The sequence below is a fragment of the Parabacteroides gordonii MS-1 = DSM 23371 genome (assembly GCF_000969825.1).
In the GTDB taxonomy this organism is placed as follows: Bacteria; Bacteroidota; Bacteroidia; order Bacteroidales; family Tannerellaceae; genus Parabacteroides; species Parabacteroides gordonii.
Window position 1 is genome coordinate 1,703,432 of record NZ_KQ033920.1, and the last position, 57,671, is coordinate 1,761,102.

At 48.5% G+C, this 57,671-nt stretch carries 45 protein-coding genes (2 of these 45 running past the window's edge); 17 read left to right on the top strand and 28 right to left on the bottom strand.

Features of this window, described 5'->3' with window-relative positions:
- Both HMPREF1536_RS23915 and HMPREF1536_RS23920 read left to right on the top strand, forming a co-directional pair.
- A protein-coding gene (locus tag HMPREF1536_RS23915; RefSeq protein WP_028728418.1) for a RimK family protein crosses the window boundary here: on the top strand, positions 1-236 show its 3' portion. 1,237 nt of this gene lie to the left of the window's left edge; the window shows 236 of its 1,473 coding nt (coding positions 1,238-1,473); its start codon lies off the left edge, out of view; its stop codon occupies positions 234-236.
- Between the two features lie 4 nt (positions 237-240).
- Positions 241-708 carry a GNAT family N-acetyltransferase gene (locus HMPREF1536_RS23920; protein WP_028728417.1) on the top strand — a complete coding sequence of 156 codons (468 nt, stop codon included), beginning with the start codon at positions 241-243 and terminating at the stop codon, positions 706-708.
- A gap of 21 nt (positions 709-729) precedes the next feature.
- On the opposite strand, the gene HMPREF1536_RS23925 is transcribed toward HMPREF1536_RS23920, so the two are convergent.
- Entirely contained in the window at positions 730-2,718 is a 1,989-nt protein-coding gene (locus HMPREF1536_RS23925) for a retaining alpha-galactosidase (protein ID WP_028728416.1), read from the bottom strand.
- A 122-nt stretch (positions 2,719-2,840) separates the two neighbouring features.
- Here HMPREF1536_RS23925 and HMPREF1536_RS23930 point away from each other — a divergent pair, with 122 nt between their 5' ends.
- Entirely contained in the window at positions 2,841-4,574 is a 1,734-nt protein-coding gene (locus tag HMPREF1536_RS23930; RefSeq protein WP_028728415.1) for an SGNH/GDSL hydrolase family protein, read from the top strand.
- Between the two features lie 5 nt (positions 4,575-4,579).
- On the opposite strand, the gene HMPREF1536_RS23935 is transcribed toward HMPREF1536_RS23930, so the two are convergent.
- The 4 genes from HMPREF1536_RS23935 to tsaD all read right to left on the bottom strand — a co-directional run bounded on the left by HMPREF1536_RS23935 (position 4,580) and on the right by tsaD (position 8,464).
- Positions 4,580-5,932: an MATE family efflux transporter gene (locus HMPREF1536_RS23935; RefSeq protein WP_028728414.1), complete on the bottom strand. Its 1,353-nt coding sequence runs from the start codon at positions 5,930-5,932 to the stop codon at positions 4,580-4,582.
- 88 nt (positions 5,933-6,020) lie between these two features.
- Positions 6,021-6,575 carry a Crp/Fnr family transcriptional regulator gene (locus HMPREF1536_RS23940; RefSeq protein ID WP_028728413.1) on the bottom strand — a complete coding sequence of 185 codons (555 nt, stop codon included), beginning with the start codon at positions 6,573-6,575 and terminating at the stop codon, positions 6,021-6,023.
- The gene (locus tag HMPREF1536_RS23945; protein WP_044192613.1) at positions 6,568-7,056 is read right to left on the bottom strand and encodes a CinA family protein; all 489 of its coding nucleotides are present in this window, start codon (positions 7,054-7,056) and stop codon (positions 6,568-6,570) included. The genes HMPREF1536_RS23940 and HMPREF1536_RS23945 overlap by 8 nt, the downstream gene beginning before the upstream one ends.
- A 388-nt stretch (positions 7,057-7,444) precedes the next feature.
- Positions 7,445-8,464: a tRNA (adenosine(37)-N6)-threonylcarbamoyltransferase complex transferase subunit TsaD gene (gene tsaD / locus HMPREF1536_RS23950; protein WP_028728411.1), complete on the bottom strand. Its 1,020-nt coding sequence runs from the start codon at positions 8,462-8,464 to the stop codon at positions 7,445-7,447.
- 142 nt (positions 8,465-8,606) lie between these two features.
- On the opposite strand from tsaD, the gene HMPREF1536_RS23955 reads away from it, so the two are divergent.
- A complete protein-coding gene (locus HMPREF1536_RS23955) occupies positions 8,607-13,091 on the top strand; it encodes a translocation/assembly module TamB domain-containing protein (RefSeq protein WP_028728410.1) in 4,485 nt (1,494 codons plus the stop codon).
- Here the strand turns inward: HMPREF1536_RS23955 and HMPREF1536_RS23960 are convergent.
- Genes HMPREF1536_RS23960 through mtgA form a run of 3 tightly spaced genes read right to left on the bottom strand, consistent with a single transcriptional unit; the run spans position 13,048 to position 15,388 of the window.
- Positions 13,048-13,983, bottom strand: coding sequence for a tRNA-dihydrouridine synthase family protein (locus HMPREF1536_RS23960; protein ID WP_028728409.1), 936 nt, complete (start codon positions 13,981-13,983; stop codon positions 13,048-13,050). The two genes, HMPREF1536_RS23955 and HMPREF1536_RS23960, sit on opposite strands and share 44 nt — an antisense overlap.
- The gene (gene lipB, locus HMPREF1536_RS23965) at positions 13,983-14,648 is read right to left on the bottom strand and encodes a lipoyl(octanoyl) transferase LipB (protein ID WP_028728408.1); all 666 of its coding nucleotides are present in this window, start codon (positions 14,646-14,648) and stop codon (positions 13,983-13,985) included. The genes HMPREF1536_RS23960 and lipB overlap by 1 nt, the downstream gene beginning before the upstream one ends.
- A complete protein-coding gene (mtgA, locus tag HMPREF1536_RS23970; RefSeq protein WP_028728407.1) occupies positions 14,594-15,388 on the bottom strand; it encodes a monofunctional biosynthetic peptidoglycan transglycosylase in 795 nt (264 codons plus the stop codon). Before mtgA ends, lipB begins: the two co-directional genes overlap by 55 nt.
- A gap of 333 nt (positions 15,389-15,721) precedes the next feature.
- Between mtgA and HMPREF1536_RS23975 the strand changes: the two genes are divergently transcribed.
- Positions 15,722-17,278 (top strand): ATP-binding protein, encoded by a 1,557-nt coding sequence (locus tag HMPREF1536_RS23975; RefSeq protein WP_028728406.1) that lies wholly within the window; start codon positions 15,722-15,724, stop codon positions 17,276-17,278.
- 268 nt (positions 17,279-17,546) lie between these two features.
- Here the strand turns inward: HMPREF1536_RS23975 and HMPREF1536_RS26805 are convergent, their stop codons facing one another.
- From HMPREF1536_RS26805 to HMPREF1536_RS24000, 5 genes are all read right to left on the bottom strand, one after another.
- Positions 17,547-20,558 carry a GLUG motif-containing protein gene (locus HMPREF1536_RS26805; protein WP_052349861.1) on the bottom strand — a complete coding sequence of 1,004 codons (3,012 nt, stop codon included), beginning with the start codon at positions 20,556-20,558 and terminating at the stop codon, positions 17,547-17,549.
- Between the two features lie 3 nt (positions 20,559-20,561).
- A complete protein-coding gene (locus HMPREF1536_RS26810; protein ID WP_052349860.1) occupies positions 20,562-23,405 on the bottom strand; it encodes an alkyl/aryl-sulfatase in 2,844 nt (947 codons plus the stop codon).
- A gap of 35 nt (positions 23,406-23,440) precedes the next feature.
- Positions 23,441-25,420 carry a GLUG motif-containing protein gene (locus HMPREF1536_RS23990; protein WP_028728405.1) on the bottom strand — a complete coding sequence of 660 codons (1,980 nt, stop codon included), beginning with the start codon at positions 25,418-25,420 and terminating at the stop codon, positions 23,441-23,443.
- 250 nt (positions 25,421-25,670) lie between these two features.
- Entirely contained in the window at positions 25,671-26,459 is a 789-nt protein-coding gene (locus HMPREF1536_RS23995) for a DUF4469 domain-containing protein (RefSeq protein WP_028728404.1), read from the bottom strand.
- Between the two features lie 45 nt (positions 26,460-26,504).
- Positions 26,505-26,702: a hypothetical protein gene (locus HMPREF1536_RS24000; RefSeq protein WP_028728403.1), complete on the bottom strand. Its 198-nt coding sequence runs from the start codon at positions 26,700-26,702 to the stop codon at positions 26,505-26,507.
- Positions 26,703-26,851: 149 nt separating this feature from the next.
- On the opposite strand from HMPREF1536_RS24000, the gene HMPREF1536_RS24005 reads away from it, so the two are divergent.
- On the top strand, positions 26,852-28,399 hold the full coding sequence (locus tag HMPREF1536_RS24005) for an ATP-binding protein (protein WP_028728402.1): 1,548 nt from the start codon (positions 26,852-26,854) through the stop codon (positions 28,397-28,399).
- Positions 28,400-28,409: 10 nt separating this feature from the next.
- Here the strand turns inward: HMPREF1536_RS24005 and HMPREF1536_RS24010 are convergent, their stop codons facing one another.
- From HMPREF1536_RS24010 to HMPREF1536_RS24030, 5 genes are all read right to left on the bottom strand, one after another.
- Positions 28,410-30,233: a helix-turn-helix domain-containing protein gene (locus HMPREF1536_RS24010; RefSeq protein ID WP_028728401.1), complete on the bottom strand. Its 1,824-nt coding sequence runs from the start codon at positions 30,231-30,233 to the stop codon at positions 28,410-28,412.
- A 110-nt stretch (positions 30,234-30,343) separates the two neighbouring features.
- Complete coding sequence (xylE, locus tag HMPREF1536_RS24015) at positions 30,344-31,891, bottom strand: D-xylose transporter XylE (RefSeq protein ID WP_028728400.1); 1,548 nt, start codon at positions 31,889-31,891, stop codon at positions 30,344-30,346.
- A gap of 72 nt (positions 31,892-31,963) precedes the next feature.
- Positions 31,964-33,292, bottom strand: coding sequence for a xylose isomerase (gene xylA / locus HMPREF1536_RS24020; RefSeq protein ID WP_028728399.1), 1,329 nt, complete (start codon positions 33,290-33,292; stop codon positions 31,964-31,966).
- A 25-nt stretch (positions 33,293-33,317) separates the two neighbouring features.
- Positions 33,318-34,823, bottom strand: coding sequence for a xylulokinase (locus HMPREF1536_RS24025; RefSeq protein ID WP_028728398.1), 1,506 nt, complete (start codon positions 34,821-34,823; stop codon positions 33,318-33,320).
- 11 nt (positions 34,824-34,834) lie between these two features.
- Entirely contained in the window at positions 34,835-35,575 is a 741-nt protein-coding gene (locus HMPREF1536_RS24030; protein WP_028728397.1) for an NUDIX hydrolase, read from the bottom strand.
- A 267-nt stretch (positions 35,576-35,842) separates the two neighbouring features.
- Here HMPREF1536_RS24030 and HMPREF1536_RS24035 point away from each other — a divergent pair, with 267 nt between their 5' ends.
- Both HMPREF1536_RS24035 and HMPREF1536_RS24040 read left to right on the top strand, forming a co-directional pair.
- Entirely contained in the window at positions 35,843-37,666 is a 1,824-nt protein-coding gene (locus tag HMPREF1536_RS24035) for a TrkH family potassium uptake protein (protein WP_028728396.1), read from the top strand.
- Positions 37,667-37,679: 13 nt separating this feature from the next.
- A complete protein-coding gene (locus tag HMPREF1536_RS24040) occupies positions 37,680-38,366 on the top strand; it encodes a potassium channel family protein (RefSeq protein WP_028728395.1) in 687 nt (228 codons plus the stop codon).
- Between the two features lie 48 nt (positions 38,367-38,414).
- On the opposite strand, the gene HMPREF1536_RS24045 is transcribed toward HMPREF1536_RS24040, so the two are convergent.
- A complete protein-coding gene (locus tag HMPREF1536_RS24045; RefSeq protein WP_028728394.1) occupies positions 38,415-39,683 on the bottom strand; it encodes a hemolysin family protein in 1,269 nt (422 codons plus the stop codon).
- A 96-nt stretch (positions 39,684-39,779) separates the two neighbouring features.
- Between HMPREF1536_RS24045 and HMPREF1536_RS24050 the strand changes: the two genes are divergently transcribed.
- Positions 39,780-40,901, top strand: coding sequence for a Card1-like endonuclease domain-containing protein (locus tag HMPREF1536_RS24050; RefSeq protein WP_028728393.1), 1,122 nt, complete (start codon positions 39,780-39,782; stop codon positions 40,899-40,901).
- Between the two features lie 395 nt (positions 40,902-41,296).
- Here HMPREF1536_RS24050 and HMPREF1536_RS24055 read toward each other — a convergent pair whose 3' ends face one another.
- Positions 41,297-42,232: a sugar phosphate isomerase/epimerase family protein gene (locus HMPREF1536_RS24055; RefSeq protein WP_028728392.1), complete on the bottom strand. Its 936-nt coding sequence runs from the start codon at positions 42,230-42,232 to the stop codon at positions 41,297-41,299.
- 97 nt (positions 42,233-42,329) lie between these two features.
- Between HMPREF1536_RS24055 and HMPREF1536_RS24060 the strand changes: the two genes are divergently transcribed.
- Positions 42,330-42,605 (top strand): zinc ribbon domain-containing protein, encoded by a 276-nt coding sequence (locus HMPREF1536_RS24060; protein WP_028728391.1) that lies wholly within the window; start codon positions 42,330-42,332, stop codon positions 42,603-42,605.
- A 128-nt stretch (positions 42,606-42,733) separates the two neighbouring features.
- Here HMPREF1536_RS24060 and HMPREF1536_RS24065 read toward each other — a convergent pair whose 3' ends face one another.
- On the bottom strand, positions 42,734-43,423 hold the full coding sequence (locus tag HMPREF1536_RS24065; RefSeq protein WP_007653120.1) for a CDGSH iron-sulfur domain-containing protein: 690 nt from the start codon (positions 43,421-43,423) through the stop codon (positions 42,734-42,736).
- A 92-nt stretch (positions 43,424-43,515) separates the two neighbouring features.
- Positions 43,516-46,077, bottom strand: coding sequence for a hypothetical protein (locus tag HMPREF1536_RS24070; protein ID WP_225608051.1), 2,562 nt, complete (start codon positions 46,075-46,077; stop codon positions 43,516-43,518).
- 1,021 nt (positions 46,078-47,098) lie between these two features.
- Here HMPREF1536_RS24070 and HMPREF1536_RS24075 point away from each other — a divergent pair.
- The 4 genes from HMPREF1536_RS24075 to HMPREF1536_RS24090 all read left to right on the top strand — a co-directional run bounded on the left by HMPREF1536_RS24075 (position 47,099) and on the right by HMPREF1536_RS24090 (position 52,436).
- Entirely contained in the window at positions 47,099-48,991 is a 1,893-nt protein-coding gene (locus HMPREF1536_RS24075; RefSeq protein ID WP_028728389.1) for an endonuclease MutS2, read from the top strand.
- Positions 48,992-49,171: 180 nt separating this feature from the next.
- Entirely contained in the window at positions 49,172-49,450 is a 279-nt protein-coding gene (locus HMPREF1536_RS24080; RefSeq protein ID WP_028728388.1) for a hypothetical protein, read from the top strand.
- A 519-nt stretch (positions 49,451-49,969) separates the two neighbouring features.
- Entirely contained in the window at positions 49,970-51,367 is a 1,398-nt protein-coding gene (locus tag HMPREF1536_RS24085; RefSeq protein ID WP_028728387.1) for an RtcB family protein, read from the top strand.
- A gap of 124 nt (positions 51,368-51,491) precedes the next feature.
- Positions 51,492-52,436, top strand: a complete 945-nt coding sequence (locus HMPREF1536_RS24090; RefSeq protein WP_028728386.1) for a homocysteine S-methyltransferase family protein — start codon at positions 51,492-51,494, stop codon at positions 52,434-52,436.
- A 2-nt stretch (positions 52,437-52,438) separates the two neighbouring features.
- Here HMPREF1536_RS24090 and HMPREF1536_RS24095 read toward each other — a convergent pair whose 3' ends face one another.
- Positions 52,439-52,912 carry an Lrp/AsnC family transcriptional regulator gene (locus HMPREF1536_RS24095; protein ID WP_007653114.1) on the bottom strand — a complete coding sequence of 158 codons (474 nt, stop codon included), beginning with the start codon at positions 52,910-52,912 and terminating at the stop codon, positions 52,439-52,441.
- A gap of 174 nt (positions 52,913-53,086) precedes the next feature.
- Here HMPREF1536_RS24095 and HMPREF1536_RS24100 point away from each other — a divergent pair, with 174 nt between their 5' ends.
- Entirely contained in the window at positions 53,087-54,004 is a 918-nt protein-coding gene (locus HMPREF1536_RS24100; protein WP_028728385.1) for a DMT family transporter, read from the top strand.
- 21 nt (positions 54,005-54,025) lie between these two features.
- Here the strand turns inward: HMPREF1536_RS24100 and HMPREF1536_RS24105 are convergent, their stop codons facing one another.
- Complete coding sequence (locus HMPREF1536_RS24105; RefSeq protein ID WP_007653110.1) at positions 54,026-54,553, bottom strand: DJ-1/PfpI family protein; 528 nt, start codon at positions 54,551-54,553, stop codon at positions 54,026-54,028.
- A 165-nt stretch (positions 54,554-54,718) separates the two neighbouring features.
- Between HMPREF1536_RS24105 and HMPREF1536_RS24110 the strand changes: the two genes are divergently transcribed.
- Positions 54,719-55,072, top strand: a complete 354-nt coding sequence (locus HMPREF1536_RS24110; protein ID WP_028728384.1) for a winged helix-turn-helix transcriptional regulator — start codon at positions 54,719-54,721, stop codon at positions 55,070-55,072.
- A gap of 163 nt (positions 55,073-55,235) precedes the next feature.
- On the opposite strand, the gene HMPREF1536_RS24115 is transcribed toward HMPREF1536_RS24110, so the two are convergent.
- The 4 genes from HMPREF1536_RS24115 to HMPREF1536_RS24130 form a co-directional block, all read right to left on the bottom strand.
- Positions 55,236-56,171 (bottom strand): helix-turn-helix transcriptional regulator, encoded by a 936-nt coding sequence (locus HMPREF1536_RS24115; protein ID WP_028728383.1) that lies wholly within the window; start codon positions 56,169-56,171, stop codon positions 55,236-55,238.
- Positions 56,172-56,235: 64 nt separating this feature from the next.
- The gene (locus HMPREF1536_RS24120) at positions 56,236-56,664 is read right to left on the bottom strand and encodes a pyridoxamine 5'-phosphate oxidase family protein (protein WP_010803728.1); all 429 of its coding nucleotides are present in this window, start codon (positions 56,662-56,664) and stop codon (positions 56,236-56,238) included.
- A 130-nt stretch (positions 56,665-56,794) separates the two neighbouring features.
- Positions 56,795-57,160, bottom strand: a complete 366-nt coding sequence (locus HMPREF1536_RS24125; protein ID WP_007653102.1) for a helix-turn-helix domain-containing protein — start codon at positions 57,158-57,160, stop codon at positions 56,795-56,797.
- Between the two features lie 43 nt (positions 57,161-57,203).
- Positions 57,204-57,497: a type II toxin-antitoxin system HigB family toxin gene (locus HMPREF1536_RS24130; protein ID WP_007653100.1), complete on the bottom strand. Its 294-nt coding sequence runs from the start codon at positions 57,495-57,497 to the stop codon at positions 57,204-57,206.
- Positions 57,498-57,669: 172 nt separating this feature from the next.
- Here HMPREF1536_RS24130 and HMPREF1536_RS24135 point away from each other — a divergent pair, with 172 nt between their 5' ends.
- Positions 57,670-57,671, top strand: a 2-nt sliver of a protein-coding gene (locus HMPREF1536_RS24135; protein ID WP_028728382.1) for a DsrE family protein. The gene runs 337 nt beyond the window's last position; only 2 of the gene's 339 nt are visible here; only part of the start codon is in view: it crosses the right edge, with 2 bases visible at positions 57,670-57,671; its stop codon lies off the right edge, out of view.

The following is a 57,671-nucleotide window of genomic DNA, read 5'->3' on the forward strand; positions in this document are numbered from 1 at the left end:
TTCCTATTTACCAGGTACCCCGTAAAGTGCTCGATACGGCTGTCAAAGCGGCTTCGCTTATCGGTAAAGGGTTATATGGGGTCGATATGAAACTGGTCAACGACCGGGCAATGGTTATCGAGATCAATGATAACCCAAGTATCGATCATGGGATCGAAGATGCCGTACTGGGGGATGACCTGTATTACAGAATACTGAATCACTTCGGTCGTACACTGGATATGAAACACTTCTAGCAGAATGGATACGGAGATCATTGTCAGACAGGCGGTCATTACAGACCTCGATGCGATACTGGAAATAGAAACGACCTGTTTCGGTGCAGACAGCTTTTCCAGGAAACAGTTCATTTATCTTATCACCCGGGCAAAGGGGATATTTTACGTCGTAATATATGAGGAGAAGGTTATTGCCTATATCTCATTGATCTCGAATGCCCGCACCCGCAATCTCCGTATCTACTCCGTTGCCGTCCATCCCGGTTCAAGAGGGAAGAAACTGGGGCAAATGCTGATAGACAAAGCAGTTGAGTTTGCAGAGCTCCGGCAACTGAGAAAAATAACGCTGGAAGTGAATGTTACTAACGAACCGGCCATCGGTTTGTATCTGAAAAACAAATTCGAACCAACCCACATAATCGCTAATTATTATGCGGATGGTTCGAATGCTTATTATATGCAGAGAAAGATAGCCGGTGACAAGATATGATCTTGCCAACCGGTATCTTACTTATTTATATATCTTCGCAGCATATCCTCCGCCCGGAGCCATTTTGATCTTCAGCTTGCGGTTGGCAGGAACCTGCAGGATTTCCTTCTTATAATCGCAGGCGGCACGGTCGGCGTTGATACCGTCTTTAAATAATTCCAGTTTATAATCGCCATCTCCCAGGAAAGAAAGATCCAACTCCATTTCGCGCGGATCCCAGTTGGTCAAAGCGCCTACATACCAGTTACCGCCATGTTTACGGGCAATCGCCACATATTCGGAGACTTTACCGTCCAACACTTTCGTTTCTTCCCACACAGTCGGGATGTTGGCGATAAACTCGGTACATTCCTGTTCACGCATATAGTTGGAAGGGTTATCGCAAAGCATGTTCAACGGTGATTCAAAGATCACGTAAGTAGCCAATTGGCGGCAGCGGGTTCCCTGGCTCATCGGTTCGGAATTGACAGGGCGGTAATTGTTGCGGGTGGCATTCCGCATAGCTCCCTGGGTATAATCTACCGGGCCGGCAACCATACGGATAAACGGGAAGGTTACGTCGTAAGTGACCATATCATAAGAAGTAGGCGACCATTTCAATTGTTCCAGCCCATTCACACCTTCATAATTGATAACGTTCGGATACGTACGCTGCAAACCGGTCGGTTTACAGATCCCGTGGAAATCAACCATCATTTTATATCGGGCACAAGTTTCGGCCGAACGATAGAGGAAGTCTATTATCTCCTGATCGTCACGATCCATAAAGTCCACTTTGAAACCTTTTACCCCCATATCGGCATATTGTTTCACCACGTTCTCCATATCACGGTCGAAAGCATAATAACCTGCCCAAAGGATAATTTCCACATTTTTAGACTTGGCATAAGTTACGATTTCTTTCAGATCGATCTCCGGGATCACCTTCAGCAAGTCGGCTTCCAGGTTGACTGCCCAACCTTCATCCAGGATCACATACTCGATACCATGCTCGGAAGCGAAGTCGATATAATATTTATAGGTATCGTTATTGATGCCGGCACGAAAATCAACATTATAAATATTCCAGTCGTTCCACCAATCCCAGGCAACCTTACCCGGCTTGATCCAGGAGACATCGCTAATACGGCTGGGGGATGCCAGGCGATACACCATATCGCAATCAGCCAACTGGCCGTCGTTTTCAGACACTACAAATACACGCCAGGGGAAAGAACGGGTACCTTTCGTCTTGGCAATATAGTTCTCGCGTTCCTTCACCAACATCTGAAGACGGTTATGCCCGCCCTGTTCTTTCCGTTTAGGATAAGGGGCATGGACGGATTTCAAAGATGGCTTATCGGTGGAGTTGTTCAGGAACATACCCGGATAATCTTCCAGGTCGGCTTCCGTGATACATAGCTTCTTTCCGTTTTCGAGTTCAACCAGGAAAGGCAGGATCATTAAACGCTGGCTGTTCAGCTTAGTGATCGGTTCATTTACGTACGGCTGCTCAAATGAGTTGGAGAACTGCTCTTCAAAGGTCGGCTTCGTGCTGTTCACGTAAGGAGCAAAAGTCTTGTGGTCAGAAGAGAAATTATAAGTGGCATTCTCGTCCGTTACAATGATGTCCCCTTTCTTCCTGGTCATAAAACGGTAAGCGAGACCATCGTTATACAAACGGAAGGCGATACTGTAATCGCCCCGGAAAGCGATAGTCATTTCATTATAGACATCCGCCACTTCCGATTTCTTATATAAAGGAGAAGGAATAACCTTATCAACCGAACCTTTCGTCACTTTCGACACTTTCGGATTTACTCCCAGAACTTCGCCGTTCTGCAAAGTCATCGAGATAACAGAGGGTGCCAACACTTCTGTTCCATCATGGGTCAATGAAAATCCGACTTCATCCCCAACCTCAACTACGACTTGTAATTTTCTGTCCGGAGACTGTAACTGATAGCTCTTTTGAGCCATCAAAGACATACTTCCTATCAGCAGGAAGGCTAACAGTGCTTTTACTTTCATGGTATTTAACTTTTTGTTTAGTGGCAGCAAATATACGGGAATAAACAAAAACAGCATTTCCGAAATTGTACTATCTTTGTCAATATTGTATCAAAAGTACTATAAAAACACGATAACAACCTATGAAGAGACTCATTTCCTTATTAATTCTGTGTATGACATTCTTCGCTGCCGAAGCGCAGTGGAAATGGCAAGATCCGATGAAAGCAGGTTTTCCTGTAGTACAAAACCAGGGATGGCCCGGAGAGATCGGTTATAAATATGTGCGTTTACCGGATAGGGCAAAAGACCAGGTAAGGCCTCCCGTTTGGGACCTGTCCCGTAATGCTGCCGGATTAGCTATCCATTTTTACTGCAATTCCCCGGAGATAACTGTCCGTTACCAAGTCAGCGGATCACACAGCATGCCTCATATGCAGGCTACCGGCGTTTCCGGACTCGACCTTTACAGCATCGACAGTGAGGGTCAATGGGGTTTCTGTTTCGGCAATTATTCTTTTGGCGACACGATCCAATATAGTTACAAAGGTTTAGGCAAAGATAAATACCATGACCGCGGATTTGAATACCGTCTTTACTTACCTTTATATAATACGGTAGAATGGATGGAGATCGGTACACCGGAAGAAAGCGAACTGACGTTCATCCCGCAATCTCCCGAAAAACCGGTCATACTTTACGGAACCTCCATCGCCCAGGGAGCTTGTTCGTCCCGTCCGGGCATGGCATGGGGCAATATCCTGCAACGTTCGCTGGGGTATCCGCTTATCAATCTGGGATTTTCGGGCAATGGCAAGCTGGAAAAAGAAGTATTAAACTACGTGATCGAACAGGATGCCCGCCTGTATATACTGGATTGCCTTCCCAACCTCACGCAGAACACGGAACAGGAAGTGACCGACCTCGTGGTAGCAGCCGTCAAGCAGATCAGAGCCACCCGCAACGCTCCTATCCTGCTTGTCGAGCATGCAGGCTACAGTAATGCGCCTACAAACAAAGCCCAGTATGAATTATATACCCGCCTGAACGAAGGTTCACGCAAAGGTTTCGAGAAATTACAGTCTGAAGGGATCAAAGACCTGTATTACCTGACGCATGACGAATTGAATTATTCGCCGGATGCCTGGGTGGATTATGTACATCCTTCCGACTTCGGGGCAGAAGCGCAGGCAACAGCCGTGGAAAAGAAAGTGCGCGAAATCCTTCATATTCCGGTAGGCAACCAGCCGACCACCCGCCCGGTGACCCAACGCCGCGAACCGAACAATTACGAATGGCAGACGCGCCACCGCGACCTCCTCGCCTGGATCGGCAATCATCCTCCTAAGGCAGTCATATTGGGTAATTCTATCACTCATTTCTGGGGAGGAGAACCGGCCGCCCCCCGAAGCAACGGTTCAAAAAGTTGGAAAAAGATCATGGAGCCTGCCGGATTCCAAAACCTGGGATATGGTTTCGACCGGATAGAAAACGTACTCTGGCGCGTTTATCATGGCGAACTGGATGGATATGAAGCAGAGAAAGTTGTCCTGATGATAGGCACAAACAATATGGGAATAAGCAGCGACCGTGAAATAGTGGAAGGCCTCCGGTTCCTACTGTCCGCCATCCGCGAACGCCAACCGAAAGCCTCTATCAAAGTCATGGGTATCCTACCCCGCCGGGAACATGAGGATTGGGTAAAGAATATAAACCACGAGATCAGCACGATGGCAAAAGCCGCCGGCTGCCGATTCAGCGATGCCGGAGTATTTCTGTTAAAGAAAGATGGTAAAATCGACGAATCTTTGTTTCTCGATGGATTACACCCGAACGAAAAAGGCTATCAACTGATCGCCGGAACAATAGCCGAATAAAAAGGCTATTGTTTCAACGAACGGCGTACCAGCCAGAAAGAGACAGACAAGGTACAAACCTCAGCTATCGGTACATCATACCAGATCGCATCGATACCGAACACAGCAGGGAGGACAAGTATTCCGATCCCGACAAATATGAGTCCTCTCAAAGCTGAAATAATAATGGATATCTTGGCATTCCCAATCGCGGTAAAATAGCTGGATGCCAGAATATTCAGCCCACACAACAAAAAGGCGAAACAATAGATCGAAACACCCCGCGAAGCGATCGCAAACGCTTCACTTCCGTGATCCTTGAAAAAGAGCCCGATCACCTGCTCGCCAAACAGCAACAGCAACAGGAATAAACTGATCCCGATCAGCGAATTAGTCCGTGCCGCCAACTTCAGGATCGACTTGATACGCCCCTGCTGCCGGGCCCCGAAATTATATCCGATAATAGGAATGATCCCATCCGATATACCCAGGAATACAGTCGTTCCGATAAACAATATATAATTGATTGCCGTAAACGCAGCCACCCCACTCTCCCCCAGATACCTCATCATGGTAATATTGAAGAGGAAAACCGTGATCGCCACCGACAACTCCGACATTCCTTCGGACGAACCGTTATAGAAAGCGTTCCACACCAGCCGGCGATCATAGCGTCCACGCTGCACGGCTACCACTTCATGGCGCGAAAACAGACGGGGCAAATTGAAACAAGCACCTACCGTAAAAGCAATACCGGTAGCCAACCCGGCTCCCATAACGCCCCATCCCAACCTGGCAACAAACACGATATCCAAGATAATATTCAGTATCACCGTCAGCCCCATGACAGAGGTCGCATACAGCGGATGACCCATCGCCTTGATGATATAGTCACCGAAAAACATCGCACACAGCAGCGGGAAGAACGGTACAAGCGCCCGTATGTAACCAACCGCATCGGGTAGCAACACTTCGTTCGCACCCAAAAAAGATGCAATCTTTCCTGCTGACAAAAAAATCACCAGGCTCACCACCACCGACATCCCCAGCAAAAACAGGAACACCGAGCGTAAGGCATTATTCGCCTCCTGCTTATCTCCTTTTCCGAGGCTGATACTTACAAGAGTCTGCCCCCCGATACCCATCACAATCGCAAAAGCAGATATCAAACTATAACACGGCAAAACAAGATTCACACTGGCCAACGCATTGGCACCGACGAAGCGTCCAAGCACAATCCCGTCGATCACAGATTGTATACCCAGGAACAATAATCCCGCAACGCCGGGAAGTGCATACTTAAAAAATAAACGGGGAATTTCACCTGTCAACAATAATTTCTCCCTTTCCTGGCGGAAGAGAGCTTTGTCCTTATTCATAAATCAACTCACTTTTGGTTTCCGGCTGCAAAGGTAGTGAGCTCTTTTCAGATAAAAATTACCATAAGATAATTTCGGCAGGTGCTTTTTATTTAGAAGACGAACGTATCCGGCTCAGCGATTGCGGGGTGATCTGGAGATAGGACGCGATATGCTTGAGAGGCACACGCTGGAAGAGTTCAGGGTTACTGCGCAGCAAGGCTTCGTATTGCTCGCGGGCATCACTCCAACTATCATTGATGAAATAATTTTCATACTCCCGGAGATAATAGTCGAGCAGCTTCAGCCCCCAGATAGCGATGTCATGGGAATGTTCGAAAAGCTCCTCCAACCGCCGGGCGGGGATGCGGAGCAAGTCCGAGTCTTCCACCATTTCAATATTATAGGCTGCGATATCACGATAGACAAAGTTGATCATTTCGCCATCCGAAGCGAACCATAGCGTAATGTCTTTCGTCTCTCTTTCGACATAAGAACGGATCAGCCCCTTCCTGACGAACCACACGAACGGGTCACGGTCGCCTTCCCTGACAAGCAAATCGCCTTTCGGGAAAGAAACCTCATCCATTTCATCGACCAGAAGCCGGATCGCTTCGTCCGACATAGGATAGACCAGTCGTTGTTGTTCGATGAATTTATCCATTCGACTTCTGTAAAAGTTCAAGCAACATCGTCAAAGCGGTATCGGCTGCCGACTGTATGTTTTCAGCCCGTACCGTGCCGAAATGGTAACAATGTGAAACGACCCGGTCTTTCAAAGCCGCAGCGATCCACACCGTACCGACAGGCTTTTCAGGCGTTCCGCCACCCGGCCCCGCAACGCCCGAAGTAGCCACCGAGCAATCGCATCCCAGGGTACGGATAGCACCCAGCGCCATCTGCTCCACTACTTCACGGCTCACGGCACCATGAAGACGCAAACTCTCTTCCGAAACTCCGAGCACATTGTGTTTCACCTCGTTGCTGTAGGAGACAACACCGCCGACAAAATAATCGGAACTGCCAGCCACCAGGGTAATCATATTGGCGATGCGTCCGCCTGTACAACTCTCCGCCGTACCCATCAGCAAACCTCTCGAACGCAGGAGTTCCCCTAGTTGGCCGGTTATTGAATTATTATTCATATCGTTTATTAATTTATAGCCAGATCACTATCTTTTTCTCCCAAAGCTATGACTAAATTTCACCCGGATACAGACTTTTAGTTGCCTGGATGCCCGTTTCACCCGGTTTTACACCCCCATCCCGACGATGCTCACACCCGGGTGTCGAGGGTGTCGAGACCCGGATGTCAAGCAACTTTTGTCACTATCTTACTGAACTTTAGTCATATACTTACTAAAAACAACATACTGTCTATCCAACTTTTTAAGCAGGGAGTGATAGTAGTGTGATAGATAAGTGATAGTTGAAAATACATACTATCACCCTATAACAATCATGTTCACAGCACATTGCGACAAAAAGTGATAGTGTGATAGTATATTTCTATTCAACCTTTAAGTAGTTCTCTTAAATAACAACCCTTGAGAAAGGAACCGCGTCCATCGGACAGAAATCCTTGTCAAGGTATTTATAGTAACCGGTAATGGCTACCATCGCAGCGTTGTCTGTTGTAAACGCGAACTTCGGGATATGTACTTTCCAACCAAACCGCTTGGCATGATCCAGGAAAGCATCACGCAGACCGGAGTTTGCAGAAACGCCACCGGCCACAGCCACCTCTTTTATATTCAAGTCTTTGGCTGCCTTACGCAACTTATCCATCAGGATGTCGATCACCGTCGACTGCAAAGAGGCACACAGGTCTTGTTTGTTCTTTTCGATGAAATCAGGATCTTCCTGTAGCTTATCCCTCAACGTATAGAGGAAAGACGTTTTCAGTCCGCTAAAGCTATAATCGTATCCGGGGATATGCGGCTTGCTGAATACGAAGGCCTTCGGATTACCTTCGTTAGCCAGGCGGTTTACCACCGGGCCTCCGGGATATCCCAGCCCCATCACCTTCGCACACTTATCGAAGGCTTCGCCCGCTGCATCGTCTATCGTCTGCCCTATCACCTCCATGTCGTTATAAGCATTCACTTTGATGATCTGCGAGTTACCGCCCGACACCAGCAAACACAGGAACGGGAACGAGGGAGCATGATCGTCTTCGGGCGTTTCCTTGATAAAATGAGCCAGCACATGCGCCTGCAAATGGTTAATCTCGATCATCGGGATGTCCAAAGAAGCGGCAAACCCTTTGGCAAAGGAAGTACCGACCAGCAGGGAGCCCATCAGACCCGGCCCGCGGGTAAAGGCAATCGCATCCAGTTCCGACTTATCGATGCCGGCACGCTTGATCGCCTCGGCAACCACCGGAATAATATTCTGCTGGTGTGCACGTGATGCCAACTCCGGAACCACACCACCATAAGCTTCGTGAACAGCCTGGCTGGCGATCACATTCGACAGCATCACGCCGTCACGTATTACGGAAGAGGAAGTATCATCGCAAGATGATTCTATCCCCAATATTGTTACACTCATACTCTTCTCTTATTTTTTGTGCAAATTTAATGATTTCTATCGCGATATTGTTGTAGATTTGTGCTTAAAATATAGTAAAGATATCAGAGGACTCAAATACATAATCATTACCCTACTTACTCTGCTCTGGATATTCTATGCAATGCCCTTCATTCTGTTGAAGATACCGTATGTTCAACACCAGGTTTCCAACATTGCATCGACCGAATTATCCAGTCACCTCGGTGTGCCCGTAAAGATAGGAAACGTAAATATCGAATGGTTCAACCGGCTGGTTCTCGACAACTTATACCTGGAAGACCAGGAAGGGGAAACCTTGTTTGAAGCCAACCACGTAGCAGCAGGCTTCGAGGTATTGCCCCTGCTGAAAGGCAAATTCGTATTCTCGACCGTGAGGCTGTTCGGTTTCTCGGTCAATCTGAAGAAAAAGACACCCGATGCCCCGCTCAACCTCCAATTCGTGATCGATGCTTTCGCCAGCAAAGACACCTTGAAGAAGAACCCGAATATCGACCTGCGTTTCAACTCGATACTGATCCGCCGGGGAAACTTCCGCTATGATGTGGAAAGCGAAGCCCCCACGCCCGGCAAGTTCAACGGCAAGCATGTGGACATCAAGAACCTGAGTGCCAAAATATCCCTGAAAGCTTTCAATAAGGACAGCTTGAATGCCAACATCAAGAAGATGAGTTTCGACGAGGCTTCCGGTTTTGAGTTGAACAAGCTTACGATGAATATCATCGGTAACCGCGACAGTGCTTTCATCAACAACTTCGAGATAAAACTACCGGAGACAGACCTGAAGATCAGCCGTGCCCAAATAGGCATGCAAGAGATCAAGAATGCCACCGAACTGCTCAACCAGGCTCCGCTGGAACTCAATATCTCCCCTTCGCAGATTTGCCTGAAAGACCTGTCGCCTTTCGTCCCCGCCTTCCAGAATTTCACGGAGACGATCGAGCTGTCGGCCGAGGCGTCCGGCTACATTAATAATATCGACCTGAAACGGCTGACACTCCGGTACAGCGACAAGATGCTTTTCGTAGGAAAAATGGAGCTGAAAGGGATCACCCACCCCGAAGAGGCCTATATATTCGGACAGGTCAATAAAATGTATATCACCACCGAAGGTATAGCCGGACTGGTGAACAACTTCAACAAGAAACCCGTCACACTTCCCGATCCGGTCGTCAAGCTCGGCACGGTTAACTTTACCGGTGAGATCTCCGGCTTCTTCGATAACCTGGTTGCATTCGGGAAGTTCTCGTCAGCCATCGGTTCCGTACAAACGGATATGATATTCGGTAGCGACAAGGAGAACGGCATCACGGCCTATCTGAAAGGACATGTTTCAACCCCCGGTTTACAACTGGATGAGTTATTCAACGAAGGGAACCCGTACGGGAATACAAAACTCAGCATCTCGATCGACGCCAAACAGCACAAACACAGCGGTTTCTTCGGAAACATAAAGGCAAACATCGACGAGATCGAATATAAGAAATATACCTATAACGACATCCACCTTTCCGGTAATTTCAAAAAGAACAGTTTCGACGGAATGGTGCAGGTGAACGATCCGAACGGCCAGCTTTATGCCGAGGGTATGTTCAGGCATGAAGGACAAAACTCCATGTTCAACTTTACGGCCAACTTACGACATTTCCGGCCGGACAGCCTGAACCTGATCGACAAATACGAATCGCCGGATATCTCGTTATCACTCAACGCCGACTTCACGGGTAACAATATCGACAACCTCGAAGGGAACATCACGATAGACAGTCTGTCGTTCAAAACCGCCCCGAGCAGTTTCTTCCTGAAGAAGTTCCAGGTAACCGCTTCGGGACATTCGCTCGACCGGCACCTGACGATCTCTTCAGACATCCTGAACGGGGAAGTGACCGGAGCCTATTCCTTTAAAACGATTGTGCCGAGTTTTATGAATACTTTCAAGGGATACATACCGGCTCTGATCAACGCGACGCAGAAAAAACAGAAGGTGGAAGAAAACAACTTCTCCCTGCTCCTTACCGTCGAAAACACCGACAGCATCTCCAAAACGTTGAAGCTGCCTTTCACTATGGTAAGCCAGGGACGCATCACCGGACATTATAACAACCTGTACAACAAATTCCGTTTCGAAGCCTTCCTGCCGAAGTTCAAGCTGGGCAATTCGATGTTTGAATCCGGTTACCTGACTTGTGACAACCCGGCGGAAGACATAACCCTGCAACTGAAAGCGGTCAACTACAACCAGAAGGGAACCCGTAACTATCTGGATCTGAAAGCAGATGCGAAAGACAACCGGATCAATACCCTGGTAGGATGGGCGAACAATAAAGAGAAAGTGTTCAGGGCCGAACTGTCTGCCTCCGCCCTTTTCACGGAAGAAGAGCATGAAAAAAAGCCCAGTACGTTGCGGACTAATATATCCCTGAACGAAAGTCCGCTGATACTGAACGACTCTATATGGAAAATCAACCCTTCGGAGATAACAATAGCTGACGGCAGGATAGATATCGACAACTTCAAAGTATCCAACGAGCAACAATATCTGCGTTTGGACGGTAGCATTTCCAGCAATCCGGCCGACACGCTTCTGATGGATCTGAAGGAAGTGGAGCTCAGCTACATATTCGACATCCTGAATATCCCCGTCCTGCAATTTGCCGGGAAAGCAACGGGTACCTTTAATATATGCGACCTGTATGGTAGTCGTATGCTGAATACCGACCTGGAGATAAAAGACTTCTCCTTCAACCAGGTTGCACTCGGCCGCCTGAACCTGTTCAGCGAATGGGACGACGAGCAGCAAGGCATCCTGATGCTCGGCAGTATCTATAAGAACGATACGACATGGACTGATGTAAGCGGTTACATTTTCCCCGTCGGGAAGAATGCCGGCCTGTCCCTGTTCTTCGGGGCAAACGACCTCAACATCGCTTTCCTCCATCCTTTTGTGGATAAGGTAGCCAAGAATATACAGGGACGCGGTTTCGGAAACGTCCACCTGCACGGCCCCTTCAAAGCACTGACCGTAGAAGGAGACGCCTACGTGGAAGACGGCGGACTGGGTATCGAATATACCAATACCTATTATACCTTCTCCGACTCCATCCATCTGGATGCGGGCTCCATCAACATGAGAGACCTGAAAGTGAACGACAAGTTCGGCAACTCGGGGATTGTCAACATGCATGTCTATCACAACCATTTCAAGGATGTCAGCTTCGATGTGAACGTCAAGACAAACAACATGCTGGTGTTCGATGCTACCCGTAAATTAAACCCGTTGATCTATGGTACGGTGTTTGGTAGCGGAACGGCTTCCATCAAAGGAAACGACAAGCTGATCAACTTCGACATTAATATGCGGAACGATCCGAAGACGACCGTCACACTCGACTTCATGAATAATACAACGGCTGCCGACTACGATTTTATCACCTTCGTCGATAAAAAGAAACTTAAGGAAGCTGCCGCCAACGGCACACTCCCGTACGACTCGCTAAGCATCGCGTCCAACGTAGAGGAAGAGGGAGCCGAGCTGCGCATGAACTTCCTGCTCGATATCAACCCGGATGCCAATATCGAACTGATCATGGATCCGATAGCAGGCGATAAGATCACCGGGAATTGTAGCGGAAGCATACAAATTGAATACGGCACAAAGACAGACCTGCGCATGTATGGAAATATGGGTATCGTAAGCGGTAACTATAATTTCAGCCTGCAACAGATCATACATAAGGACTTTAAGATACGCGACGGCAGTTCGATCGACTTCCGCGGCGATCCGTTCGATGCCACGATGCATGTTAACGCGATCTATAACCTGACGGCCAACCTGCGCGACCTGGATGAAAGTCTTGCCGGACAAAGCGCGCGAACAAACGTTCCGGTAAACTGCGTGCTTAACCTGGACGGTATGTTGCGCAACCCGGCTATTTCATTCGACCTGGAGCTACCCGGTTCCAACGAAGAGATAGAACGGCAGATGAAATCGCTGATAGACACTGAAGATATGATGACCCGGCAAATCATCTACTTGCTGGTGCTGAATAAGTTCGATACCCCAGAATATAATCGTGGCGTCGGCACCTACCGTTCAAGCGAACTGAGCGCCGTAGCTTCATCTGCCCTCTCATCCCAAATATCCAGTATCCTGAACAGTCTGACCGACAAGGTGCAGATCGGTACCAACATCCGTACCAGCGAAGACGGCATACAAGACACCGAAGTCGAAATGATGTTGTCGAGCCAATTGCTTGACAACCGGTTGCTGCTTAACGGAAGTTTCGGCTACAAGAACAGGACTGCCGAAGCTAGTCAAAAGAATGATTTCATAGGAGAATTCGATCTCGAATATAAGCTCACCAGAAGCGGGGAGATCCGCCTGAAGGCTTACAACCACTCCAACGATATGTACCGTTATCTGAAGCAGTCGCTAACCACACAAGGGGTAGGTATCATGTTCAAGAAGGACTTCACCCACCTGTCGGAATTCTTCCGCAGAAGGAAAAGACTGCCGCTCATGCCGCTTGCCCCTGCCGATACGGTTCCGCCGATGAGAACGGATACTACAACGATAACAGCTCCTTCACAGCTGAATAATAAGCAGTAAGGTTGTTGCTTTTCAGCACCTTCTTTCGCAGGCGCTTTTCCGCATCCGGCAGAAGATACTCCCAAAGGGTTTTCAGTTTAGCCAGTATCTGGTGGTCGCCGCCTTCCAGACGCGAAGTGTACTGTTCAGCAAGGAGCTGATGAAAGGTCGCGAGCTTTGTCCGTTTCTCTGCTTCCGACAATGTTTGGCCGGTAAGATATTCGGCTGCCAACCAGGGGTGCGACAGTAATCCCCGTCCCAGCATAACGCCTTTCAGGCTGGGGTAACGGTCTGTTACCGAATAGATATCTTCCAGGGTATTCAGGTCGCCGTTATAAATAAGCGGATGGGTACATGCTTCGTAGAAACGGGAAAAGCCATCCATATCCACCGTCCCTTTATACTGTTGAACCCCGATCCGCGGATGCAACGTGACATGGGTGAAAGGCAGGGCGTTGATGTGGGGCAAAAGAGATAACGATTCGTCCGCCCGTTCCCACCCCAGCCGGAGTTTCAGTGAGAAACTCATTTCCGGAAACTCCCGGAGCGTGTCCAGCAGTGCGACGGCTTCCTCTTTATAAGGTAATATCCCCGATCCCCGGTGCAGACGGGCCTGCATAGGAAAAGGACAGCCCATATTTATATCCGCCTGCCTGTATCCCTGTCCCCGGAAGAAGACGGCGATACGCCGGAACTCATCGGGTGTAGCGGCTATCAGTTGGGGTATGACCGGAATGTCCCGGTTATGTTCGGGAGCTACGTCACGCAGTTCTTTGTTGCGGAAACCATCTTTCTCCAAACGGACAAAAGGGGTGTAATAACTCTCCACCCCACCGAATATACGGTGGTGCGCTTCCCGGTACACGGCATCGGTATATCCTTGCAAGGGGGCGAAATGTATCTTATAATCCATCAGGGAAACAGTTCGGAAAACAGTGAATGCAATTGCGATTTGGCCTTCTCGAAATCCTGTTGTGCCCCCAGTTCCTTTTCCAGCGAGGTAACGCCCTTATCGGTAAAGCCACAGGGGTTGATCAGCGAGAAATAGCTCAGGTCGGTATTGATATTCAGCGCAAAGCCGTGCATGGTGACGTATCGGCTGCTCTTCACTCCGATGGCACATATCTTACGGGCACGGCCTTTTACCAACGGGTCGATCCAGACGCCGGTCGCTCCTTCCAACCGCTCCCCTTTTATCCCGTAGAGAGACAGGAAGCGGATAATGACCTCTTCCAGGGTGTGGATATACTGTTTCAATCCCAGTTGCCAGTGTTCGAGGTCGAATACCGGATAGCCAGTGATCTGTCCGGGGCCGTGATAGGTGATATCCCCTCCCCGGTTCGTGTGGAAGAAGGAAATGCCCCTCTGTTTCAGTAGCTCGGCAGGGATCAGCAGGTTAGCGTCTTTTCCGCTCTTGCCGATCGTCAGCACGGGTTCATGTTCGCAGAAAAACAGTTTATTCTCTCCCTGTCCGCCCCACACCTTGGCATGCAGCAGTGTCTCAAACGCTTCCGTTTGAACCTTTAAAGCGTCGGCATAAACGATACGTCCGAGGTCGTGAAAAGTGAAGCTCTCCATTTCTTTCTCTTTTTTATTTTACCATCTTTATTTTCTATCTCTCCGGCACCGTGGCCCATCTGTATCTTTATCAGCTTACCCATCAGGGAAAGGATCTGCCCCTGCCGCTTCAACATGTAGGGAGAAGGTTTGCCGGAATTGAATTTCCGCGGATTGGGTAGTGAAGCAGCTATCAACGCCGCCTCGCCCGCACTCAACCCGGCTGCCGGCTTCTTGAAATGAGCCTGTGCCACCGCCTCGGCCCCGTAGATGCCGTCTCCCATCTCTATGGAGTTGAGATAGACCTCCATGATCCGTTCCTTTCCCCATATCCATTCGATCAGCAGGGTGAAGTAGGCTTCGATCCCTTTCCGGATATAGCTTTTAGTGGGGAGAAGGAATACGTTCTTGGCTGTCTGCTGCGAGATCGTGCTGGCACCACGGACGCGTTTGCCTTTCTCGGCTTCGTCGCGGGCCTTCTGTATCTGCTCGATATCGAAGCCGTTATGGTCGAGGAACAGGTTATCTTCCGAAGCGACCACCGCCTGCACCAGCGGTTGGGCAATCTCCGACAACGGCACCCATTTATGGTCGAGCTTGAAGGGTTTGCCGGCCTTATGCTGGTCATACAGGCGTGTCAGCATCAAAGGCGTATAGTAAACGGGGATGAACTTGAAAGCCACCACCGCCAACAGACTGGATACAAACAGGAATATAAGGATATTCCGGCACCAGATTAAAATTCGTTTTATAAAAGGCATACTGTTCAGTCTTCTTTAGTGACGGCAAACTTACAAAAAGTAATGGTAATGACAGGCTTTGTTACAGGTTTATTTATGACAGATTGTTTATGTCCAAATAGGCCTAAATCTTTCTATGTTTTAAACACCTACCTTACCGCCACCTTTCGCACCGTCGCCTCAACCTGTACGATCTAGATATTCGTCGCTGTCGAGCAGGCAGCCTTCGGGCGTAAAGATGCGAATAGTGGGAAAAAAACGTGCCGGGGGAAGAATTTGGGGGAAGACTGAAGGGGGTTACAGAGGGAAAATGTATCTTTGTAACTGTGAAATCCTAAATACCCGTCAAAGATCATGAGCATAAAATATCCTATCGGAATACAGAACTTCGAGAAACTCCGCAAAGACGGATATATCTATGTCGACAAAACAGCCTTGATGTATCAGTTGGTGGATCGTGGCAGTTACTACTTCCTCAGCCGCCCGCGCCGTTTCGGCAAAAGCCTGCTGATCTCCACCCTCGAAGCCTACTTCGAAGGCAAGCGCGAACTGTTCGAAGGGCTGGCGGTAGAAAAGCTGGAAAAAGACTGGGTGAAACGGCCGGTGTTGCATCTGGATCTAAATACGCAGAAATATGATACTCCGGAAAGTTTAGTGGATATTCTTAATGCGACCCTGACCAGGTGGGAACAGATGTATGGCAGCGAACCGTCTGAAGTAGGGCCGGCCTTGCGCTTTCAAGGTATCATCCGCCGGGCTCATGAAAAGACAGGCCACCGCGTTGCCATCCTTGTCGACGAATATGACAAACCGATGTTGCAGGCTATCGGAAATGAGGAACTGCAACAATCGTTCCGCAGCACATTGCAGGCTTTTTACGGCGCACTGAAAACGATGGACGGATATATCAAGTTCGCTTTCCTGACGGGCGTCACCAAGTTCGGTAAGATCAGCGTGTTCAGCGCACTCAATAACCTGAAGGATATGTCGATGGACGAACGGTACATCGACATATGCGGCATTACGGAACGGGAGATACATCTGTATTTTGAAGAAGTACTGCATGCGTTGGCTAATAAACAAGGAATGACGTATGAAGAAACATGCGCCGAACTGAAAGAGTGTTACGACGGCTATCATTTCACGGAAAACAGCATCGGTATCTACAACCCCTTCAGCCTGCTCAACACATTCGATCAACTGAAATTCGGCAACTACTGGTTTGAAACCGGTACGCCGACCTATCTGGTGGAGCTGCTGAAAATGCATAATTACGACCTCCACAACATAGAGAATGTAGAAACCGACGAAGATACGCTCAACAGCATCGACTCTTCTTCGACCAACCCGATACCGGTGATTTACCAGAGCGGTTACCTGACGATCAAGGACTACGACCGCCGTTTCGGCACGTACTACCTGGGTTTCCCTAACCGCGAAGTGGAAGAAGGGTTTATGAAGTTCTTGTTGCCTTTCTACACCGATACCGACAAGGTGGACGTTGCTTTCCATATCACAAAATTCGTCCGCGAAGTGGAGAACGGCGATTACGACGCTTTCTTCCGCCGCCTGCAATCCTTCTTTGCCGACACGCCTTACGAGTTGGTGCGCGACCTGGAACTGCATTACCAGAACGTGCTGTTCATCGTCTACAAGTTGATCGGTTTCTATGTAAAGGCGGAATACCATACTTCACAAGGGCGCATCGACCTGGTGCTGCAAACGGACAAGTTCATCTATGTGATGGAGTTCAAATTCGAAGGCACCGCCGAGGAAGCTCTCCGGCAGATCGACGAAAAGAACTATGCCCTCCCCTTCGCCTCCGACCCGCGCAAGCTATTCAAGATCGGCATCAACTTCAGCAATGAGATGCGGAATATCGAGCGGTGGGTGGTGGAAACGGCTATATGATGCGAACAGTTCAGTTCTTGGCAGAAGTGAGTCTTTGATAATAGCGACTGATAGTAACTGGCTCCCCTCTTGAGAGGGGGAAGGGGGTGTGTTATAATCCCGCCTATAAACGGGCCTTAATTAATAACACATTAATATATTTAAGCCATCCCTATGTTTTTTACCGGTTTTATTTACTGGCATTTACACACCCCCTACCCCCTCTCAAAGAGGGGAGCCGGTTACTATCAGTCACTAATCAGATAGCTCAATTTTTTCTATGAAACCCCTACCTTACCGCCACCTTACGCACCGTCGTACCAACCTGTACGATATAGATGCCCGTCGGCAATTGCCGACGGTTCAGTCCCGGGACTGAACGGAAGCTGTCGAGCAGGCGGCCTTCCGGCGTAAAGATGCGGACGGGCGACGACGGCAAGCCTTCCGGCAAGCGGATGCAGAGACAGGCGTTTTCGCTCCATATCTCCGGCTCCGGCTCGGGGGCGGCGGCGCGGATCGGTTCGTTGGCAACGGGAGGCGGGTTCTTCACGATACCGTCTATGAAGATCTCCACATCGGTGCGCACGTACTTCACCAGATAGGCTCCGTCGGAGCTGAGGGGCTGAAGCGTCTCGCCACGGCTGGTGGTGACCACGGGGTGCGACTGGTTGTAAGCCGTATCCAGCGTGAGGTAGAAGCGGAAGGTACTCCACGACTCCACTTCGTAATCACCTGCCACGGGGTCGGTCACGGCTCCCGTTACAGACGGTAGCGTGACGGTGTAGTAGACCGTTGGGGCAGGTTCGGGTTCGGGTTCAGGATCAGGTTCGACCGGCGGCACGGGTTTATTCTCCAGATAATCGCTTGCCGGCAGGGTAGGCTGGCAGGAAGGGGATAGCCAGTCGGTGTAAGAAAGAGAGCCATCGGCATCGCCCTTCACTATCTTCAACTGCGGCAGGTTGCTACTACCGCCACCACTCCAAGACCATGCCTTACTCCATCCGTTGTCGGCGGCGGTAGGGTCGGGTATCAGATTACCTTTGAACGTATCGAGCCAAGTATCGGCACCGTTCACATCCTTATCGTTACCGTTGCTGACGACCTTCTTGTTTACCCGTATCGTAGAAGCGTAGTTGTCGGAGAGGGTGACAGATGAGTATACACCTCCGGCTATCCGGTTGCTCTGTCCTTCTTTTCCATTTACCTGTTCATTCAGGGCGAGGTTGTTTGAGAGCGTTCCAGTCTGAAAATACCCGAAGATACCGCCGGCGTAGTTATCATCCGTCCCGTCTGCCGCCTCGACAGCTCCTGTGGCATAGGTATAGGAAATTACACCACCAGTAGAAGAATATCCGGCAATACCGCCGGCGTAGTTGTTGTAACTTCCCTTCGCCTTCACTCCGACAGTGGCATAGCAATGGGTTAGAGAAGAGTTAAGAGATCCCACTATACCACCGGCATCGGATAAAGTAACCTCAATCTGCCCGCTGTCACCCTTACCAGATCTTCCTTTCGCCATAACCTCCCCCTCTCCCACAACATAACAGTTGGAGATATTGCTAGCCCGTCCGGCTATTCCTCCGGCATAGGCGCTAGCTAGCGTTGAAGGAACAGCCTGTACCCCTTCCGGCGCCAGAACGACACCGAGGTTACGAAGGGTTCCAACCGAGGCATAGCCGAACAAGCCGGCATAGGCATATTTAGAGACAGCCGTCTCCACCTTCACCCTCAGCCCCTTCACGCAATGACCCTTGCCGTCGAAATTGCCGCGGAAAGGATGGTCGCGATTTCCTATCGGCGTCCAGTAATGGGCGGACAGGTCGATGTCGGCGGCGAGGGCGAAGTAGATGCCTTTGAAGCCGGAGTCGCTGTCGTCTTTATTCTCCAAAGTACCGCCAGACAAATTCTTATCTACCGTGAGGTTTGCTCCTGCATTCACCTGCTTTGCCAGATAGGCCAGTTCGGCTCTGTTGGCTATCAGGATGGGGGCGTCCCAAGATAAGCCGTCGCCACCACCGGTATTCGCGATGCTTCCGGCTATCAGGTGGTCAGAGGCGGGGATGGTGGGTTGTTGGGAGGAGGAAGGCCAGTTGGAGTAAGTCGGATTGCCGTCGGGGTCTTCACCTTTCAGTTTCAGCTGGGGCAAGCTGCCGTCGGTAGGGAAAGTCCAAGCATTGTCCCAGTCATTGCTGCTACCTCCTTTCAGTTTTGTCTCAAAGTCTTTGAGGGTGATCTCGTCATTGCCATTGGCTTCATTTGCGGCGCTGCCGCTAATGGTCTGGCCGTTTACTTGTATCTCGGGGGAGGCGTAGTTGGCGTCGAGAGTGGCGTTACTCTCCTTATGACCAACTATCCGGTTACTATGTGAGTTACCTCCTATTATCTGTCCATTGACGGCCAAACTGTTTGTGAGTGTGCCCTTGCTCTGCAAATATCCGCAGATACCGCCGGCATAACGGTTATTATCTTCTGTTCCCGTTTCAACATCTCCCGTGGCATAGGTGTGGGAGATCGTTGATTTATAGTCACCACGCCCGACAATACCACCAACATAAACCGTACCATCAGGTCCTACCTTTACATTTACAGTAGCATAACAATTAGCAAGCGAACCATCAGTGTCAAGATATCCTACGATCCCACCGACGACATAGCCAAAGTTCAATGAAGAATGTATCTCAATCCTCCCCTCTCCCACTACATAGCAGTTAAAGATTTTATGAGCGCACCCGGCTATTCCACCGACATAAACAACACCATCCGTCGAATTTACCTGTATCCCCGCATCCGCCAGACGGACACCGAGGTTACGGAGGATTCCGACATACGTATAACCGAACAAGCCGGCATAGGCTTCCCCACTAACGGTTTCGACCTTCATCACCTTCAGGCCGTTCACACAATGCCCCCGGCCGTCGAAATTACCTTTGAAAGAAGTAGTGTTCCCTATCGGCGTCCAATCATAACCCGACAGGTTGATGTCGGCGGAGAGGGCGAAGTAATAGGACATAAAGCCTCCTGCTTGATCTTTACCGGCCGGACCGATCGATTTGCCGTCACCATAATTGATAGACTGTTTGCTATTCACCTGCTGCGCAAAGTAGGCAAGCTCTTCGGCAGTGGCTATCTTGATGGCATCGTTCCAGGATGAGCCGTCGCCACCGTTTTGGTTAGCTATCTGAGTCGCACAATGGTCTTTCCAGTTATCCTGCCCTGCCGCCATCGGGGCAAAGAGGCAGAGGAAGAACAGTGCCGCCAGAAGGCGGCAGGCTGTTTGTCGGTAAGTTGTTATCAGTTTCATAATCTATCCTATTGTTTTATGTTTATAATCGTAAAGGAAACGATAGCACAGATAAAGGAAATGCAGGAGTTCGGAGCCGTAGAACTCTCCGTCTTGACCGATTCCCGGATTTTTATTACTCGTATCGCCATTTCCGCAAAATCGAATATTCTCATTGTAAATATACCGTATATCTTTATTTGTATCCATACATCCGAATACCTGTAAACAATACTTCTTCCAGGTATTCAGATCATCTTCATCGAAAGGATAATACTCGGCACCCCGACCTTCGCCTTTAGGGGTGGCTCCGTCAGGTCTTTCGCCTGGCTTTCTCCTGAAACGGTTCACGTAAGGTTCAACCATGTCGATACAGAACTTTACGAATTGGGTTCCGCTGTCCGGCACGTAGTTGCCTGCCAGATATTTATAGCATTCATACAGGGTTTCGCAATACTGGTATTTGTAGAAGGTCTCATCGTAGCCGATCTTTTCATACTCTTCTGCGGGAGTTTCCGAGAAAAAGTAAAGGTCGTCTATAATGCCGGCGTCTACCAGTTCACAACCGGTACTATTCCAGCAATCCTTATCATTTTCCGACAGAGAATACGCTGTATCAAATGAGATGACACTTATATTATCATAAGACTCTTCGAGCATCCCGGCACATTTTTCCACCCACTGATAATACCGGTCGTTGCATGGCTGCATGATGTCAAAGGTAGCGTATCGGTTGATGTTTACCATATAGCAGAAGATTTGCTGCAATAAAGAGATAGCACGGTCGTCGCCCGTCAAGCCACCGACTATCTTCTTTATATTCGCATTATTACCGATATTGGCAATCAGCGAATAAAGGTTTTCTCTGGTTAGGATAACTTTCACAGGGCTTGAAATGTCCTCATCCAATATTTTCCGATAAAGCAATACGCCATACTCTATCGAAACATGGAACAATTGCGTATCATCAGAAGATTCAGAGGTCATAGAGGTAATTCCGAGATAGAAGTCGGTCGTTGCCGGTTTGGACTTTTGGCTCCATAAAGCCTCTGCACCGAGGGCCGAAGCCTTGTCGGTGTCGAGCACGATAGCCAGATAGTCGAGCAGCATTTCGTTAGACATATTGCGCATCATCGAACTGAGCGGCATTTTATAAGTACCATCGTCATTGAGCAACGGGGCAACCGACGGTTTCTGCTGCGGCGTGCCTTCGCGCACCTCCCCGGCTCCGGACAGGTAGCTGTTGCGCCAGATGCCCGACTCGGCCAAAAAGCCCAGTTGCTGCAACGAATTGGCCAGATAATCGCGATAGAATTCATCGTTGGGAGCCTTTCCCAACAGAAGCTGATAGCAGACATCGGCCACGAAACGATAATTGCCCTGCTTGTATTCTGCCTCTATCTGCTTTACGAGATTTTCTGCCGGTTGAAGCAGCAGCGCGGCATACTTCTCTGCCCGTTCCTTTTCGGGCAACGGATCGAGGTGCACCGGATTGGCATCATACCAGCCCAGGTAGCGCTGGTAGACGGCACGGGCATTATGTTTGAGCGTGCCGTAGTAAGGACGCAGGTAGGGAGTGCACTCCAGCGGTTTGGGCAAACGCACCTTTTCGGCTATCTCGTCGGGTTTGAAGCCCTGGTTCATGTAGAGCAGGCACTGATCGTTGAGATATTTGTAGGCGGCGGCGGTACGGAAGAGGTATCCGTTTACGGCGTTCTCCTTATTTACGGCATTGACACGGGGCCAGTTGTGTGCCTGAAACACCACTTCGGCATCGGGCCAGAGGCTGAGTGTTTGCATCAGGAAGTCCGACCAGGCCTTGGCATCGCGTACCTGGGCACCCCGCAGGGTATAGAGGTTGTGGAGCGTGCCGTTGCAGTTTTCGGCCATCCAAAGGGCACGGTGAACCAGTTGACCGTCTTGATAAAACTCCAGATAGTTGTTCATCTCCGCCGGAGCCTCGGTGCCGGGAGTTAGCTGGAAGTAGAGGCGAACGTTGCCGAAAACGAGGTAACGCCGACCTGTTTCCTTTGTGCCTTTGAAATCGTGATCATGGCTGTTCATAAAAACCTCGTCCACCTCAAAGGAGGGGCGCAAGTAACCCACCGTACCTTTCGACTGTCCCTGGCCGATACCGATGCTGATGCGTCCGCAGGGACAGGCAGCCAGACCGGTGCCGTACTGGTAAGAGGCACGGCGCCCCATTGCTACACCGGCATAGAGGTTTTCGCTTACAGCATGCTGCTCGAAACCTTTGGGAGCGTAGATAATTAGCTCGCCACCGTTGATATCCTTCAGGGTTTGCAGTCCGCCGTAGTGGTCGATATGGCTGTGACTGACGATGACGGCTTCTATCGTCTCCTTACCTACTTTTGCATAATTGTTGTTATATTTCTTATCCAGATAGTCATTGAAGAGATCGACTGCCACCTGTGTGCATTCGCCGCTCATCAGAGTGTCGAAGATCAGCCACGACTTGCCGGTATATACAAAGGAGATGTTTGCCATATCGTAACCGCGCACCTGGAAGATGGGCATTTCGTCGTGTACCCGGAATACGCCGTTCAGATGGTTGTTGCGGCCGTTGTTCCAGAGGCTGGGATGGACGGTGTAGTTCTTGTCGTATTGTTTTTCCAGGAAGTCGTATTCAGCCTGGCTCCAGACTACTATTTTTTCATCCTTGTCTTCGTTATCATTGTGTTTGTATACAACACAATTGCCGTCGCCCGTATAATCGGGGGTATCCACTTTTTCAAGCGTAGTGTCGCCCAGCAGGATATATTGCGCTTCATTGCTTTTAGCAGTGAAATCGGTGACCACCGGCTGGCTGCCGGTAGGGTTGTTGCTGATAAATGTATTCTTTTCCATGATATGATATTTTTAGTTGTTTATGTTATAACGGACTATTTTACCGCCACCTTTCGCACCGTCGCACCAACTTGTACGATATAGATATTCGTCGGCAATTGCCGACGGTTCAGTCCCGGGACTGAACGGAAGCTGTCGAGCAGGCGACCCTCCGGCGTAAAGATGCGGACGGGCGACGACGGCAGGCCTTCGGGCAGGCGGATGCAGAGGCAGGCGTTTTCGCTCCATATCTCCGGCTCGGGGGCGGCGGCGCGGATCGGTTCGTTGGCAACGGGAGGCGGGTTCTTCTCGATACCGTCGATGAAGATCTCCACGTCGGTGCGCACGTACTTCACCAGGTAAGCTCCGTCGGAGCTGAGGGGCTGAAGCGTTTCGCCTCGGCTGGTGGTGACCACGGGCTGCGACTCGTCGTAGTCCGCATCCAATGTGAGGTAGAAGCGGAAAGTGCTCCACGACTCCACTTCGTAATCGCCTGCCACGGGGTCGGTCACGGCGCCCTCTACAAAGGGTAAGGTGACTGTGTAGTAGACCGTAGGCGGTGGCGGCGTGGGATCCTCGTAATTGAAGCGGACACTCAGGTAGAGGTCGGCATCGGGCATCAGGATCGTGTTGCCGGAAAGAGTCCGCAGATTGTCGGCACTGCTGCCGGAAAGGTATTCCGAGAAACGGTAATTAGGGTTTTCCGTATACGAAAGCGTCAAGAGGGTGCCGGGAGCTATCTTGCTGTCGTCGAACAGGTCGGTTCCGTTTCCGTCTGTTACCTTCAGAGTCCCTCCGGTGGGAGAAACGATGCGAAGGGTATGCTTCGGAAGGAAATAGGGGGCGGCATCCGGGGGGGTACCACCCATGCCATTCAACTTTGGTAGCTTGCCGGACTCGAATGTCCAGTTATTAGCCCAGCCGCTGCTGGGGTCTCCCTTCTTCAGGTCGGTTTCAAAGTTTTCCAGACTGGTGTTGGCACCATTTGGGTTGGCAACCTGATTGTCGGGGAAAGTCTTGCCGCTTAGCTGCACCCAGGGGGAGGCATAGTTGGAGGCAAAGGTAACGCCATTGCCATTTCCGGCTATCCGTCCCGCATTCGATCCATTAATCTTCGTATTCAGAGCCAGGCTGTTTGTTATACGTCCAGAGGAGTATCCACAAATACCACCGGCATAGTTCGCATTTTCTGCATCAACAGTTCCCGTAGCATAGGTATAGGAGATTTCACCATTGCTACTAAATCTACCGACAATGCCTCCGGCATTGCACGAACCTTTTTGTAAACCACCGGTGCCCACATTCACAGTAGTGTAGCAATGGGTGATAGTTACTTCACCCAATGTTAATCCTACTAATCCTCCGGCATAGGCATTCTTTGGACCGGTAGCCATCACACACGCATCTCCCTCTACGTAGCAGTTGCTAATGGAACCTTTGTCTAAGTACCCCGCTAATCCACCGGCATAGGCAATGGATTCAGAGTTTGGTTCATAATCCGCCGTAAGCGTAGCCTTCACTCCCCCTTCTCCAAGCCGGATACCCAGGTTGCGGATAGTAGCTCCATCGTAGAGATAACCAAATAATCCAGCATAGGCCTGACCAGATTCCTGTTCCACACTCACCACCAGTCCTCTCACTTCGTGCTTGCAGCCATCAAAGTGGCCTTTGAAGGGATTCATGCCACTCCCTATCGGCGTCCAGTAATGGTCGGACAGGGCGATGTCAGAGGAGAGGGCGAAGTAGCAGTCTTTAACTTTATCCGGTTCGATTGAGGCGTCACCTTTATGGGTGATAGACTGGTTGCTATTCACCTGCTGCGCAAAGTAGGCAAGTTCTTCGGCGGTGGCTATCACGATGGCGTTGTCCCAGGATGAGCCGTCGCCACCCTCTGTGTTTGCTATCTGAGACACACCATTTAAATAGTCTTTCCAGTTACCCTGCCCTGCCGCCATCGGGGCAAAGAGGCAGAGGAAGAACAGTGCCGCCAGAAGGCGGAGAGCGGATTGCTGTTTTGTCTTTGTTATTGTTTCCATACATATTATAGTGTTAATGATTTATACTGATTGACTATCCAGTCCCCATGCCGGAATGGCTGTTTGCTGTAAAGAACCCGATCGCACCGTTCTGTTCGATGCCATCGAAAGGAAGCATTCGACGGCATCGAAAGGGAGCGTTCGACCGGGTCGAAAGGAACGGTTCGATCGGATCGAACGGGGCGGTTCGAACAGGTCGAAGGGGTCGGTTCGATCGGATCGAACAAAAACGGGTGTCGTCCGGCCGCGTTTATTCGATCACCGGACGGTCGTCTTCGCCACCTCCTCCTGTGCCGCCCACCACCAGCGGAAGGGCATACGTAAGGGTACGCGATTGCTTGAGCTGGGTGTTGTTGGTGCTGAACCAGGTTTCGAGGGTGAGCTCGTATTCACCGTCGGCCAGATCAGCGGGAATGTTGAACATCAGGCGGCTGGGATCGTTGATACCGAACACGGTGATAGTGGCTGCCACGCTCTTGTCGGCCATATTGACCAGGGTGAGCGAGCCGAGCGAGAGACCGTCGGCTCCGACACAGCGTATCTTCGAGCCGGTGACGTCGAGCATACCGCCGGGGGTGATGGTGCCGTCGGTCTTGCCGGTGGTCACGTCTTTCACGAGTCCGAACTTGGCGCCGCCCATATCTCTTACCGTTCCCGAAAATTCGAGGGCTACGAGATCGGTCTCGGCACGCATGGCGGCGGTGGGGTTCATGTTGATAACGGCCTTATTCTTCGCCGGGTCTACCAGGCCTGTCTTTCCGAGGAAAAGGCCGGTGATGGCGGGGCCATACTGCACGTTGTCTGTTATCACGATGTTGTTTCCACAAGCCAGTTGGCGGATTTTCGTTTCCACCAGTTTGGTGATGTTCACGATCGTGTCGATGCGGTATTCGGTGCGTTCTTCAGCGATCAATCGCGCCACGTCGGCCATGTAGAAAGTTTGGATCGGTTTCACCTTAGCGGCGAAGTCTTCCTTCACGTCTTTTGTCATCAGGTACTCTTCGAGGTCGAATTTCCACACATACTTTTTTGTTGCCATAATGGTACTTTTATATTGTTAATACTAGTGATATCTAAAATCTCGTCATTTCTCTTTACGTTCTTCCAGGATGCGTTCCACCTCCTGTATCTGATAGTAGAGCCGGCAAGCCACCACGATCAGCCCGGCAGCCACCACCATCAACACGACGATGGCAACCCAGAAGTAGCCTGAATCGTAGAATGTCACGAACCAATCGGGTACGGTGGTATTCCTATCACTGATGTGTTGTATTCCTATCATCTGCATTATTTTCATGCTGCAAGGTGGAGAAAAGGTGGGAGAATGTTGTAACATTTTGCAAAATGAGACAAAAAAGAGAGGGGGAAAAGGGAGAGACAGAAGAAAAATGTATCTTTGTAACTATGAAATCCTAAAAACCCGTCAAGATCATGAGCATAAAATATCCTATCGGAATACAGAACTTTGAAAGTCTCCGCAATGACGGATACTTTTATGTCGATAAAACAGCCCTGATTTACCAGTTGATTAATAATGGCCGGTATTATTTCCTCAGCCGTCCGCGCCGTTTCGGAAAGAGCCTGCTGCTGTCGACCCTCGAAGCTTACTTCGAAGGAAAGAAAGAGTTGTTCGAAGGACTGGCACTGGAAAAACTGGAAACGGATTGGGTGAAACGGCCGATATTGCATCTCGACCTGAATACGCAGAAATATGATACTCCGGAAAGTTTAGTGGATATTCTTAACGCGACCCTGACCAGGTGGGAACAGATGTATGGCAGCGAACCGTCTGAAGTAGGGCCGGCCTTGCGCTTTCAAGGTATCATCCGCCGGGCTCATGAAAAGACAGGCCACCGCGTTGCCATCCTTGTCGACGAATACGACAAACCGATGTTGCAGGCTATTGGAAATGAGGAACTGCAACAATCGTTCCGCAACACCTTGCAGGCTTTTTACGGCGCACTGAAAACGATGGACGGTCACATCAAGCTCGCATTCCTGACGGGTGTCACCAAGTTTGGCAAGATCAGCGTGTTCAGTGCATTGAATAATCTGATGGACTTGTCGATGTGGGAAGATTATGCCGCGCTCTGCGGTATCACCGAGCAGGAGTTGCACAATAACTTTGAAGAGGGCATCAGCCAACTGGCACAGACGCAAGGCCTGACTTACGACGAGGCTTGCGACGAACTGAAAGAACGTTACGACGGTTATCATTTCGTTGAGAATTCCGTTGGTATATACAACCCTTTCAGCCTGTTGAATACATTCGCCAAACGAAAATTCGGCAATTACTGGTTCGAGACCGGAACGCCGACCTATCTGGTGGAGCTGCTGAAAATGCATAATTACGACCTCCATAACATAGAGAATATAGAAACCGACGAAGATACGCTCAACAGCATCGATTCTTCTTCGACCAACCCGATACCGGTAATTTACCAGAGTGGCTACCTGACGATCAAAGGTTACGACCGCCGTTTCGGCACGTACTACCTTGGTTTCCCCAACCGCGAAGTAGATGAAGGGTTTATGAAGTTCCTGTTGCCTTTCTATGCCGACACCAATAAGGTGGACGTCGCTTTCCATATCACGAAATTCGTCCGCGAAGTGGAGAACGGCGATTACGACGCTTTTTTCCGCCGCCTGCAATCCTTCTTTGCCGATACGCCTTACGAGTTGGTACGCGAACTGGAGTTACATTACCAGAATGTGCTTTTCATCGTCTACAAGTTGATTGGCTTCTATGTGAAGGCGGAATATCATACCTCGCAAGGCCGCATCGACCTGGTGCTGCAAACAGACAAATTCATCTATTTGATGGAATTCAAGTTCGAAGGCTCTGCCGAAGAGGCTCTCCGGCAGATCGATGAAAAGAATTATGCCCTCCCCTTCGCCTCCGACCCGCGTAAACTATTCAAGATCGGCATCAATTTCAGCAATGAGATGCGGAATATCGAACGGTGGGTGGTGGAGTGACCTTCTTTCCCTACCCCCTATTCTTCCGGTAAGTAGCCGGACTGATCCCCGTTTGTGCCTTAAAGATACGGTAGAAGGTTTGGCGGGTGGAGAAGCCGGAGTCGAAGGCGATGGTTTCGAGGGAAAGGTGGTCGTTGGCCGGGTTGGAAAGGAGACAGATGGCCTGACGAATACGACACTCGTTGATATAAGTGGAGAAAGGTTTGCCAAAGACGGAGTTTACGGCTTTTGAGATCATGTTGCGGTGGACGCCGAGACGTTGCGCGATGCTTTCGAGGTCGAGTTCCGTGTCGAGGTAAATCCGTTCCTCGTCGATCAGGCGGGTAAGGCTGTCCATCAAAGTGATGTCGGCGGTATCGGCTTCTGCGGACGGGACTACGACGGGAGCTTGCTCCGCCCATTCACGGCTACAAGCGGCCAGCTTCCGGTAGGCCTGGTGTTTCTTACGATAAAGAACAGATATGACGAGCAGGCCGATCAAGATAACGCCCGCCGTCACGCCCATGCTGACGGAAACGTTGCGGAAAGTATTGATCTGCATCTCCTTAAGGGCTCGTTCCGACTCGAACAACTCCTGTTTGGCCCGAAGAACCAGAAGACCGCTATATTTCTCATCCTGCCGGCGGTTGGCCACGGTGGTCGAGTCCATATAGGCGACCGACTGTTCCTTCTCACCTGTATAGGTATAATAGCGAGCCATCACCGGATAGAGGTCGCACGAACGGTACGACATCACCCAGGGCCATTGTTCGATATGGTAAAGGGCACTGTCGATCATTGCCTTGCAACTATCCGGCTTGCCTGTTTCCAGATAACAATCCGCCAACCCGACATAGATACCCGAGGTAAAGCTATGATCGCCCTCCGCCAGCGAGAATGGCAACGCAGCAGCATGCAAGGCAAGTGCTTCGCAGTATAGACCACGTTGGCGATAATTGGAGGCCAGGTTGCTCAACGCGATGCAGTCGAACATGGGACGTAACTTGACACGGTCTTTACACTCCAGCATGGAACGGAAATAATAGTCGGAAGTATCCAGTTCGCCGATATTACGGTAATAAAGGCCCAGTGCGTTGCGTGCCTGAAGGTTATAGAGATTGTAATAACGGGAAACAGGGGTATCCTGCAAAGCCGCTTTCAGGTAAGGGATAGCGATCTCGTAGTCGCGAAAGTCGAAATAAAGGCGACCCAGGTCGTACCAGATGTTTTTCTCTTCCGCAGGATCGATATCACCGCCAACCACTTCCAGACGCTTGGCAATACGTTCGGCACAAAGAAAAGCTGTGTAATATTGTTCATGCAGATACAGTCTGCGAAGAATATAGATAAGCGCTCTCATTTCCATGGAAGGATCATTGCGGGCAACAGATTTATCGGCAAGAGCATAAAAGACCTTTACTTTCTTAGCGCGCTTTTCCGGCGTATTATCGGGAAGAGCAATCGCTTCACCGTATTCCAGTTCGCGCCGGAGGATGCTCCCTCCGATCCGTTCGACTGTTTCGCGCATCCGGCGGACGGCTTCGTTACGGTCGGCATCTTCGGGGATGGCGTCGATGGCTTCTTCGTAATAGCGTTGCATCATATCCGCTATCGCTTCGTAGCCGACTTTTGCACAAAGAGCCAGAAGGCTATCGCGATCGGGGATTTTCGTTTCGTTGTTTTCCGGAAGATAGATACTGTCGGCTGCACGGGCCTGCATTTCAGGGATATAGCGCAGGTCGGAAGCGAAAGTACGTAAAAAAAGAGTATCGGCCTTACTCTCTGCTGCTCCGAAAGCGGCAGAAAGTAAAAGACCGATACCAATTAGTATATATATTGCTTTGCTTGTATGCATTCCGTTCCTTTTAAGATTAACCGGAGATGCAAATATAAACTTTTCTGACTTAAATATAACACAGAAGACAGAAAAATCAATCATTCCGCATTAAACAGACAATTTCCTTATTACCTTTTCCAGTATTGTTCCATCTGTTCCAACGTCTTTCCTTTGGTTTCGGGGACGAACTTCCAGATGAAAGCGGCGGCCAGGATACCCATCAGGCCGTATATCCAGTAAGCGACACCATGATTAAACGTTTCCGTCAGGTACTGGTTCTTGTCAAGCATCGGGAAAGTCCACGATACGAGGAAGTTGGCAATCCACTGTCCGGCAACGGCAATACTCATCACCGTCGAACGGATCGAATTCGGGAATATCTCGGCCAGCAACACCCAGCAGACAGGCCCCCACGACATGGCAAACCCTGCGGTGTAAACCAACATACAAGCCAGCGAACCGATACCGACGGAGTGTGTATAGAAAGTAGTCCCGAGTATAATCATGGAAACGGCCATTATCAACGCACCGATAATCATCAACGGACGACGGCCGAACTTATCGACGGTAAAGATGGCAAGCACGGTAAACGACAGGTTCACGGCACCGACAACGATCTGTTGCAGCAAAGCAGCATCCGTAGCAGCTCCCATCGTCTTAAAGATCTCCGGCGCATAATAAAGTACCACGTTGATACCGACAAACTGCTGGAATCCGGACAACAGGACGCCTACCATAATAATAAGTACGCCAAACGAACGGATCGGGAACACCAGCGACACGAAGAAACTGCCGATCAGGGCAATCTCCAACGCACTTGTATTACCAGCCAGCTCCAATGCACCGTAAGCCAACAGGAACAAAACCAGCCACGCCCCCATAAAACGGAAGTACGGACGCATGGAAGGCGCCTTTTCCTTGAAACTATTCTTTATATCCACCAGCTCTTTCTCCGCCTCGTCTCTTCCCATCAGACGGTCGAGGATGGTCAATGCCTTTTCACCCTTACCACGCATCACCAGGTAACGGGGTGTTTCAGGTACGAACATCAGCAGGACAAAGAAGAGCACAGCCGGGATGATCTCGGAAGCAAACATCCATCTCCAACCCTCCGTGTGCAGCCACGTAGCATCCCCCTGCAAAGCGATCGTGTAATTTACAAAATAAACGACCAGCATACCGAAGATAATAGCGAACTGGTTCCACGAAACCAGGTTACCACGACGGTCTGCCGGAGCAACCTCGGCAATGTACATCGGCGATACCATCGAAGCCAGGCCGACTCCGATCCCGCCTACGATACGGTAAGCGACAAACAAATACATATATGTATGATCTCCGCTACCGGGCATTCCCAGTCCGAATTCGGGCCATGCCGAACCTATCGCGGACAGCAAGAAAAGGACAGACGCCACGATCAATGTCGGCTTACGTCCATACCGCTGGCTGACCCAGCCGGCAAAAGAAGCTCCCAGAATACAACCGATCAGCGCACTGCTGACAACAAAACCTTCCAGCGAGTTAGCCTGGTCGAGAGGCAACCCGTAAGGCTCGATAAAAAATTTCCTTAGTGATTCTACCGTTCCGGATATAACGGCTGTATCGTATCCGAATAATAACCCTCCAAGGGTAGCAACGAGGGTGATACCAAAAATATAGCTATTGTTGTTTTTCATGTTTACCAGATTAAGAAACAGAAGGTAACTATTCCCCGCAGGCGCAGGGAACAGTTACTCTTCATCACTAAATTATATGTATAAATTGAGAATCATCTCATATAATTCCTGTTTGCCGCTGACCATCTTCGGTTCTCCGTCGCGGAGAGCGATCGTACGCAGGTCTTCCAGGGAAAGTTTGCCATCTTCAAACGCTTTGCCTTCGCCACCATCGAAGCTGGCGTAACGTTCGGCACGCATCTTCGTGTAATCGGAGTTTTCAAGGATGGCAGCAGCCGTGATCAGGGCACGGGCAAACGCATCCATACCACCGATATGAGCCAGGAAGATATCGTCCAGGTCGGTCGAGTTGCGGCGGGTCTTGGCATCGAAGTTCGTTCCGCCGGTTGTCAGACCACCCCCTTGCAGGATGACCAGCCAAGCCTGAGTCAGTTCGTAGATGTCCATCGGGAATTGGTCGGTATCCCAGCCATTCTGGTAGTCACCACGGTTGGCATCGATACTGCACAGCATACCGGCATCGACGGCAGCCTGCAATTCATGTTCGAACGTATGTCCGGCCAGGGTTGCATGATTTACTTCGATATTCAGGGCGAAGTCTTTATCCAGACCATAATGACGAAGGAAGCCGATTACAGTTTCCGAGTCGACATCATATTGGTGCTTGGTCGGTTCCATCGGTTTCGGCTCGATCAGGAAAGTACCTTTGAAACCGTTCTTGCGGCCATAGTCGCGTGCCATCGTCAGCATCATGGCCAGATGGTCTTTTTCGCGTTTCATATCGGTATTGAGCAGGCTCATATATCCTTCGCGTCCGCCCCAGAACACATAGTTTTCACCGTCCAGCGCGATACAGGCATCGATCGCATTCTTGATCTGCGTACCGGCACAAGCCACGGCCGAGAAGTCAGGATTAGTGGCAGCCCCGTTCATATAGCGTTTGTTGCTGAACACGTTGGCAGTAGACCATAACAGTTTTTTTCCGGTTGCCTGCTGAAGCCCTTTGGCATGGCCTACCATCGTATGAAGGTCTTTTTCAAACTGAGCCAGCGTGGGAGCTTCGTCCACCACGTCCACATCATGGAAACAGTAATAAGGGATGCTGCATTTTGTCATAAACTCGAACGCTGCATCCATCTTATATTTGGCACGGCTGATCGGGTCGGCAGCAGCATTCCAGGGGAATGTTTTCGTACCACCGCCAAACTGGTCGCCCCCTTCGGCACAAAACGTATGCCAGTAAGCCATTGCAAAACGAAGATGATCCTTCAGTGTTTTACCCATCACCACCTTGTTTTCGTCATAATAATGAAACGCCATCGGGTTCTTTGACTCGCGTCCTTCAAACTGAATCTTTCCTATTCCGGGGAAGAATTCTTTTTCGCCTTTATAAAAATTCATGAGATTAATAGTTTAATGATTTATATTACATTGGTATATTGTTATCTGCCATCAGCTTATCCAGCCGTTCTTTCCAGGTTGTGTATGCGGCGCAATACTTATCGGCCTTCAGCCCGTCCGGTTCGATCACGTCGATCTTCTTCAGAGAGGCAAACGCCTCTTCGGGCGACTGATAAATACCTGCACCGATACCGGCGCCCTTGGCGGCACCTACCGCCCCGTTGGTGTCGTAAAGTTCGATCACCGTTCCGGTCACACCCGACAGGGTATCACGGAAAACAGGACTCAGGAACATATTGGCATTCCCGGCACGGATCACATCGATGTCGATTCCCATTTCGTTCATGATATCCATCCCGTATTTGAAAGAGAACACGATCCCCTCCTGTGCGGCACGGGCAATATGGGCTTTACTATGCGTATTGAAGTTCAGGCCGTGGATAGAGCAATCTATCTCCCGGTTCTGCAACATACGTTCCGCCCCGTTGCCAAACGGCAGGATAGACAAGCCGTACGACCCGATAGGAACACCGGCAGCCACCTCATTCAGCTCAGGATAAGTGATACCTTCGGGCGCGACATTCTTCTTCACCCACGAGTTCAGGATACCGACCCCGTTGATACAAAGCAGTACCCCCAGGCGGGTTTGCTCCGGAGAGTGGTTCACATGGGCAAACGTATTTACACGCGACAACGTATCATAATTGACTTTGCCGTTCACACCGTACACCACACCGGAAGTCCCCCCCGTCGCAGCGATCTCACCCGGGTTAAGAACGTTCAGCGACAAGGCGTTATTCGGCTGGTCACCCGCACGATAAGTGACAGGCGTGCCCTTCTTCAATCCCAGTTCGGCGGCAACGGAGCCCAGCAGTTCCCCCTGAAGGCCGAACGTCGGACGTATCTCCGGGATCAGGTCGTTGCTGAAACCGAAATAAGTCATCAGGTCGGCCGACACCTTTTCATTTTTGAAATCCCAGAAGATGCCTTCCGATAACCCGGAAGTGGTAGTAACGATATCCCCTGTCATCCGCATAGCGATAAAATCTCCCGGCAACATAAACTTATGTACCGAGCGGAACAATTCCGGTTCGTATTCCTTCACCCAGGCCAGTTTCGATGCCGTAAAGTTTCCGGGCGAGTTCAGCAGATGCGACAAGCATTGCTTCTCCCCTATATTTTTAAAAGCCCGTTCGCCATAAGGTACGGCACGGCTGTCGCACCAGATTATGGACGGACGCAAAACCTCCATCTTCTTGTCTACCAGGACAAGCCCGTGCATCTGGTAAGAGATCCCGATCGCCTTTATATCCGTTCCCTGAATACCGGCTCCGGCGATAGCACCCTGGATCGCTATCTTCAGATATTTCCACCAGTCGTCGGGCTCCTGTTCCGCCCAACCGGGCTTCACGGCCTTGATAGGCGCCTCTTCTTTCGGATAAAAATCAGCCCCGACCGTCAGCCCTGTATTTACATCCACGATGGAAGCCTTCACCGAAGAACTTCCTATGTCACAACCTAATAGATACATATTCCTGCGGTTTAATTCTTATTAAAGTTTGAATGCATCTTATTATATTTCACCTTATCGAAACGATAATAGCGGGCGGCACGGTGGGCAACACCTTCTTCTACCTCATCGGTAGCCACCACATAATCCAGCGAACTCATTTTCTTGTGGAAGTTACGGACATCCATTTCCTTATTATAGATGATCTCGTACGTGCGTCTTAACTGGTAAGCCGTAAACTTCATCGGGAGATAATCGAATACGATAGACGGTTCCTTTTCGATCCAGTTGCGGATCTCCTCGACAGCCGCTTCGATAATCTCTTTATGGTCGAACGGCAAAGCCGGCAGCGCGTCGATCGGGAACCAGGCAAGTGAATTATATTTATTAGTAGGATTCGATTTTCTTCCGATCTTGGTCAACGCCAGATAAGCGACTGTCACAATCCTTTCGATCTTGAGTTTCATGGCATTTTCCAGCCACTGCATATCGTCTTTGTTTTTTGTACGTGAAGGGGATCCGAAGCTGCGGAACTGTTTCAGGGGGACACGTTTCAAACCGGTCGCTTCGTGGAAAACACGGTAAGCGGCAGTATCGAGATCTTCGTTCTCAAAGATCAGGCTTCCCGGCAACTTATAATGTTTTTCGTCACTTTCGTCTATTTTTCTCTCAACTAACAACACACAAAGCGTATCGTCTTTTACCCCCAGAAGGACGCAATCGACAGATACATGCGAGTAAAGCATCTTTTTATTTTCCATACGTGTTTCCATAATATTACATTAAACCGCCACAAATATAAGCAATTTCTTAAATATCAAATAAACAAAATCACTTTTTCACTATTTATAAGACTCTATTTATCTGACATTTTACTATCTTACCTGATACAATAACAGTTACGAGCCATAGTGTAAACGTAACAATATTGTGGGATTCAGGCCGATAGATTCTATTTAACATGCTTTACCTAAACTTTTTAAACTATTCGGGTAACAAAATACTTTTATTAATACTTTTGTTACAGATTAAGATTCATCATGGATATAAAACACATACAGTTCACCTGCCGGATGTACTGGGCCAACATGAAAGGCCTGCTGAATATCGTGGCAGAAGGTTTCATCCTCCTGGCATCTATTGCCTCCTTATTCGTACTTATCTACCAATTCGGATTCCAGCAGACGGGCGAAACGATACACAGCCTGTACCTGAGCCGTATTTATATACTGCTTGCTTTCTTTATCGGGATCACGCTGCGGTACATCGTCCGGTTCAACGAGATCATACAGGAGAAACTATTATACCTGGATATCGGGATCTATTTCCTGCTTTTCGCCGTCCTGTCGGCAAAAGTATTTTTCAGGGATGTCATGGAGCAGTCGCTTCCCTACCTGAGTTTCCTGTCGAGTCCCCTGTTTGTTTACATAATGATCCTGTTGTTGAGCGTGATCCACCTGTCGAGGCAGACGTTCACGCTGATGCAGACACACATAAAACCATCGCTGCTGTTCCTGCTCAGTTTCATTTTTGTGATCCTGATCGGAGCCGGGCTACTGATGCTCCCGAACGCGACGACCCGCCCGATCCATTTCGTGGACGCCTTGTTTACCGCCACGACGTCGGTCTGCGTAACCGGGCTTACCACGGTCGATGTGGCAACCACCTTCACACATATAGGACATATCATCATTATGATCCTGATACAGATAGGCGGGATCGGGGTAATGACCTTCACCAGTTTCTTCGCCCTCTCCTTTATGGGACACTCGTCGTTCACCAGCAAACTGGTGCTGAAAGATATGCTGAACGAGGATCGTATCGGCGGGCTATTCAAAGTGATCCTGAACATCCTCTTCGTCACCTTCTTCATCGAAGGCGTAGGGGCTTACTTTATTTATATGGATATCAGGGGGACACTTCCGGGCGGGAACACCCAGGGGGATATATTCTTCGCTATTTTCCATGCAGTGTCCGCTTTCTGTAACGCGGGGATCTCCACCCTCAGCGGAAACATGTGCGACCCGGTAGTCGTCCATAACTACAACCTGCATGTATGGATCTCGCTGCTGATCATCTTCGGCGGACTCGGTTTCCCGATCGTGTTCAACTACCTGAAGTTATTAAGGCATTTTATCGTGAATACCTTTATGATAGCCATCGGGCAACAGAAGCATTATATCCATACGCCGCGTATCATCAATATACATACTTATATAGTAGTGATCTGTACCCTGACCCTGATAGTAGGGGGAACAGCTTTATATTATCTTTTCGAAGTAAACAACACGCTGGCCGGACTCCCGCTGAAAGGAAAACTGGCCGACTCGTTGCTTGGCGCCGTTACCCCCAGAACCGCCGGGTTCACCATCGCCAATATGGATGCACTCCGCCCCGTTACGCTGATGATGACGCTTATCCTGATGGTTATCGGTGCCGCCCCGATGTCGACCGGCGGCGGATTAAAAGTGACGACCGTGTTGGTAGCAATCCTTACAGCCATCAACGTGGCACGCGAAAAAGAGAAAGTGGAAATCCGCAAACGTGAAATATCCCCGTCCACCATACGCCGGGCATTTGCCACGATCGTGCTCTACTTCCTGTTCGCTTCGCTGGCGGTATGGATCCTGTCGTATACCGAAGAAGGGACTCCGGTCTTTACACTTACCTTCGAGGTTGTATCGGCATTGAGCACGGTAGGGTCGAGCCTCAACTTCAGCCCGCTACTGTCTACACCGGGCAAGCTGATCATTATCAGCGCCATGCTGATCGGACGTATCGGCGTACTGACCTTTGTGGTCAGCTTTATCAGAGAATACAAAAAGAGGGATTACACATATCCCCAGGAAAATATATTAATGTAATAAAATAAGCCTTATGAAATTTCTTGTAATCGGATTAGGAAACCTCGGACGCGCCATAGCGGAAAACCTCACCCGTATCGGCGATGAAGTGATAGGTGTCGACATAAACCTGCATAAAGTAGAGGCTGTGAAGCAAACGATCTCCGGCTCCGTCAGTCTCGACACGACCGACCGCGACGCATTGAACACGCTTCCGCTAAACGAGATGGATGCCATCTTCGTGACCTACGGCAAGAACTTCGGTACGTCGGTGCAAACGGTCGCCTTATTGAAGAGCCTGGACGTCAGCCGACTGATCGTCCGTTCGATCTCCCCCATCCATGAAACGGTGATCCGCTCCATCGGCGTTTCGGAAATCATCCGGCCCGAACAGGATTATGCGGCCACGTATGCCTCCCAAAGTTTGTTGGGCGACTTGTTCCAGCGTTGGTACCCCGTGACGGAAACACATCACCTGTATAAGATAAAGACACCGGGGACATTGGTCGGCCAGACGTTGAAAACGATCGACTTCCAGACAAATTTCGGCATCCGCCTGGTAGGTATCGAGCGGTCGCGTGAAGTCAGGAACCTGATCGGATTAAAGCAAACCCAGTATGATGTGGTCGATCCGCTGACGGATGACCTGGTATTGGAAGCAAACGATATACTGATCTTATTCGGTAAGATGGAAGTGCTCCATAAGATCAAGGAGTTATAAAAAGCGGTTCCTTCGGGGAACCGCTTTTTTCTTTCAATCATATCTTTATCAATCTATTTTCGAAACCAACACTTTGTCGATACGGGCACCGTCCATGTCTACGATCTCGAACGAGAAAGTCAGCCAGGTCAGCGTCTCCCCCGTCTTTGGAACCCGTTCGAGGATTTCGAGGATCAGACCGCTTAAGGTGTTGTAATCGTGCTCGGCGTAAAGGTCTTCCATATCGAAGTATTCGAGGAAGTCGTAGAAATTATACTGTCCGTCCACCAACCAGGTACCATCGGCACGCTGCGTGATCTCGGCCTCTTCACCCACTTCGGGCACCTGCCCGATCAAGCCTTCCATAATATCCTTCAAGGTCACGATACCCTGTACGCCCCCGAACTCATCCGTCACGATGCCATATTTCACGCGGGCCACTTTAAACTGCTCCAAAGCATTATACACACTCTGGTTCTCCGGAAGATATTGCGCCGGGCGTATCACCTCCTCCAACGAGAAGTCAGGTTCATCAATCCGTCCGAACAGGTCTTTGAGATAAACAACTCCTTTGATATTATCAAACTTTTCGGAAGCAACGGGGTAAATATTGAATAAATTCTCCTGCACCTTTTCACGGATCTTCTCGATACTGTCGGTCACATCCAGCCATACCAGGTCACTGCGGTGTGTCATGATCGAACCGACGTTACGGTCGCCGAGGTTAAAGACGCGCTCCACGATGTCTTGTTCCACCTCCTGCACTTCACCTCCGTCAAAACCTTCTTTCACGATCGCCTTGATCTCCTCTTCCGTCACTTTATTCTCTTCGTTCGCTTTGATTCCGGTAATTTTTATAACCAGAGCAGTGCTTTTCGACAACAACCAGACAAAAGGCAAAGCCAACTTCGACAAAAGGTACATCGGTTTGGCCACCAGCATCGAAACCCGTTCGGCATAGCCCATACCGATACGTTTCGGCACAAGTTCGCCCATGATCAGTGTCAGGTAAGTTACTATAATAACGATGGTAGTCTTCGACAGTCCCAGGGCATAGGGTTCGAGTGCAGGCACGTGGCGTACCACTTCAGCCAGGTTGGCCGCAAATGCTTCTCCCGAATACAAACCGGTCAGGATACCGATCAGCGTAATCCCTATCTGGATAGTCGACAAGAACCGGTCTGGTTCGCCGGCCAGCTTCAAAGCTGTTTGCGCAGATTTATTCCCTCTTTTTGCTTCCAGTTCCAACCGGGCCTTGCGGGCAGACACCAAAGCGATTTCAGACATAGACAAAATACCATTCAACAAGATAAGGCCGATAATAATAAATATTTCCATTTGCTATATACACAGCGATTGATTAGGCAACGAAGATATGAATTATATCGAAATTAATGCTACATTTAGCACTTTAATTCATTTATGATTTACAACATGAAACATCAGATCATCTTACTTGGAAAAGATATAACCTCCGTGTATCACGGAATAAAAGAATTTGCCCCGGATCACGTACACCTGCTATGTACCAACGAAACGCAGCAAGTGGCAGAGCCGTTATTCCCACTCCTTCCCGACTCCATCGGCCGCACAGTATACCGCACCGAGCCCTACAACGGCGAACATGTGCGCACCGTATGCCGGAAAATACACCAGGCTTACCCTTCCGCCGACTTCGCCTATAACCTTTCGGAAGGCACCAAACTGATGGCTTTCGCCGCTTTCACGATCGCAAAGGAATACAACGTCCCGGCCTTTTACCTCACCCAGCTGGGCGATCTGGTCTGGCTCGACAACTTTGAGATGCGCCCGATGAAAAGCAAGCTGGACAACAAGGAGATACTAGGCCTCAGCGGAAACGTACTCACCGAATACCAGGATGCGAAACAGCTGAGCGATACCGACATACAAGCCTCCTCGCTGATCAAGCAGTTCATCGAACAATACCCGAAGGAACATACTATGATCCAGAAATTCTTTAACATATTCTGTGAACGCGACACCTCACGCCTGCCCGCATCGCGAGTCTTTAAGAACGGATTACGATTCAAGCAACGACAGGGAAGCCTGCTGATCGCACAGGAAAACCATGTACTGCTACGGCTATCTACCCCGAACGCCTGCATGTTGTTCTTCAAGGGGCGTTGGTGGGAAACACTGGTCGCCCACAAGGTAAGGACATGGAGCCAGCGGCACCCCAACCGCCCCGAAGTATGGCAAAGCGTCATCTTCCGGACGGAAGGGAACAACCCGCGCACCAAAAACGAGGTGGACGTATTACTCAACAACCAGCAGCAATTGATTTTTATAGAATGTAAATCGGGACTGGTCACCCAGAACGATGTATATAAGGTAGATGCCGTTCGTGAGACGTATGGCGGGGATATTTCCCTGGCTGTCCTGGCCAGTTATTACCCGGTAGAAGATAATTTGCAGGAAAAGTGCAAGGATTTGCAGATAAACCTCTTCGCCCCTACCTATATCGAAGACCGCATCGACCACCTGAACACCTTACCGGCCTGGCTGGAGAAGCTTTCCAACTCGCTGCAACTATAAAAAAGAAGCCGTTCTACCTTCTCAGGCGGAACGGCTTTTATCAATCGATAAGTTTTTGCTAATCTAATACATATTAGAAAACAATATCGGGAGATAGATACTTACACTTATTCTAAATTCTAAACTTCATCATCAAAATTAACTGGAAGGAATTATCAATTCCCTCACGTCAACAAATAGTGCAAAGGTTATGCCAAAAAAGAATACCACATCAGGACACATCACAGCCCCCTAATTATAAGCATATTACAAAAATAAAGAATGCAAAATGCCCAAAACAGCAAGTGTGGACAAAGTGTGGAAGTGTGGAATTTTTCCCCACCACACTATGGGGAATTGCAAAGAAAAAGCCGGTACAGTTTCCCGTACCGGCTCTCCTATCTATCATTCTGTCATTATTTTACGAACGGTGCCTCCAGCAGATAATCGGCACAGCCTTTCACTCCGTCAAATTGTGAACGTCCGTCCGGCATGCCTTCCAGCTCCACATAAAATTCTTTTATCTTATTCTCGTTGGCCTGTTTGAAGATCATTTCGAAATTCATGAAACCAGATTGTCCGAGAATCGCCCGGTCTTTGATATGCAACAGCTTGATGCGGTCGGCATATTTCTTCATGTATTCCACCGGATCATTCTGTCCGATCACCGTCCAGTAAACATCCATTTCAAAAAAGACCAGGGAAGGATCAGTACCTTTCAGGAACAGGTCGTAGATAATGTCGCCTTTATTGTGGCGGCCGAACACAGCCTCTTTTCCACCGGGCACCACCTTTGCAAATTCAAAATCATGGTTATGGTAACCAAACGGAATGCCTGCCGCCTTTATGACCTTTCCGGCTTCGTTGAAGATATCGCATACATAGCCCACTTCTTCCACGCTGCGGGTGCTGGGTTGTCCGGGTTGCACGAGATACTTCACACCCAGTTTGGCATGGTCGTCGGCCGTTTTCTTCCAGAATTCCATAATAGACTGGCGGTTCTCCGGGGTATATGTGCCTGTGGGCGGATTAACATGCGAGCTGGTGATCTTCAATCCGTTGTCCTCAGCTATCTTTTTGAATTCCATCATGTCCATACCGCTGATCTTCCCGTCGTTATATCCGGCAAGTTCGAGCGTTGAATAACCGATTTCTTTGATTTTTTTCATTCCGGCGGGTACGTCCTTTGTCAGTTCACCCCCCAGGGAATAAATCTGTAAACCTAAACTTTTTGTGGCGGTCGTTTCCGTGGTTACGGGAGTGGCTGCCTGTAATGTTCCCGCTTTTCCGGTCATCAAACCGCCGAGAGTCAGCAGGGAAGCATTTCTCAGGAAATTTCTTCTATTTATCATGGTCTAGTAATTTTAAGTCTTCAAAGGTATAATTTTAATCTGAAAAATAGTTTTATATTTGTAGGAAAGTAAGAACCCTATAAATTTATTTTGTATCATGGAACCTATTTATTGCCAAAGTTGTGGAATGCCACTCGTTGCCGAAACGGATTTCGGAACTAACCGGGACGGAAGTAAGAACAAGGAATATTGCGCTTTCTGCTTCAAGGACGGCCAGTTCACGCAAAACGTTACGATGGAAGAGATGATCCAGATCTGCCTCCAGTATTCAGACTCCTTCAAACATGAAAACGGCGAAAGCTACACCAAAGAGGAAGCCTTGGCAGGAATGCTGTATTATTTCCCGCAACTGAAACGCTGGAAAAAGGAGTAATTGATCAAAGGAAAAGTTTAACCGGTAGGTATCGGTCGAAAGATTGCTGCCGACGTTTTTCCGGAAAGGATACATGCTTTTTACCAAGAGGGTGCATGCTTTTCGGAAAAAGGTCGGCAGCTATTTTTTTAATCGTCCAGCTCTCCCTGGTTTCGCATATGTTTTCCGTCGCAGAACGGTTTATTCTGCGACAAACCGCAACGGCACAAAGTGACACGGTTGCGGACAGGATAAACCCGTCCGTGCTCATCTTCTATCGGGATACCGCCTTTCACCCAGATAGGGCCGTGAACGCTGAGAGCCACGTCTTCGAGGATGCTGATGCCTTCGGGCAATTCCGGTTCGATACGTTTTCCGTCTTTCGTGACGGCAGTGAGACGTCCGCTGGGACAGTTGGCGCATTGCTGTTTCACGATTTCAATCGTTTCGGCCGAGTCGCCCTCTTCCACTTGTTCCCAGGACGTACCGTGGGTATCACAGAAACGAGCCACGGCACAAAGGCTTTCGGCGTCCAGCATATCGATCACCTTCCCTTCGTAGAGGACAGACATTTCATCGTATGTGTCATGGCTGGCGGTCGTATCTCCTTTAAAGCCGTTTTTCTTATGCGTCCCGTCGCAGAACGGTTTGTTATGTGAACCGCCGCAACGGCACAGATGATATACGCCTTCCGGAGCATACTTCTGTATTTCCTTATAACCGGTGGAAGCACCTTTACGATCGTTTACATAACGCAATTGGTTCAGGGGAATATCCCCGATCACTTCATAAGGCCCGTTGGGAAGAACCTTGATTTTCTTTTCACTATTAGCATCCATTACCTAAGTTGTTTTAATTTTATGTACTATTTAATAAACAACCGGCAAATGAGTTTGTTTAGGCATATCTCCGGAAAAACAATCCGGAAGAATCAGAAACCCAGCCCCAACTCAAACATAAAACGGAAACTGTCGGTTGAACCGAAGCAGGAATATTTCGTCGTAATCTTATTAATCAACGTCAGCCAGATACCTCCCCCGTAGGACGTATGCCATCTTTTGGATTGCTCGCCGGGAAACCAGACACGCCCGTAATCGAAACCGGCAAAGACACCATACTTCAGCGGGGTAAACGGATTCTTCAACTTCCCCATATCCAGCCGGATGTCCGAATACTGGTAAAAAGATTGCTTTCCGATGAAACGGTTGTCCCTGTAACCGCGCAATTCGGTGGATGCTGCCTGGTAAAACTCATACTTATTATTGAAAAGCTGCTGGGTTTTCGCCATCGTAGCCCAGGTAAGACGGTCGGTTATCTTTACATCCAGCTCCACCGATGCTTCGGCGTAAGGGAAATTACGGCTTGCATCTTTCAGGTTCATCTTCCAACCTCCGGTAAGCGTCCCTCCCAGTTTGGGGATGAAGGAACAGATCTCTTTTTCCGTATGGAAGGAAAGTCCGAGGTCGATGAACAGGTTGGTTTTGAAGATACGATGATCCTCGGGGTAAAACTGGTTAATGAAACGGTCGTTGGTTTCCTTGGCTTTAAACATTTCCCAGGAGGCTTGTACGACCAACCTCTCCCTTTCGCTGAAATCCAGGTGGAAGGAAGGGGATAATTTGAACTGGCGGATATGCACGCGGTTGTAATTCTTCTTTGCATCCTTATAGCCGTCCGTATTGTTTCCGAAGCCGAAGAAATTGTAAAAGTTCCTCCGCGAGCTGATCGTTGCATCTATATTAAACGATTTCTTCCCGTCATAAGACGGAAAAATTCCTTGATAGACAAAGCCTTGTATATAGTTGTACCCGATACGGTGCTGATAGGTAAAGGGCGAACGCTTGAAACCATACATCGTATAGGTAAAGAAGGTTCCGAGACTGAATCCCTTGTCCGAGTCGTAAATTCCCCAGGGAGTGAAAGACATCTTATGATGCTTTATCTTATTATAATCGTACTGATGAATCTCAGGGATATCCGAAAATACCTTTTTGACATGGGGCACGGTATCGAGGGTTGCCTTCCCCGACTCATATTCATAAACACGTATGTGGTGACCCGGTTCCATCCGGTAGGTATTCTTTCCTTTCCCGGCAATCAGGAAAACGGGTACCTCCTTGTCTGCCTTCCCACTTACTTCGAAACGGTCGTCACCCTCCAGACCGTAGAGCCAGATCTCTTTTGTCTTTTTCCGGCTGTATTTCCGGTCGAACACCCGTTGTCCGGTCTGTTGGTCGTACATCTGTATGAACAGACTGTCCGGGTTATGGCGGTCGATCACGAAACGGTCTGAACGGTTGGTTCCCGTCAGCACCGGAGTTTGTTGCAACGAAGCAAAATAATTTTTTGCTATCACCTCCAGCTTCTCCCGCCTTTCCTTTATTATCTGGGTAATCCGTTTAATTTCTTTGTCTTCTATTCCTTTGGGAAGCCTTGATAAAGCCTCGTCGATGATAGAGTCGGTAAGCGTCTGCCGGATAAATCGCGCCTGTCCGATCCATACGGAAACGTCGCTTTGGGAAGCCAGCGCCATATCCAAAGCAAAACCCAACGTATTCTCTTTCCGGACACTTTTCGGGGAAGCGTCGTAATTGACGATGAAACCTAATCCCAGCACACGGAGCATTTGTTTGAACAAAACACCGTCTACCTTCGTAAAAGCGTGGTTACGGTCTATGACTATCGGGGCATAGAGGATGCTGTCTCCTTCGGAGCGGCCCAGCCAGTTCCAGTTTTCGGGTATTTTATTCCAGTCGCCTATCAGCATATCCAGCAGGCGTTCGCGGATATAAAGCACCTGATCTACCTGAAAATTCTTGTTAGCCTGTATGGTATCCAGCAATTCTTCCGTCAGGAGAATATTCGGACGGGTATTGAAATCCGGGACATCAATGACGCTGACCAATTTATTTTCGATAGACGTCCCGTTGGCAACCGTATCGCGGGTCGAATGTTCCGACAGGTAAAATATCCGCGAATTGTTTGAACTCAACCCCGACGAGCGTGCCAGATAATCGGCAGAAATAAAGGTATAGGGATTGATTATGGTATAGGCATCCCCGATAAACTGATCCAGGTAAGTATTTTTAAATACCTTCTTGTTATAGACTTCCTGGAAGAATTTCGACTCGATAAATGTGGTATATCCGCCTAACGGCTTCAAAAGACAGAGTTGCTGTTGGTTGTTTTCAAGCAACAGGCCTTGAAAATCGGCCGCCTGCTCAACCACCTTCACCCCTCCCCACAGCGATTGCAAGGTAACTGAAGGAACGGTAATAGGGAGAGAATAAAGTGTGCGGTAATGCTCACCCCACAACACATTATACAGATCGCTTTTACGCGTGGCAGAGGGAGGATAAATGGATTTTCGGACAAGAGAATCACCTTCACCCACCCGTGGAAAGAGAGAGGCCGTCATATCCGCAGAAAAGACAAACAGCATAACAAGAAAGACTATATAAGGAGCAGGACTAAGCCGCATTTTCATCATCATCAGATAATTAAACAGTAATTACATCCTACAGATAAACACCTGTATATATAAGTAACACATCAGGCGTTTAACTTGTTTTATTCATACTGCCCGGCGACCTGTGCCAGTTTCTTTGCCATCTCTTAACAGCCTTCCCGTATTTAGCAAACTGTCAATTCACCCCATTCTTAAAGGGGCTGTACGTAGACTAATCAATACCTATCTTTTTTCATGCAACTGTCCGCGACTTAACAAATAGCACTTCATTCAGATAAAGCCCAATAAAGTGACATTATAAGACTAAAAAAAGAATAGAACGAATCACTCAAGCAATAAGATCTCCCATACGAAGCAAATTTGTCAATCTATTTGCAATGCTTATTTACTATGCTACAGAAAATAAAAATGTTATTCAACATACGATTTTAGTATAAAACGACTTCCAGGAAGACTCGATTAAACACTTATTAACCATTATCCTATTTAAAACAAACCTCCATTTCGTTTTAAACAAGTTTTTTGTTCGTTTTAAACGAAGTTCAAATCCCTTTAAAACGAAATGAAAAAGCATTTATCGGGAAGAAACTGTTAATTTTTGTATCCACAAGCATTCTGTAAGATAGATTTAAGCCAACGCACTCGTCACAAATAATCAAATAATAAAGTCTTTATGCTTAACAAGTAGTACATTCTATTACATTTTGTCAATTATGCCATTTTATTACTTTTCCTAAAAGATCAATAGTTGTTCTGCACTGTTATTTCATTTTATTTCCTATCTTTGCCCCGATAAATAAAAAAATTCACCCTTTTATGCGTTGTGCATCCGTGTAAATACCATATTGCGAATTAACATCTCTCACCTTGGAGACGTTAATGGTACAGAATAGACAGTTTAGATATATATAAATATCTATGTCTAGCAGGATTTTAGTACCCTGTCGGAATATGGAAAATCTCAGATTTTAATCAATTACTTTTTATAAACTGTATATTGGCTTGTCTGCTTACAGACAGCTGGTAACAAATATCATATGAGATTATGATTTACCCGGATAATTTTGAACAGAAAATAGGGATCGACACGATCCGTCAATTCATTACAGAGAAATGTTTATCTCCACTTGGCGAAGAGCAGGTTACAACCATGAGCTTTTCTACTAATTATGAAGCTATTGCAAAATGGTTGGAACAGACAGACGAGTTCTCACAAATAATACGCAACAAGGAAAATTTTCCCGTAGACTTCTTTTTGGATGTCCGCGACGCCCTGCTACGGATTGAAGAAGATGTTACAGTATGGTTTTCTGAAGAAGAAATTTCAAACTTAATGAACTCTCTTCAAACAATCAACAACATCGTCACCTTCCTGCACAGCGCTAAAGCGCAGAACGGAAAAGCGAAGTATCCTGCACTAACTGCTATTGCTGATAAAATAAAGGTCTTTCCTTCGTTAGTCGAAAAAGCAAATTCCATACTAGACAAATCCTGTCAGGTAAAAGACAATGCTTCACGCCGGCTTGCAGACATACGCAGGGAGAAAATAGAAGCAACTAAAGCCGTCATGCGCAATATGCAAACAGCCATACGTGATGCACAAGCGGCAGGATTGATAGGAAGAGATACACAACCGAGTCTACGTGAAGGGCATATGCTTATACCTGTCGGCGCCGGCAACAAGCGGAAAATCAAAGGCATCGTACATGACGACTCCGGTAGCGGCAAAACCGTATACATCGAACCTGAAGCCGTTGCAAAAGCCAGCAACCGCCTACGGGAACTCGAGGCTGACGAACGTCGCGAGGTTATAAAAATACTCATCGGATTTACCGACCTTGTCCGTCCGCATATGGCAGACATCAAACGTTCATACAACTTCATGGGGGAAATAGACTTCATCCGTGCAAAGGCTTCTTTCGCTGTACGCATCAATGGCATTAGACCGGCATTTGAAGATAAACAGCAGATTGAATGGACACAGGCCATACATCCTCTGCTGAATATACAATTGCGTCAACAGAATAAGCAGGCATTCCCGTTAGATATCAGACTGAACGGGAAAGAACGGTTACTTATTGTTTCCGGAGCAAATGCCGGAGGTAAATCCCTTTGCCTGAAAACCGTTGCATTATTACAATATATGCTACAATGCGGACTTCTCATTCCCGTACATAAAGGTTCACAGACAGGAATATTTGAAGATATATTTGTAGATATAGGCGACGGGCAAAGCATAGAGAACAGTCTTAGTACATATACTTCACATTTGACCAATATGAAGTTCTTTGTAGAGAACTGTAATTGCAAGACGCTTATTCTGATAGATGAGTTCGGTAGCGGGACAGAACCTCAGATCGGAGGTTCCATAGCCGAAACGTTGCTCGACAGATTCAACGGTAAACGTAGCTTCGGCGTAATAACCACTCACTTCCAGAATTTAAAGCATTATGCGTATGAGACGGACGGTGTAATAAACGGTGCCATGCTTTATGATGCTGAGCGTATGCAACCGCTATACAGGTTGTCAATCGGTAACCCGGGAAGTTCGTTCGCTGTCGAAGTTGCCCGAAAAATAGGACTCCCGGAAGATATTATAGTCGATTCTTCCGCCAAAATAGGAACTGATTTTATTAATATGGATAATTTCCTCCAATCTATTGTCCGCGACAAATTATACTGGGAGGAAAAACGGAAAGAAATAGATGAACAGGCAGAAATTCCGGAACCATCCAAAGAGAAGCAAGTTAAACCGGCAAAAGAAAAGGTCATTGAGAATGAGGTTATCGAAAAAGGAGATAGTGTCAGGATAAATGGCCAGACTACCGTTGGCACTGTTTTGGAGATACAAGGCAAGCGGGTCATTGTTGCTTTCGGTCTGATAAAAAGCACCGTCGTGATTGAACGCTTAGAATTGGTTAGCAAAAGAAGAATATAATCACTACTCCACAAAGCCGGTAACACACATTCGTTTACCGGCTTTTCTTTTAATAAAGGGCATTGGCAACTTTGCCAATTACAAATAAAGACACAATTATTTGCATAACATTTATGGTCTTGACCTATTTTTTTCCGTTCTTTGTTATACAGTTGAATATTCATCCTTAATTATAAGCTTATGAGTTTTGCCGGCCATGTTTTCGATATGATACGAAGAAATAAGGAAGATCGCGAGAAACTTAACCAACTTCGTGGGAGGGGAAAAGATATGCGTACCAAATATTCTTCCCATATCCCAGACATCAGCGTCGAAGAATATGAAAAGATCAACCAACAATTGAAGGAACGTGAAAAAAACGAACAAACTTATATTTCACGAATAAAACTAGTTGTTTTAGCAATCATCATAGCCATAGTTATGCTATCATGGGTTATATTTAAACTCTTTTCTTTGTAAAATCAACAAGAGTGAAAAACACATCTTCAAGATTTACACTTTTTGTTACAAATATTTGTTAATTCAAAAACTGATATTATCTTTGCATCGAAATTTTAGTACAAACCCTAAAAACTGAGAAAGGGTACAAATATGTTGGAGCAGAAATAACATTCGAAAATCGGGACTAAGGTGGTTCTTCGGGAGGAAGGATCTTTGTAACTCGCGTCTTTTATCTAATACAACTTATAATATGACTTCTATAAGTTAATTAGTCCCACAATCATATCATACATTTTATTAACAGACTGATGCGTCAGGGCTGAGAGGACAAATTATATTCTTTTCAGGCTGCCAGACTATCAGTACAACCCAATCGTTATGGGTAATTATACGGATGAAACAAAACTCATCTTCGATAATAATTTGTCCTCAGCAGGTTGGAAGACAAGGCGTATCCGTACGGCATTCGACAAACGACTGCGCCGTGTGAATACCCCTTCACGAAATCGTGGAAGAATACAACACAGAAAAAGATTTATGGCAATACGAACAAAAGATTTAAGTAAGATAGGATATACCGACAATGTAGCCCGTAGCAAAGCTGTGAACATCATCAGCAAACATTGCAAACATGACAGCAAAGAAACGGTACTCGCCGTGTTGAGCGACCTGTTGGAGAATCCCGGGAAATATAAGGATAACGACGTCTGGAAACAACTGGCGGAACACTTCTCTCCAACGATTGAAGAGAAGCAGTTCACCACCTATCTTCTGACGGACGAGCCGAAAGGATATAAAACTTATGGCGGGAAATTCATCGACACCCTGGCCAAACAACAGATGGAGCTGGCAATGCGTCTACCGATAGCCCTCGCTGGCGCCCTGATGCCCGACGCACATGCCGGTTACGGACTGCCTATCGGTGGCGTGCTGGCCGGTGACAATGCGGTCATCCCTTATGCAGTCGGTGTCGATATTGGCTGCCGGATGAGTATGACCGTCTTCGATGCCAAGGCGGAAAGTCTGAAACGTTACGCCCACCAGATCAAGGAAGCGTTGAAAGACTATACACACTTCGGTATGGAAGGTGGCCTCCCGTTCGTCCAAGAGCATGAGGTACTCGACCGCGAGGAGTTCCGGTCGACACCCCTGCTACGCATGTTTCACGGGAAAGCTCTGCGGCAATTAGGAACTTCCGGCGGCGGAAACCATTTTGTCGAGTTCGGCGAACTGGAACTGGCGGCCAGCAACGTACTGAACCTTCCCGAAGGTAATTACATGGCGCTCCTCTCCCATTCCGGTTCCCGCGGCTTGGGAGCGGCCATCGCCCGGCAGTACAGCGACATCGCCCGCGAAGTTTGCAAACTTCCCCGCGAAGCACAACATTTTGCCTGGCTGGACTTACACACCGAGGCGGGACAGGAATACTGGATGAGCATGAACCTGGCAGGCGACTATGCCCGTGCCTGCCACGAACAAATACACCATAACCTGTCCAAAGCATTAGGTCTGAAGCCTCTGGCGAACGTCAACAACCATCACAACTTCGCTTGGCAGGAAGAGATTGCCCCCGGCCGTCACGCCATCGTTCACCGCAAAGGCGCCACTCCGGCAGGTAAAGGACAACCAGGCCTCATCCCCGGAAGCATGGCGACGCCCGGTTACCTGGTCTGCGGACGAGGAGCGGAAGAGTCGCTCTGCTCCGCTTCACACGAGGCAGGACGGGCGATGTCGAGACAGAAAGCCAAAGAGCAATTCACGCAGTCGGCCATGAAAAAGTTCCTTTCGCAGGCCGGAGTCACCCTGATCGGTGGCAGCGTGGAAGAAATGCCGCTGGCTTATAAGGACATAGAGAAGGTTATGCCTGCTCAGGAGTCGCTGGTCGATATCCACGGCAGGTTCATACCCCGGATAGTAAGAATGAATAAAGAATAGGGAAATCCCTCAGCTTACCGAAGCACACGAAATACATTATATAATATAAAAGCAGCAAGATTGGACAAATAGAAACCGGAAATGTTTCATACATTTGTCATTCAGGCCAAAAGACTCTATTTTAATGAACGAACATACATTTACCGAAACTTTCAACACCTCTTCCGCCTTGCTGACGGAAGGGGCCATCGTTGAAAGATTACGTCACGAATACCGTATCCCCCTGGACGAACAGATCGTCCACGCCGGGTTGATATACAACGAACAGCATAGGCAACAACTGGCAGCCATCTACCGTGAATACCTCGATATTGCGGAAGCCCGTCGGCTGCCCCTATTGCTGATGACGCCCACCCGGAGAGCCAATAGGGAACGGATCGCCGCATCCGCCTATAAGGACAGGCACGTCCTGAAAGACAATGCCGCCTTCCTGTCCGGACTAAGGCAATCCTACACCACGCCGGTCTATATCGGCGGGGTGACCGGTTGCCGGGGAGATGCCTATAGCGGCCAGAAATGCTTCTCTGTCGAAGAGGCTTTCGATTACCATCTCCCGACACTTCTTGATTTCCGGGAGTCAGGAGTCGATTTCCTTTTTGCCGGCATCATGCCCGAACTGAGCGAAGCAACCGGCATGGCAAAAGCGATGGAGACAACCGGACTCCCTTACATCATCAGTTTCATGATCGGACGCAACGGGCGGCTGATGGACGGAACGTTTATCCACGAAGCTATCGAAAAGATTGATAAACAGACCTCGCGCCCTCCCATCTGCTATATGGCAAATTGCGTACATCCGGACATCCTGCACGAGGCTTTGCTTCACCCGATGAACGATACGGAGTTGGTAAAAGCCCGCTTCGACGGTATCCAGGCAAACGCCGCCGCCCTCAGTCCGGAAGAACTGGACGGATGCTCCTGCCTGAAATCGTCGACGGCAGCCGAATTATCCGACCGCCTGTTGAGTCTGTTATGGGATTTCCCGCTGAAAATCTGTGGCGGTTGTTGCGGAACCGATGCTTCGCACCTGGGAATGTTTGCCGATATTTTAGCGAACCGCACAAGGTAACGTCACTCCCCCGGCACAACCTTCAGGGCGGTCGTATGCTTGATCTCGTTCAACACGAAGGAACTCTGCATCTTTACGATGCCATTTACTTTGGTTAGCTTGTTAAAGACAAACTGGTCGTATGCGGCCAGGTCTTTAACAACTACCTTTAGAAAAAAATCGTAGATGCCGCCGATCGAATAACATTCCATCACCTCATCAATCTCCTGTATCTCTGCTTTGAAGCGCTGGATATGCTCATCGTTGTGCACCGCCAGCGAAACATTACAGAAAACCACCAGCGGAAGTCCTACCTTCTTATTATCCACCAGCGCAACATAATTCCTGATATACCCCTCTTCCTCCAGCCGTTTCACCCGTTCGTAAACAGGCGTTTTCGAGATATTCAGTTCCGCCGACAACTCTTTCATGTTCACTTTTGCATTATTCTGCAACGCTTGTAAAATCTTAATATCAATCTGATCCAGTAAAGCCATAGTATTTTTTCCTATTTTCGTTATCAAAGTTATTCCTAAAACATACAATGTCCTGTATTAACCCCAAATATAGGAATAATTCCTTATTTTCAACAAATCATCAGAACCAATTTACTAAATACATATATTTGCAGTACGATTTTCCTGAATTATTAATAGAAATTTACCGACAACATGGCAAAAACAAATCTGACTTACTGGTATCACCTGATCGCGATCATAACGGTTATTATCTGGGGTACTACATTCGTATCGACAAAAGTACTGATCCACCACGGGCTTTCGCCGGTCGACATCCTCTTTTACCGTTTCGCGCTGGCTTATATATGTATCTGGTTTATCTCGCCGAAGGTGTTGTTTGCCCGGAGTAAAAAAGACGAGCTTATGTTCGTTGCCGCCGGACTTTGCGGGGGATCGATCTATTTTATTACTGAAAACACGGCTTTAGGCATCACGCTGGCCTCGAATGTGTCGCTGATTATCTGTACAGCTCCTATCCTGACGGCATTTCTTTCGTTGCTTTTCTATCGGCAGGAAAAGATAAAACCGAACCTGATATATGGCTCGGTCATGGCTTTGATCGGCGTGGCGTTTGTGGTGTTCAACGGTAGTTTCCTGCTGAAAATCAATCCGCTGGGAGATATGCTTACGTTGATTGCCGCATTGATGTGGGCGTTTTACTGCCTGATACTGAAACAGACGGGGAACCGTTATCCGACATTGCTGATTACGCGGAAAGTGTTTTTCTACGGGCTTGTCACGCTGACACCGATGTTTTTGGTTCATCCGTTGAATACGGATACCACGATCCTCCTCAACCCGGTAGTGGCAGCTAACCTGCTGTTTCTGGGAGTGGTAGCGTCGATGCTTTGCTACATCATGTGGAACACGGCAGTAAAAGAGCTGGGGCCGTTCCGTACGGCAAATTATATCTATATCGTTCCGCTGGTGACGCTGATCACTTCGGCCATCGTGATTGATGAAATTATCACGGTCGTTGCCCTGATCGGTTCAGTGTTTATCCTGAGCGGGGTGTATATTGCGGAGAGAGGGTTTCGGTTCGGAAAGAAACAGAATTGTCCCCCAAATTGAGGGACAATATAAAAACTATTCTTATTTCAGTGCCTCAACCACCTTCGGCAGCATCGTCCAGATGGCATTTTCGCACTGGGCGGTGTAGAAGTTTCCGTCTATTTCAGATTTTTCGTCGGTGGCCAGTCCGGATTGGATGGCAGGTTTTGCCAGCGGATGTACGGCTACCTTCTTGCCTTTCGCAACGCCTGCAATTTCAAACATCAACGCTGCTGCACAATGGCCTATCATCATCTTTCCTTTATCACCAAAGGCTTTGATGACAGCCAGCATATCCTGGTTGTACTGCTTTCCGGCGTTTTCGCTGAACACAGGAACGGCATCCCCGCAACCGAACACTAAAGCGTCGAACTCGTCCTCATGCCCTTTCAGGTTGGCTACCACATCGTCCACCGTCAGCTTGATACCCGAATTGGTCTTAATCTCTGTCGTTTCGGCAACAGCAAACACCTTATAAGAAATTCCATTTTCAAAAAATGCTTCCAGATACTGGAACAAACCTGATCCGTTTACCGGATTTACTGCTAAAACAGCTACTCTTTTTGACATAATTGTAATTATTAAGTGAAACAATAGTTACCTTTCGTAAGTTTATTACCTTTGTGCAGCAAATGTAGACGTTCCGTGCGAAACAAACAAGAACGCACTCCGGGATAAGCTACTTACACAGAGGTAACTATTATTGAATTTCAGCTTGATAGAAAAAGGAAAAAAATGAAAAATTTTCACCCCACAGGAAATTGTCCGGTAAGGGACGTGCTCAGCCGGCTGGGCGACAAATGGTCGATGCTTGTCCTGACTACTTTGAGCGTGAACGGCACGATGCGTTTCAGCGACATTCACAAGACCATCGACGATATTTCACAGCGGATGCTGACCGTCACGCTCCGGACTTTGGAGGCCGACGGCCTGGTGCACCGCAAAGTATATCCTGAAGTGCCGCCCCGCGTGGAATACTGCCTCACGGAACTGGGCACAACTCTGATGCCACATATCGAAGCCCTTGTAAACTGGGCGGTCGGAAACATGGACGAGATACTGACGAGCCGGCAGACTGCCGGGCAGTAAATCGCCGGAAGGAGACATTTATTTTCATCCAGAGGATGCATGCTTTTTTTGAAGAGGGTGCATCCTCTTTCGAAAGAGGGTGTATCCTTTTCTAAAATGGGGTGCGTGCTTTTTGCACAGGGGAAGAAAGTAACCGGCAGCAAGGTCATCCGGTAACGCGGCGTTACAGCTTAATTTTCGTAATCAACTCCCTGACGACCGTTTTGAGTTCGGGCGGCCCGATAATCTCGGAGCGGTCGGCAATGGAGAGATACCAGCGGCCGAATGCTTCGAGCGAATAAGTCTGGTATTTCTGGAGGTAATACTCCCCGTCGGGTTGCTCGTCGTAAAGTCCGTAAGTGTATTTGGAGACTTCCGTATCGCGTGCGACATCGCGGTGGACACGAAGTTTCACCTCGATATCGACCTCGGAATAATAGACCTGCTCTATCAGCTCGTCAAGCGGAGGATGTGCTTCCTCAAAATCGTTTTCGGTCAGAGATAGATGGACAATCCTTCCCAGGTGGAAAGTACGGTAATCCTTCCTCAACTTGCACCAGGCAAGGACATACCAGATGCCTCTCGAGAAAAACATGCCCTGGGGCTCGACCGTCCGCTCGGTGACCTGGTGGTTATAGCCGGCACGGTAGGTCATCAGTAATTGCTTCTTATTCAACAAGCCTTTCAGAAGCGGCTGAAGGACATTTCCGGGGATGGCAGGCGGTGCACTGTAACTCCCCGAAATCCGGATGTACTGGTCGAAATGATGAAGGATATCTTTTTCGGCCGTTTTCAGTACTGCACGTATCTTATCCATGCCACTGCGGAACAGTCCGTAGGTATCGCCGTCGGTCTGATGGCTGACAAGTTTCTCCGCCACCAGGAAAGAGAGAGCCTCCTCGGTATTGAACATCAGGGGCGGCAACTTGAAACCGTCCACCAGCGAATACCCTACCCCGGCCTCGCCACCGACAGGGATGCCAGACTCTTCCAACGCACGGATGTCGCGATAAACCGTCCGGAGACTTACTCCGAACTGCTCCGCAATCTCGCTTGCCGTGACAACAGGGCGGGATTGCAGCTTGACCAGGATAGCGGATATTCGTTCCAGACGGTTCATTGTGCGCGTTTCTTCGGTTGATTTTTTTACAAAGATATCAACTTTCCGGCTATCTGTCGAACGATTAGCAAATCATCGCCCGGATTGATTGGGGGATCAGGCGGATGATGCAAATGCCGTCGCCGGTAGGGCCTTCGGGAGAGTATTCGTTCATCCAGTCTTGCCAAAGTTCGCGTTTCAGTTCCACGTCGGTGACAATCTCGGCCTTACCCGCAATCTGCATCTGGCCGCCTTCCAGCGTAGCGTACATCACTTCGCAGCGCGGATCCTGACGGAGGTTTGCTAATTTCTGCGTGGTGGCTTCTGTCGCGAAATGGAGTTGCTGCAATGTTTGTCCAGCCAGGTTGTTCAAGGCCGAAAGACGCGGGCCTGTCTCAGCATTGCAAGTGGCGATGATGCCGTACTCAAATCCCTTGATAAACTTTTCGGCTTCTTCTACCTGCTCTTTCGTCATCCCGGAAACCTCTCCTAAATAATACAATTTTAATTCCATCTTCGTAGCTTTTTAATGTTTATACTCGAACTATGGGGCAAAGGTATGGGGCGGGGGTGACAACAGTATGTCAGGAGGGGAAGGATAATTAACTACAATACTGATTTTATTTCCACACTTATAATAAAAGCTATACCCCCAAAACAATATTAGCATCAATATTCAGTTTCCGGCTTATGTCTCTGGCTACTTTCAACGTAGGTTCGCATTTACCGGAAAGATACTCACTAACCCGGGAAGGACTCACGCTCAACAGTTCCGAGAGCTTAGTTTGAGTAAGATTCATTTCATACATACGAAGTTTAAGAACGTCCACCAGCAACGGAGTTTCCACAGGAAAATGTTCTTCTTCATAATCAGCGACTAAATCAGACAGCAAATCCAACTCAAGGTAATTCTTGTCATCCGTAGGAGTGTTATTACTTACAACTTTCAGCAATTCTTCAATTCTTGCACAGGCCGCATCGTACTGTTTTTTATCTTTTATCTTTGCCATAATTTACTTACAGTTTATACGTGTGTCTCACGAATACAAAATCCTAAATTTTGGAACAATCTATTTTATCGTATTCTTTATGTGTGCCGATAAAGCGGATGAAAACCTTCCTGGCGGCAAACAAGATTATCGCAACCAATCTATACTCATTGCCCTTAATATTGAAAACAAACCTGTCATTACCCACATAATCAACACTATTGAACGTTTGCTTTATATCTGCCAGGCATGACCAGTCACTCTTTTCCGTCTTTTTGTACCAATCTCTCAAAGGAACATCTGCGTCAGCATGCTTCTTAGAATATTCCCTCAGAGTAGCAAATGTGATTATTCTCATGATTACTTCTTTGCGACAAAGCTACCCACTATTTTCCAAATATCAAAACATTTTTCCAATATTCAGAAACAACTCTAATAAAAAACAGAGATTATCCATCAAGTAATATTTAGTTCTATTTCTTTTATATACATTTGCGAACAGGCATAAGTCTATAGTAAATCATCTTACCAT

Excerpts from the sequence above, each read along its gene's own strand:
- HMPREF1536_RS24070 (WP_225608051.1), bottom strand. The coding sequence starts at position 46,077 with ATGATGATGAAAATGCGGCTTAGTCCTGCTCCTTATATAGTCTTTCTT.
- HMPREF1536_RS24080 (WP_028728388.1), top strand. The coding sequence starts at position 49,172 with ATGAGTTTTGCCGGCCATGTTTTCGATATGATACGAAGAAATAAGGAA.
- HMPREF1536_RS24010 (WP_028728401.1), bottom strand. The coding sequence starts at position 30,233 with ATGCATACAAGCAAAGCAATATATATACTAATTGGTATCGGTCTTTTA.
- HMPREF1536_RS23925 (WP_028728416.1), bottom strand. The coding sequence starts at position 2,718 with ATGAAAGTAAAAGCACTGTTAGCCTTCCTGCTGATAGGAAGTATGTCT.
- HMPREF1536_RS23975 (WP_028728406.1), top strand. The coding sequence starts at position 15,722 with ATGAGCATAAAATATCCTATCGGAATACAGAACTTCGAGAAACTCCGC.
- HMPREF1536_RS24120 (WP_010803728.1), bottom strand. The coding sequence starts at position 56,664 with ATGGAATTAAAATTGTATTATTTAGGAGAGGTTTCCGGGATGACGAAA.
- HMPREF1536_RS23990 (WP_028728405.1), bottom strand. The coding sequence starts at position 25,420 with ATGGAAACAATAACAAAGACAAAACAGCAATCCGCTCTCCGCCTTCTG.
- HMPREF1536_RS24055 (WP_028728392.1), bottom strand. The coding sequence starts at position 42,232 with ATGATAAATAGAAGAAATTTCCTGAGAAATGCTTCCCTGCTGACTCTC.
- HMPREF1536_RS24005 (WP_028728402.1), top strand. The coding sequence starts at position 26,852 with ATGAGCATAAAATATCCTATCGGAATACAGAACTTTGAAAGTCTCCGC.
- HMPREF1536_RS23960 (WP_028728409.1), bottom strand. The coding sequence starts at position 13,983 with ATGGATTATAAGATACATTTCGCCCCCTTGCAAGGATATACCGATGCC.
- HMPREF1536_RS23935 (WP_028728414.1), bottom strand. The coding sequence starts at position 5,932 with ATGAATAAGGACAAAGCTCTCTTCCGCCAGGAAAGGGAGAAATTATTG.
- xylE (WP_028728400.1), bottom strand. The coding sequence starts at position 31,891 with ATGAAAAACAACAATAGCTATATTTTTGGTATCACCCTCGTTGCTACC.
- HMPREF1536_RS24115 (WP_028728383.1), bottom strand. The coding sequence starts at position 56,171 with ATGAACCGTCTGGAACGAATATCCGCTATCCTGGTCAAGCTGCAATCC.
- HMPREF1536_RS24065 (WP_007653120.1), bottom strand. The coding sequence starts at position 43,423 with ATGGATGCTAATAGTGAAAAGAAAATCAAGGTTCTTCCCAACGGGCCT.
- HMPREF1536_RS23920 (WP_028728417.1), top strand. The coding sequence starts at position 241 with ATGGATACGGAGATCATTGTCAGACAGGCGGTCATTACAGACCTCGAT.
- HMPREF1536_RS24085 (WP_028728387.1), top strand. The coding sequence starts at position 49,970 with ATGGCAATACGAACAAAAGATTTAAGTAAGATAGGATATACCGACAAT.
- HMPREF1536_RS24045 (WP_028728394.1), bottom strand. The coding sequence starts at position 39,683 with ATGGAAATATTTATTATTATCGGCCTTATCTTGTTGAATGGTATTTTG.
- HMPREF1536_RS24030 (WP_028728397.1), bottom strand. The coding sequence starts at position 35,575 with ATGGAAACACGTATGGAAAATAAAAAGATGCTTTACTCGCATGTATCT.
- lipB (WP_028728408.1), bottom strand. The coding sequence starts at position 14,648 with ATGGAGAGCTTCACTTTTCACGACCTCGGACGTATCGTTTATGCCGAC.
- HMPREF1536_RS23930 (WP_028728415.1), top strand. The coding sequence starts at position 2,841 with ATGAAGAGACTCATTTCCTTATTAATTCTGTGTATGACATTCTTCGCT.
- HMPREF1536_RS24125 (WP_007653102.1), bottom strand. The coding sequence starts at position 57,160 with ATGGCAAAGATAAAAGATAAAAAACAGTACGATGCGGCCTGTGCAAGA.
- HMPREF1536_RS24075 (WP_028728389.1), top strand. The coding sequence starts at position 47,099 with ATGATTTACCCGGATAATTTTGAACAGAAAATAGGGATCGACACGATC.
- xylA (WP_028728399.1), bottom strand. The coding sequence starts at position 33,292 with ATGAATTTTTATAAAGGCGAAAAAGAATTCTTCCCCGGAATAGGAAAG.
- HMPREF1536_RS26810 (WP_052349860.1), bottom strand. The coding sequence starts at position 23,405 with ATGGAAAAGAATACATTTATCAGCAACAACCCTACCGGCAGCCAGCCG.
- HMPREF1536_RS24060 (WP_028728391.1), top strand. The coding sequence starts at position 42,330 with ATGGAACCTATTTATTGCCAAAGTTGTGGAATGCCACTCGTTGCCGAA.
- HMPREF1536_RS24050 (WP_028728393.1), top strand. The coding sequence starts at position 39,780 with ATGAAACATCAGATCATCTTACTTGGAAAAGATATAACCTCCGTGTAT.
- HMPREF1536_RS23955 (WP_028728410.1), top strand. The coding sequence starts at position 8,607 with ATGCCCTTCATTCTGTTGAAGATACCGTATGTTCAACACCAGGTTTCC.
- HMPREF1536_RS24090 (WP_028728386.1), top strand. The coding sequence starts at position 51,492 with ATGAACGAACATACATTTACCGAAACTTTCAACACCTCTTCCGCCTTG.
- mtgA (WP_028728407.1), bottom strand. The coding sequence starts at position 15,388 with ATGCCTTTTATAAAACGAATTTTAATCTGGTGCCGGAATATCCTTATA.
- tsaD (WP_028728411.1), bottom strand. The coding sequence starts at position 8,464 with ATGAGTGTAACAATATTGGGGATAGAATCATCTTGCGATGATACTTCC.
- HMPREF1536_RS24130 (WP_007653100.1), bottom strand. The coding sequence starts at position 57,497 with ATGAGAATAATCACATTTGCTACTCTGAGGGAATATTCTAAGAAGCAT.
- HMPREF1536_RS24110 (WP_028728384.1), top strand. The coding sequence starts at position 54,719 with ATGAAAAATTTTCACCCCACAGGAAATTGTCCGGTAAGGGACGTGCTC.
- HMPREF1536_RS26805 (WP_052349861.1), bottom strand. The coding sequence starts at position 20,558 with ATGAAACTGATAACAACTTACCGACAAACAGCCTGCCGCCTTCTGGCG.
- HMPREF1536_RS23995 (WP_028728404.1), bottom strand. The coding sequence starts at position 26,459 with ATGGCAACAAAAAAGTATGTGTGGAAATTCGACCTCGAAGAGTACCTG.
- HMPREF1536_RS24095 (WP_007653114.1), bottom strand. The coding sequence starts at position 52,912 with ATGGCTTTACTGGATCAGATTGATATTAAGATTTTACAAGCGTTGCAG.
- HMPREF1536_RS24040 (WP_028728395.1), top strand. The coding sequence starts at position 37,680 with ATGAAATTTCTTGTAATCGGATTAGGAAACCTCGGACGCGCCATAGCG.
- HMPREF1536_RS23940 (WP_028728413.1), bottom strand. The coding sequence starts at position 6,575 with ATGGATAAATTCATCGAACAACAACGACTGGTCTATCCTATGTCGGAC.
- HMPREF1536_RS24105 (WP_007653110.1), bottom strand. The coding sequence starts at position 54,553 with ATGTCAAAAAGAGTAGCTGTTTTAGCAGTAAATCCGGTAAACGGATCA.
- HMPREF1536_RS24025 (WP_028728398.1), bottom strand. The coding sequence starts at position 34,823 with ATGTATCTATTAGGTTGTGACATAGGAAGTTCTTCGGTGAAGGCTTCC.
- HMPREF1536_RS24000 (WP_028728403.1), bottom strand. The coding sequence starts at position 26,702 with ATGATAGGAATACAACACATCAGTGATAGGAATACCACCGTACCCGAT.
- HMPREF1536_RS24035 (WP_028728396.1), top strand. The coding sequence starts at position 35,843 with ATGGATATAAAACACATACAGTTCACCTGCCGGATGTACTGGGCCAAC.
- HMPREF1536_RS23945 (WP_044192613.1), bottom strand. The coding sequence starts at position 7,056 with ATGAATAATAATTCAATAACCGGCCAACTAGGGGAACTCCTGCGTTCG.
- HMPREF1536_RS24100 (WP_028728385.1), top strand. The coding sequence starts at position 53,087 with ATGGCAAAAACAAATCTGACTTACTGGTATCACCTGATCGCGATCATA.